The organism is Stappia stellulata (assembly GCF_020176715.1).
Classification (GTDB): domain Bacteria; phylum Pseudomonadota; class Alphaproteobacteria; order Rhizobiales; family Stappiaceae; genus Stappia.
In genome coordinates this window covers 1-56,790 of record NZ_JAIVMF010000003.1, presented here as the reverse complement: position 1 = coordinate 56,790, position 56,790 = coordinate 1, and the positions used below count along the sequence as shown (strand labels likewise).

The window sequence follows — 56,790 nt, the reverse complement described above, 5'->3', positions numbered from 1 at the left end:
CGATGTCGGCGAGAACCACCATGTCGCGCCGATCCACCCGGAGTATTACGCGCTGCCGAAGCTGGAGCGCGACGTGGAGGGGGCCAAGGCGCTGCTGGCGGAAGCCGGTTACCCGGACGGCCTGGAGATCACCATCGACGTCGGCAACACCGATGGTCCGTGGCACCAGACGGTCGCCGAGGCCATGCGCGACCAGTTGAAAGACGCCGGCATCACCCTCAACGTCAATGTCATGCCGCCGTCCAAATACTGGGAAATCTGGGACAAGACGCCGTTCGGCGCCACCGCCTGGACCCACCGTCCGCTCGGCACCATGGTCCTGTCGCTCGGCTATCGCTCCGGCGTGCCGTGGAACGAGACCAAATACGCCAACCCCGAGTGGGATGCTGCGCTGGATGCGGCGGAATCGACCCTCGATGTCGAGAAGCGCACGGCATTCATGGAGAAGGTCGAGAAGATCCTCCAGGACGACGCCGTGATGGTGCAGCCGATCTTCCGCCCGGTCTATACGATCGCCGCGAAATCGGTGCATGGCTATCCCGGTCACCCGACCCAGTGCCACCAGTTCAACAAGGTCTGGAAGGCGTAACGCTCCGACATGCGGGCGGCCGGCCTTTTGCCGGCTGTCCGTCACGGCCTGCCGGGGCATCGTGCCCTGGCAGGTGAGGGCGCCAGACCTGGGTGGGCATGATGCTGAAACTGATCCTGCGCCGGCTTGTTCAGATGTTTCTGATCATGGCCGTTGCATCTCTTCTTCTGTTCGCGATCTTCGACACGCCTGATTTCAAGAAACGGCTTGCGGTCCAGGAGCTTGGCGGCTTTGCCGTGTCAGCCTTGTCGGAGGACAGCTATCAAGCCTGGCTCTCCGAGCGAGGGCTCGATGCGCCGTTTTACATCCGCTATACGAACTGGATCGGCAGCATTCTCCAGGGCGATCTCGGGTTTTCCTACGAGAAGAACCGCGAGGTCGGGCCGCTGTTGCTGGACCGGCTCGCGAACACCGGCATTCTGGCGTTTTTCGTGTTCGCGCTGATGATCCCCTTGTCGCTTGTTCTGGGGGTGCTCGCGGGCATGAAGGAGGGGTCCGTCCAGGACCGCACGATTTCCTTCATATCGGTGTTCACCACCAGCATTCCCGAGATCGCGACTGCGATCCTGTTGACCGTCGTGCTGTCGCTCGGGCTCGGCTGGCTGCCGGCCAAATCCGCGATGATCCGCGGCTTCGAGTTCCAGCAACTGATCCTGCCGGTGCTGACGCTGGTGATCTACGACTTCGGTTATGTGGCGCGCATGACGCGTGCCTCGATGGCGGAGGTGATGACCTCGCAATACATTCGCACTGCGATCCTGAAGGGCATTCCCTATCGCCGCGTGGTGATGCGCCACGCCTTGCGCAACGCGCTGATCGCGCCGTTCACGCTGATCGTGTTGCAGCTCAACTGGCTGCTTTCCGGCGTCGTGGTGGTGGAGGTGTTCTTCGAATACGACGGCTTCGGCAAGCTGTTGCTGGAGGCAGCGCTCTTCCCCGATGTCGAGGTTGTGCAGGCCTGCACGTTGGTCGCGGTCGCCGTGGCCGTCGTCTCGCAGATCATTTCCGACATCGGCTACACATTCCTCAATCCGCGCATTCGCTTCGCATGAGGCCGGGAGACAAACCGTTATGGCTGTGACCGAAATCGATGCCGGCCCGTCCGTGCTCGACCGCCTCTCGCGCCCGAAGCCGCTGATCGCGCTGGCGCTCCTGATGTGGGTGCCGCTGACCGCCTATGTGATGTTCGGCGGCCGGATGGACGGCTATGCCGACACGGTGCTGCTTCCGGCCGTGCCCGCGACAGTGTTGCTCTACGTGCTCGGCGTTCGGGCCTTTCGCGAAAGCTGGGTCGCGGTGATCGGCCTCAGCCTCGTCTTCTTCTGGCTGCTTGCGGCGGTCTCCGCGCCCTATCTGCCGTTGCTCGACCCCAACAAGCCGATCGCGCCCTTCGTCACACCGTTTTCCGAAAAACGCGACGTGTTCTTCTGGCTCGGCACCGACTTCAAGGGCCGCGATATGCTCTCGCGCGTCATCTGGGGATGCCAGCGGGTGATTGTCTGGGGCGTCAGCGCCACGATGGTCGCCTATGTCGTGGGGGCGCTGTTCGGCCTGATCTCCGGCTATCTCTCCGGCTGGTGGGACGAGGTGATCTCCTTCTTCGCCAATGTGTTGCTGTCCTTCCCGGTGATGGTGCTGTTCATCGTGATCCTGAACTACCTCGGACCGTCGGGGTTCAACATCGTGGTCGCGGTCACCTTCGCCTCGGCGCCGGCGATCATGCGCATCGTTCGCGGGCTCGCGCTCGACATCAAGACGCGCGACTATGTGTTCGCGGCGCAGACGCGCGGCGAGCATCCGCTCTACATCATGATCTTCGAGCTCCTGCCCAACGTGCGCGGGCCGATTATCGTCGATGCCTGCCTGCGCCTTGGCTACACCACCGTCGCGATCACGACACTGACGTTCCTGGGGCTCGGGCTTCAGCCGCCCGATCCCGACTGGGGGCTGATGATCCGCGAAAGCGCGAAGACGGCGATGCTGTGGAAATTCTCCTACATGCTGCTCGTGCCCGCGCTTGCGGTCTCGAGCCTCATTCTGGGCTTCAACCTGATGGCCGACGGCCTTCGGGAAATGAGCCTGCGCGACTGAGGAAGGGACCGTCATGAGCGACCAGACCCCGGTTCTGGAGTGCCGGAACCTGTGCATCTCATATTACACCCGCGCCGGCGAAATCCCGGCCGTGGTCGACTTCAACCTCAAACTGATGCCGGGCGAGGCCCATGGCATCGTTGGCGAGTCCGGCTGCGGCAAGTCGACGGTCGCGCTGGCGATCATGCAATACATGGGCAAGAACGGCGCCATCGTCGGCGGCGAGATCCTGTTCGAGGGGCGCGACATGCGCACCATGAGCGCGGAAGAACTGCGCCATATTCGGGGCTCCAAGATCGCGATGGTCTATCAGGAGCCGATGGCCTCGCTCAATCCGTCGATGCTGATCGGCGAGCAACTGGCCGAGGTGCCGATCTATCACGAAGGCATCTCGCAGGACGAGGCGATGGCACGTGCGGCCGAGATGCTCGCCAAGGTGCGGCTGCCCGACCCGGAACGCATCCTGAAGGCCTATCCGCACCAGATTTCCGGCGGCCAGCAGCAGCGCGTGGTGATCGCCATGGCGCTGCTGTCGAACCCGCGCCTGCTGTTGCTGGACGAGCCGACCACCGCGCTCGACGTCACGGTCGAGGCCGGCATCGTCGATCTGATCAACGAGATATCCGAGGAACTCGGCACCTCGATGATCTACATCTCGCACAACCTCGGCCTGATTCTGGAGACTTGCGACCGGCTGACGGTGATGTATTCCGGTGAAGCGGTGGAAGTCGGCGACATTCACGATGTCTTCGACGAGATGCGCCATCCCTATACGCGCGGGCTGTTCGGCTCGATCCCGCTGCCGGGCGCGGACAAGAACGCGCAGCCGCTGGTCGCGATTCCAGGTCAGCTTCCGCTGCCGCACGAACGCCCCGAGGGCTGCAATTTCGGGCCGCGCTGCACATTCTTTCGCACCGGCACCTGCGATGCCGGCCGGCTGAAAATGCGGTCCGTTCCCGGCGACGACGATCACAAGGTGCGGTGCGAGCGTTTCGAGGACATCGACTGGGACCGGGACCTGCCCAAGGGCGAGGCCAGGGAGCCGGTTCCCGCCGGCGACATCGTGCTGTCCGTCGAGGAGATGACCAAGCACTACACCATCGACGATGGCGGCCTTGCCTTCATGAGCGGCCCGCCGCGGACGGTGAAGGCGAACCAGGATCTGACCTTCACCGCCCGCGAGGCGGAGACCGTCGCCATCGTCGGGGAGTCCGGCTGCGGCAAGTCGACCTTCGCCAAGGTGCTGATGGGGCTGGAGGATGCGACCGACGGCAAGGTGATGCTGGGCAATGTGGAGCTTGGCGATCTTCCGGTCGACAAGCGCGACAGCGAGACGATTTCCAAGCTCCAGATGGTGTTTCAGAACCCGTTCGACACGCTCAACCCGTCGCATACGATCGGCGGCCAGATCGGTCGGGTGATCCGCAAGTTCGGGGTCGCAAGAACCGACGAGGAGGTCGAAGAGATCATCTACCGGCTGCTCGACACGGTGAAACTGCCGCGCGATTTCGCCAAGCGCAAGCCGCGCCAGCTCTCCGGCGGGCAGAAGCAGCGCGTCGGCATTGCCCGAGCCTTTGCCGGCAACCCGAAGGTCGTGATTGCCGACGAGCCGGTCTCGGCGCTCGATGTCTCCGTGCAGGCCGCCGTCACCGAGCTGTTGATGGACATCCAGCGGGAAAACCGCACGACCATGCTGTTCATCAGCCACGACCTTTCGGTCGTGCGCTATCTCGCCGACCGGATCGTGGTGATGTATCTCGGACAGATCATGGAGCAGGGGACGACGGAGGAAATCTTCGCGCCGCCGTATCATCCCTATACGGAAGCGCTGCTGGCCGCCGTGCCGATCGCCGATACCCGTGTGGAAAAGCGCCACATCGTGCTCAAGGGCGAGATCCCGTCACCGGCCAACCCGCCGAAGGGCTGCCCGTTTTCCACCCGCTGCGCCTATATGATCGCGGGTGTCTGCGACACGGACGCGCCGCCCTTGAGGACGTTCGAAAGCGGGCACAAGATCCTCTGCCATCTCGAGGTTGCGGAGCTGGAGAAGATGGAGCCGGTGATCAAGGCAAAGGCGGCGCAGCCGGTCGGGTGACATCGCTCGCCTGGCCCGCCGGGATCGCCTATAGGTCGACCGGGGGCGGGCGCGATGGACGCGCTGACAGGACAACCGGGATTTGACCATGACGACGATAGACAGCATCGATCGGCTTGAGGCGATCTATGGCACGCCGGCGGCGGCCTCGACGGTCAAGGAGCTCGACCACATCAACGCGGCCTATGCCCGGCTGATCGAAGCGTCGCCCTTTGTCGCGCTGGCCACCAGCGGGCCGGAGGGGCTCGACTGCTCGCCGCGCGGCGACGCAGGTGCTGTCGTTCGCATCGACACGCCCCGGCGTCTGTCGGTCCCGGACCGGCGCGGCAACAACCGGATCGATTCCCTGCGCAACATCGTGCGCGATCCGCGCGTCGCGCTTCTCTTCCTGATCCCCGGCAGCGGCACCACCTTGCGGGTCAACGGGCGGGCACATATCAGCGTCGACGCCGATCTGCTCGCCTCCTTCGCGGTCGAGGGGAAAGCACCGCGGTCCGTCATTCTTGTGGATGTGGAACGGATCTATTTCCAGTGTGCGCGCGCCATCGTCCGCTCAAGGCTGTGGGAGCCGGATGCGCGTCGCGATCCGGCCGGTCTTCCGACGCCCGGTGAGATCCTCTCCGAGGTGAGTGATGCGCGCGAAGGCGGCCCGGCCTATGACGCGGAGTGGCCGGAACGGGCGCGCAAGACTCTGTGGTGAGGGGCCGTCATCCTTCCGGCTGGCAGATTTCGTCCCGCCGGATCGCGCCTGCGGTCTTGAGCACGAGGAGTGCGATCACCCCCAGGAGCACGACGTAGGACACCAGCATGACGACCTGCTGGAAGCCGTGACCGGTCTTTTCGGCGAAAAGCGAGGAGGCGATGGTGAAGGCGGCGACCGGGAAGGAATAGGCCCACCAGGACATGGCGAAGGGCAGCCGCAGCAGCTTGTTCACCTGCGTCAGCGTGATCAACGCGAACATCAAGCCGCAGTAGTACAGCAGCCGGGCGACGGCATCGATCTCGCCGCCGTTGATCTGATACCAGGCGACAAAGCCGGCGGACGGCGGCGCGATCAGGATCACCAGCGTCGGCAGCAGGCGCTCCGGCAGCGGATTGTGAAAGATGAGCCGGTTAAAGACCAGCGTCAGAAACACCAGCCAGAACAGCATTCCCACCGAAAAGAAGAACCACGACACCTCGAGATAACCGAGTTGAACCCCGGCAACCGGAACCAGCACATTGCCGACAGCGGGAATGAACCAGGCCGGGGTCATATGCGCCTGTTCGAAGGTGCGATGGCTGATCCAGGCTGACACCACGCCAAGCGTCACCACGAGATGGGCGACGGCTGCCGGAATCCAGATCGCGCGGGCGAGCGGTTCACTCACCTGTAGCAGACCGGCGGCGATCAGGAGCGCGCCGATGGTGATTGCCGGGAAGAAGGCGATCCGGACCGGGTGGTTCCATTCCGCGCGCAGTTCGTCCGGATGGCGAAGTCCCTTGAGCACGAACAGCCCGGCGATGGTGCAGAACACCAGCGCGGTCACCGCAATCAGCCCGATGCTGGTGTGCGATCCGGCCCCCAGCCAGAGTTCCACCCGGTGCGTGGCGAGCGCCAGGCCCGCCAGTCCCATGACGACGGCGAAGAAGGTGACGGGGAAATAGGCGAGCCTTGGCAAGGCGCGCGGCGGATGTGCGGTTGGGGCGGTCATGGGCTCTCGGACTGACGGCAGGAGGGACGCGGTGGCACTGCAATGCCTGCTACAAACATAGACCCGCTTTTGCCTCAGGGTTCAAGGTCGATGCCTGCTGTGCGGGTGCCGGATCCGGCGGCCCCGAATCGCCCGCACCTTTGGTCCGGCGCTTGACGCGACGCCCGTGGCGAAGGATGACTTCAGCCAAAGCCATTCATTTCTGACACCGAGGGTTTCCATGTCATCCCGTTCCCGTCTTGCCATCGTTCTTGCGGCCGATCCCGGTACGCGCATGGCCTCGAAGTGGCCGTTGGCGCTTCACGAGGTCGGCAATCTGTCGCTTGTGGGGCATGTCCTTGCAAGTGTCGCCAGCGCGGGGATCGAGCGCACGGCGGTGATCGTCGGACCGGAGATGGAGGGGCTCGCGGCGGAGGTGGCCCGGTGGGCGCCCGACGCAAGCTGTCATGTTCAAACGGAGGAACAGGGAGGCGCGCAGGCGCTCGCCGCCGCCTTGGCCGCCCATGGCGAGGTGCCCGCTCAGGTGATCCTCCTGCCTGGCGACCGGCCGTTCATCATGGACGAGACCCTGATGCGGCTGTCGTCGCGCCTCGGCGAGGGCGCCGATGTCGTGATGCTGGGATCGCGGGAGGGGCAGCCGGAAAACGTTCGTCCCAGCGGGATCATGGCGCTCGCCGGAGCCCTGTTCCCCGAAATCCTGTCCAGGATCGATGCCGAGCCGGGCCTGGGGACGGGCGATCTTTCGGATGTGACACGCGCCGTCCAGGCGCTTGGACTGGCGGTGGTCAGCGAGATCGGAAGCGATGCGGAGGTGCGGCGGGTCGGGACGCGGGCCGACCTTGCGGCGGTTGAAGCCCATTTTCAGGCCACGATGCGGGCGGAGGCGATGGAGGCGGGCGCCACGTTGATCGCGCCCGATACCGTGTTCTTCTCCCATGATACGGCACTCGGACAGGATGCGGTGATCGAGCCGAATGTGGTGTTTGGCCCGGGGGTCACGGTTGCCGATGGCGCGCGCATCCGCGCCTTCTCGCATCTGGAGGCGGCAAGCGTCGGCCAGGACGCGACGGTTGGCCCCTATGCCCGCCTGCGGCCCGGTGCGGAGATTGGCTCTGCCGCCCATATCGGCAATTTCGTCGAGATCAAGAACGCGACGGTCGAGGCCGGCGCGAAGGTCAATCACCTCAGCTACATCGGCGATGCCCGCGTCGGCGAAAAGGCCAACATCGGCGCCGGCACGATCACCTGCAACTACGACGGCTTTCTCAAGCATCACACCGACATCGGGGCGGGTGCCTTCGTCGGGTCGAACTCCACGCTGGTTGCGCCGCTTTCCATCGGCGACGGCGCCTATCTGGCCGCCGGCGGCGTGATCACGGCCGATGTTCCGGATGACGGCCTGGCGATCGGCCGCGCCCGTCAGGTGGTGAAGGAGGGCCGCGGCGCGCAACTGCGCGCCCGTTTCGCCCGCGCCAAGGCCGAAAAGACCAAGGGCTGATCGCCGCGCGCGATCCCTCCAGCGCCTCTTTCTGCAAACCTGTCATGAGGACCACGATGACCCAGCCCGTTTCCGGTGGCTGCGCCTGCGGCGCAGTCACATTCGAAATCACCGGATCCTTCGAGGCGTTCTTCCTGTGCCACTGCGCCAGATGCCGCAAGGACACAGGCTCCGCCCATGCCGCGAACCTGTTTTCCTCCTCCGCCACACTCGAATGGCTGAGCGGCGCAGAGAAGGTGAAGACCTACCGGGTCCCCGATTCCCGACACGAAAAATGCTTTTGTCCCGATTGCGGCTCGGCATTGCCGGGACTTCAGATGGACGGCACGCTTCTGGCCGTGCCGGCCGGGAGCCTCGACAGCGAGATCGCGATGCGCCCGACCGCGCATATCTGCTGTGCCAGCCGGGCGGCCTGGGACGAGGACCTTGAGAGCGTCCCCCGCCTCGACGGCCTGCCTGGCTGAGAGGATGACGGCGCGGGCCGCAGGCGCCGGTTATCCGCTGCGCCCGGCGCGCGCCAACCCATGAGCCACCAACCGGTCGATGACCTGCGCATAGCCGACGCCGCTCGCCGCCATGACCTTGGAATACATGCTTATGTCGGTGAAGCCCGGGATGGTGTTGAGCTCGTTGACAAGGATGGCCTGCGTATCGGTGACGAAGAAGTCGGCCCGGGCCATGCCGTCGCAGCCGAGCGCGCGAAAGGCCGTTTTCGCCATGTCGCGCATCCGGCTTTCCATCTCCTCCGGCATTTCGGCCGGGATCATCAGCGCGGCGCCATCCGCATCGATGTATTTGGCGTCGTAGCTGTAGAAGCCGTGCTGCTCCGCCGGCACGATTTCGCCCGGACGGGAGACGAAGAGATCGCCGTCCGGGTCTTCCAGAATGGCGAACTCGATCTCGCGGGCCTTGACGAACGCCTCGACGAGGAGCTTGCGGTCGTGCTTGAACCCCTCGGCGAGCGCCGCCTGGTAGTCCTGTTCCCGCGCGACCTTGCTCACCCCGACGGAGGATCCCTGGCGCGCCGGCTTGACGAAGACCGGAAGACCCAACCGGTCTTCGATCTCCGCGAAGGGCGGCGGGGCGGTGACATGGACCGTGACGGCGCGCACGGTGGGAAGTCCTGCCTCGTTGAACAGCCGTTTGGCGATGTCCTTGTCGAGCGCCGTGGCGGATCCGAGCACGCCGCAGCCTGCGAGCGGAACGCGCGCCACCTCGCAAAGACCCTGAACCGCTCCGTCCTCGCCATGAAGGCCGTGGAGAACCGGAAAGAGAACGTCGATGCGCGGCACCTCATGCGCTGTGCCCTTGTCGGACACCGCCAGCATCCGTCCCTGTCCGCCCGGCAGGAGCGCGACCTCGGTGCCTTGCGCAGGCTTCGCCAGTGCTCCGTCCCGGTAGCTGCTCAGCAGCCACTGGCCCGCCCGGGTGACATAGATCGGAACGGCTTCATATTTTTCGGGGTCGAGCGCACGCATGACATTCGATGCCGAGAGCACCGACACGTTATGTTCGGCGGAGCGTCCGCCGAAGAGCACCGCGATGCGCAAGCGGCCTGCGGGTGTTTTCACGAAAACCTCCAAAGTCTCGGATCATGGAAACGGCCCCGGACCGAAACAGGCGTCGGTAGCGCGCGGCTTACACCTTGTAGAAATCCCGGTACCAGTCGACGAAGGCCTTCACGCCGTCTTCGACCGCTGTCTTCGGTCGGAACCCCGTCGCCTGGCTCAGGTCGTCCACATCGGCCCAGGTCTTCAGCACGTCGCCGGGCTGCAGCGGCATGAAGTTGCGGATGGCCTTCTTGCCACAGGCCTTTTCGACGGCCTCGACGTAGCGCATCAGCTCCACCGGCTCGGAATTGCCGATGTTGTAGATGCGGTAGGGGGCGGAACTCGTGGCCGGGTCGGGCGTCTTGCCGGTCCATTCGGGATCGGGCGTTGCCGGGCGGTCGGCAATGCGCAGGATGCCCTCGACGATGTCGTCCACATAGGTGAAGTCGCGCACCATCCGGCCGTTGTTGTAGATGTCGAGTGGCTCGCCGGCCAAGACCGCGCGGGTGAACTTGAACAGCGCCATGTCCGGCCGCGCCCAAGGGCCGTAGACGGTGAAGAAGCGCAGGCCCGTGAGCGGAATGCGGAAGAGATGCGCATAGCTGTGCGCCATCGCCTCATTGGCCTTCTTCGTCGCCGCATAGAGCGAGATCGGATGATCGCCGCCGCGATGGGGCGAAAGCGGCATGTCCTCGTCGAGCCCGTAGACCGAGGAGGTCGAGGCATAGACGACGTGGTCGACCGGGAAATGACGGGCGCATTCCAGGATCGTCAGGAAGCCCGTCACATTGGCGTCGACATAGGCTTGCGGCTCGTCGAGCGAATAGCGCACGCCCGGCTGCGCCGCCAGATGGATGATCCGCTCGGGGGCATGTTCGCGCATCAGCGCGAAGACCGCCTCGCGATCCTCCAGCGAGATGCGTGCCTCGGTGAAGTGATTGTTGGCCTTCAGGTTGCGGACGCGGGCTTCCTTTAGCTCCGGATCGTAATAGGGGCTGACGCAATCGAGGCCGATCACATGCCAGCCGTCGCGAAGCAGACGCTCGACGACGTGATAACCGATGAAGCCGGCCGAGCCGGTCACGAGGATTGTGCGCATGTGGTCTCGCAGGCCTCAGACCTTGAGCAGGTCGTTCAGGACCGGACGGATCTGGCCGGCGAGTTCCTCGTCCTCCAGGGCGTAAGCGATATTGGCGGCAAGGAAGCCCGATTTTGACCCGCAGTCGTAGGTCTGTCCCTCGAAGCGCAGGCCGGTGAAGGTCTGTTCGCTCATCAGCGCCAGCATTGCGTCGGTCAGCTGGATCTCGCCGCCGGCGCCCGTTCCCTGCTTCTCCAGCAGCTCGAAGATGCGCGGCTGAAGGATGTAGCGCCCGTTGATGAAGAGGTTCGACGGCGCGGTGCCCGGCTTCGGCTTTTCCACCATGCCGGTGATCTTCATTGTGTGTGCGGTCGGATCCCCCTCGATTTCGACGATGCCGTAATTGTGCGTCTGGTCCTCCGGCACGGCCTCCACCGAGATCACGTTGCCGCCGGTCTTCTCGTAGACCTCGACCATCTGGCTGAGACAGCCGGGATCGGATTTCATCAGCATGTCCGGCAGGAGGATCGCGAAGGGCTCGTTGCCGATCAGGTCGCGCGCGCACCAGATGGCGTGGCCAAGGCCGAGCGGCTCCTGCTGACGGGTGAAGCTGGTGCCGCCGGCGGCCGGGCGGATCGCCTCCAGCAGATCGAGGGCCTCCTGCTTGCCGCGTTCGCGCAAGGTGTCCTCAAGCTCATAGGCAATGTCGAAATGGTCCTCGATCACATGCTTGTTGCGTCCGGTAACGAAGACGATGTGCTCGATGCCCGCCTTGCGCGCCTCGTCAACGACATACTGGATGATCGGCCGGTCGACGATGGTCAGCATTTCCTTCGGCAGCGCCTTGGTGGCCGGCAGGAACCGCGTGCCCAGACCTGCGACGGGCAGGACGGCCTTGCGAATGGTCTTCTTCTGCATGAAGTGGCTTTCCGGTTTTGCTTTCAGGAACGGGCACCTGCGCGAAAACCGCGCGGGCCATCCTGTCTATCGCGAATGCTCCCGCGAACCAAGCGCGCCTTGCACGTTTTGCGCCTTCCACGCGCGTGTCTGGCGGGCGATGTCTTGCGCGCGCCGGCCGTGCGCAGTACTGACGGGCGGGGCACATCACGACGAGCCGCGAGAAGGATAGACCACCCGCCATGACCCTCACCTGCAACAGCGCCGTCCGCGTCGGCGACGTCACCTTTTCCCAGACGGCTCCCTTCGCGCTGATCGCCGGTCCCTGCCAGATGGAGAGCCGGGCGCATGCGCTGGAGATGGCCGACGCGCTGAAGGAAATCTCGACCGCTCTCGGCCTGCCGACCGTCTTCAAGGCCTCCTACGACAAGGCCAACCGCACCAGCCTTGGCGGCAAGCGTGGCATCGGCATGGCCGAGGCGCTTCCCGTCTTCGCCGAGATCCGCGAGCGCACCGGCATGCCGGTCCTTACCGACGTGCATGCTGCGGAACATTGCGCGCCGGTCGCCGAATGCGTCGACATTCTCCAGATCCCGGCCTTCCTTTGCCGGCAAACCGACCTGCTTGTCGCGGCCGCCGCGACCGGGCGCGTGGTCAACGTCAAGAAGGGACAGTTCCTGGCGCCCTGGGACATGTCGAACGTGCTCGACAAGGTCGTGCAGTCCGGCAATCCCAATGTGCTCCTGACCGAGCGCGGCGCGTCCTTCGGCTACAACACGCTGGTTTCCGACATGCGCGGCCTGCCGATCATGGCCGCGACCGGCGCGCCGGTGATCTTCGACGCGACCCATTCGGTGCAGCAGCCGGGCGGGCAGGGCGGTTCCTCCGGCGGTCAGCGCGAGTTCGTGCCGGTTCTGGCGCGTGCCGCCGTCGCCGTCGGTGTCGCCGGCCTCTTCATCGAGACCCACGACAACCCGGACGCCGCTCCCTCCGACGGGCCGAACATGATTCCGCTCAATGCCTTGCAGGGACTTCTTGAGGATCTGATGGAATTCGACAAGGTCGCCAAGGCGCGTCCCGTCTCGATCTGACCGGCCCGGGCCGGCGTTGCCGACCGCTCCCGCACCCTTTCCCTTTCGCCCGTCCTCGGCTAGAAGCGCGGGCGGGATCTTTCAACGCTTGGGCGCGCCACGCGCGCCCGCCTGTCCGCACAGTCGGCAGGACCTTTCAAGGAGACGCCTATGACCGCCATCGTGGACATCATCGGACGCGAAATTCTCGACAGCCGCGGCAATCCCACCGTCGAGGTCGATGTCCAGCTGGAAGACGGTGCCTTCGGCCGCGCGGCCGTTCCCTCCGGCGCCTCCACCGGTGCCCATGAAGCGGTCGAGCTGCGCGACGGCGGCGCCCGCTATCTCGGCAAGGGCGTGGAAAAGGCGGTCGACGCGGTCAACGGCGAGATTTTCGACGCCATCGGCGGGCTCGACGCGGAAGACCAGCTCAAGATCGACGAGGCGATGATCGCGCTCGACGGCACGCCCAACAAGGCCCGCCTCGGCGCCAATGCCATCCTCGGCGTGTCGCTGGCGGTCGCCAAGGCCGCCGCCCAGTCGGCCGGCCTGCCGCTCTACCGCTATGTCGGCGGCACCGGTGCGCGTCTTCTGCCCGTGCCGATGATGAACATCATCAACGGCGGCGCGCATGCCGACAATCCGATCGACGTGCAGGAATTCATGATCATGCCCGTCGGCGCGCCCTCCTTGCGCGATGCCGTGCGCATGGGGGCGGAGGTGTTCCACACGCTGAAGAAGGCGCTGAAGGATGCTGGCCACAACACCAACGTCGGCGACGAGGGCGGCTTCGCGCCCAACATCGGCTCAACGGACGAAGCCATCGGCTTCGTGATGAAGGCGATCGAAAAGGCCGGCTACCGTCCGGGCGAGGACATGTTCCTGGCGCTCGACGCGGCCTCGACCGAATTCTTCAAGGACGGCAAGTATCACCTCGACGGTGAAGGCAAGACGCTCGGTCCGGACGAGATGGCCGCCTATCTCGCCGACTTCGTCAACCGCTACCCGATCATTTCCATCGAGGACGGCATGGCCGAGGACGACTGGGCCGGCTGGAAGGCGCTCACCGACATGGTGGGCGACAAGTGCCAGCTCGTCGGCGACGATCTCTTCGTCACCAACTCCACGCGCCTGCGCGAGGGCATCGAGAAGGGCGTTGCCAACTCCATCCTCGTCAAGGTCAACCAGATTGGCTCGCTGACGGAGACGCTCGACGCGGTCGAGACGGCGCACAAGGCCGGCTACACGGCGGTGATGTCGCACCGCTCGGGCGAGACCGAAGACGCGACCATCGCCGACCTGGCGGTCGCCACCAACTGCGGCCAGATCAAGACCGGCTCGCTGGCCCGCTCCGACCGGCTCGCGAAATACAACCAGCTCATCCGCATCGAGGAAGAGCTGGGCGCCCAGGCCCGCTACGCCGGCCGCTCGATCCTTCGGGGCTGACGCGGCGACGGGCGGCCACACACCGCCCGGATTTGCAGAGTGAGTAACGCGAAAGCCGCCGGAGCAATCCGGCGGTTTTTTCGTGTGAGCACGGCCGATCCCGACGGGCAGGGGACCGGCGATCACCCTTCACGGCTCGATGTGGTCGCCCCTGCGGCGCAAGCCACGGACGCCCCCGGCTCCCCGATCCCGGGACGCGGCTGCGCCTTTCCCGGGATGACGCCGGGGCTGTTTTATCTCTAAGGATCAGTATTTTACGCCGGATTCGTCATCCCGGCCGAATGCAATAAGAGTCGGGATCGGAGAGCCCCCGACCCCATCGTGATGCCCCGCCGACGCCACCCCCACGGAGGTCATCCCGGGCCTGACCCGGGATCCATTGGTACCCGTACCGGTCGGGAAGAGGCGCGACGACTGCTGCCGGCCCGGCGCCTACATCCGCTGCTCTGGAAACGATTGGACACCGGATCTCCGGCTTCGCCTGCGTCCGGTGTGACGCGGGTTGGGGACGAGCGCCCTCACCACACAAACGCCAGCGAAATCCCCCCGACCAGGATCAAACTCACCGCCCAGACCAGATCCAGATTGAACCAGCTTCGGGAAAGAAACCGCAGGCCGAGCCAGTGGTAGACGCCGGCGGCGAGGAGGCCGCCGGAGAGGGCCATGGCGAGGGTGTGGGCGGTGGCAACGGTGAGGGCGATGGCGGTGTTGCCGGCCATCAGGCTTGAGGCGGCGGCGTGGCCGGCGTCGGTTTCGACCGTCCGGCAGATGCCGAGATAGATCGGCACCAGCATCAGCCCCGCGCCATGGGCCATGGCGACCAGGAAGGACCAGAGCGCAAGCCGCGTCGGCGGCACGCGGGCGAGGAAGCGCGGGTGCCTTCGGTTGATCAGCAGATAGATCCCGAGTGCGATGACGAGGCAGGCGGCGGCGATGCGGATTTCGCGCTGCCATTCGACCAGCACCAGAAGCGCGGAGAAGGGCAGCAGGATCGCCGTCATGGCGAGAAGATGCCCGCAGGCCAAGGCCGCAAGTGCCTTGTAGAGGCTCGCGCGCGAGCGGTCCATCAGCGCCGCGGAGACCGCGAGCGGCCATCCCATGCCCGGATTGACCCCGTGATAGATGCCAGAGGCGACGACGGCGGCCCAAAGCGCCGCCGCCGTGTCCATTTCCGCCATGCGTCAGACGGAGGGGTAGCAGAAACTGTCGGTCGAACAGTCGCCGCCCTCCAGCCGGATCTGGTGGCTGCGATAGCCTTTCGGGAAGTCGACGTAGAAATCCTCGGCGAGCGTCAGGCCGCCACTTTCGCCGACATGGGCCATGACCATCTGCCCGCCCTCGTCGTCGGGGTAGAACTGGTCGTCCCAGGTCGAATAGAGCGAGTTGGTCCAGTAGACGCGCTTGCCGTCGCGGCTGACCTCCACCATCTGCGGGCCGTAGGCGAAGGGCTTGCCGTTCGGATGGGCCGTGCCGCGCGCGATGCCGCCGATCTCCACCTTGCCGGTGAGTTTCGGGTTCATCGGGTCGGAGACATCGTATTGATGCATCTCGCCCATGCCCCAGCAGGCGACATAGAGATATTTGTCGTCGAGGCTGAGGTCGATATCGGTGACGAGCGGCGGGACGGCTGCAAAGCCCTGCAGCAGCGGGGGCAGGTTTTCAGCCGCCTCGGGGCGCGGATCGATGGTGATGGTCTTCTTCGCCTCGAAGGTTCCGTCCGCCTTGCGCCACCAGGTGAAGATCGCGCCCTGCAGGTTGGTGGTGTCGACCACCACGCCGCAAAAGCCGTAGTCCTTGGCCGGATCGTGCGCCGGGCGGATTTCCAGCGCCATCTGGTGGTTGGCGCCGAGATCGATGGTCTGGACGTTGCGCCGCTCGCGCAGGTTCCAGAAGTGGATCTTGTGGCCGTATTTGTTCGACAGCAGGTCCTCGGCGACGATGCCGTTTTCGAACTGCGGCGGCAGACCCCACTCGGAGCTGACCATGTAGTCGCGCGGCAGGTTCCACCAGAAATCATAGTGCTTGTCCTGCTCGCCCCGGTCCATCTCGTAGCGGCCGAGAATGTCGAAGGTCTCGCAGTCCATGATGAAAATGCCCGGAGGCCCGTCGGTTCCGTCCTTGCCGCCGCCGCCAAGGGTCGAGACATAGATCCCTTCCGGGCCGCAATGGATGGTGTGCGGGCGCGAGTATCCGGTCTTGGCGAAAACCTCCTCCGGCTCGATGATCTTGTGGATCTTGGCCTTGAGCGGCTCCTTCACGTCGATCACATAGATGCGGGACGAGCGAATGCCCGGAATGATCAGGTAGCGCCGCTCCAGAAAGGCATGTCCGGTCAGCGGCGACAGCGCCGAGGAACAGGCATTCCAGCCGAAGTGGTGAAACTCGTCGCCCGTGTTGGGCATGAGAAGCTGATGGACGATCTCGCCGTAGCTCGGCGATTTCGGATCGACGTCGACAACCGCCAGCCCGTCGGGCTGCGAGGCGTCGGGACTGAGCATCAGCGTGAAGGCGAGCGTTTCCGCCGGCGCCTGCATGGCGAGTTTCGGGGTGGCGTGAAATGTGGGGTCGGGTCTCAACGTCATTACCGGCTCCTCCCAGGATCTGGCCAGTGTCTGGGCGCCGGTGTCTTTTTTCACGTTTTGGTCAGCACCCGAAACGCGAGTGTGCCACAGTTTTCACACGCGGAGAAACGATCCGGGTCTGCCGTCGAAGCGCGCTGGGAGCGGGGGCGGCCGATGGCCCGGCGTCAGTCGCCGGGCTTCGTCTCGTGGGCGTGTTTGATCGCGGCGGCGAGGGTTTCCGGCTTTTCCGCGCCCATGACGAGAAAGCGCTCGTCGATGATGAAGGCCGGCACTCCGGTCACGCCGATCTCGCGGGCCTTGTCGAGGTCCTTGCGGATCTTGTCGATGTCGGAATCCGTTGGCAGCAACTCCGCCACAAGGTCCGACATCATGCCGACATCGGCGGAGGCCTGGATCAGGGTCGCGCGGTCGGTGAGATCCGCGCCTTCCACGAAATAGAGCTGGAACAGCCGCTCGGCCATCTCGCTCTGGGCATTGTCGGCGCGCGCCCACAGGATCAGCCGGTGGCAGTCGAGCGTGTTGGGCGATTTCCTGATCCGGTCGAAGGCGAAGGGAATGCCTTCCGCCGCGCCGGCGTCGCGGATCGGGGCATAGATTTCCTCCGCACGCGCCGGACCGCCGAATTTCTCGTTCAGATAGGTCTGGCGGTCCTTGCCCTCGGGGGGAAGCGTCTCGTCCAACTGGAACGGCAGCCAGCGCAGCTTGACCGGAATGTCCGGCACGGCGGCGAGCGCCTTTTCCAGCCGGCGCTTGCCGATATAGCACCACGGGCACATCACGTCCGAGACGATGTCGATGTGCATCGGGTCTGCTTGATCCATCCGTTACGTCCTTTCCGGCGGTTCGGCGCGTCTTGTCTCTTATCCGCTTGCGCGAGGCTTCTGTGGTCCGGTCGCGCGACGCGGACCTGTGCATGCGCGGCGGCTGGCCGGCACGCTCACACGAAACTGGTCGTGGCGATGATCGCCCCCACGCGTCGCGACAGACCGGCAAGCGCCTGTGCATCGCGCAACACGATCATATCGCCCCGCCCGGCCACCCTAGCAACAAAATCCTCCTCGCGCGATGCGGCAAGGATCGTGGAACGGATCGGATCTCCGACAACAGGGGCGAGCGGATCGTCGTTGGCGGCGCGCGGGGGCAGGGGCGCGGGGTGGAGATCCCCAAGCGTCCTCACCAGCGGCGCGCGTCCCCGTGCCTTTACGATTGCCGTCAGCCGGGCGAGATAGGCGTCGAAGGCCTCCGCCGGCAGTTCCGCGCCGTTCTCAAGATACAGTGCGCGGAATCGCCGCAGCAGCGCGTCCGCCAGGTGGCGTCGGGCGCCGGCAAGAAGCAGCGAGCGCAGGCGGATGCCGAGGTCGGCGGGATCTGCATCGCGCAGGACAACGTCGCCGCAGCCGGCGGCCGCGAGGGTGTCGACCTCATCGTCGGCCGTCGCCATGGCCAGCACCGGCAGGCTGGCGAGGCGCGGGTCGGCGTTCACCTTTTGCAGGATATCGCATGTGCGGTCGACCGGCATGTCGACGAAAAGTGCGCGATGCGGCGTCTGGGTAAGTCTGCGGCAGACCGCATCGGCCGTGAGCGCGCCCTCGATCGGGAGCGAGAGGCCCGCCTGCGTTAGGGCGGTTGCGGCGGCCTGTCCGGCGCCTGCCACCATCAGGCTGCCCGGAGGATGCCGGAGCGCTTCCCGGTCGACCGGAAGCGGGCCGAGGACCGCGCGCCGCAGCCTGGCCTCTTCCATGCGCACGGACTGGCGAATGGTCTCGCGGATGCGATTGATCAGGGTTTCTTCGGTGAGTGCCGGGGAAACGAAGGCGCTGGCGGAGCGGCTAAGCGCAAGGTCCGCCCCCTTGCGGGTTTCCACGATCAGGGGCACATCGACGCCGGCCGCGCGGAAGGTGTCGCGCAGGCGTTCCATGCGGGCGATGACCTGGGTTCCGGGCGTTGCGCCGGCAAATAGCAGCAGGGCGTCGGGCGCGACTCGCGTCTTCGACCAGATCCGGCCGGTTTCGGGCAGGTCCGGGGCCGGACCGTCCGACCAGGCGGCGCGGAAGGCTTCGGCACGCGGCGTCATGCCCGGTTCGGCGCAGGCAAGCGCGATGATCGGCGCCGGAGGCGTTTCGCTCTGCGGCATGGCGCTCAGGCGACCGCCGCGGCACGGCCCTGGTCGACGCGCAAGGCAAGGGCCGCGCGGTCCACCGTTCCGTTTTCCCGGCGCGGCAGCACCTGCATCGACAGCACCCGATGCGGAATTTCGCCAAGGCCTGCGCATTCGGCTTCCAGATAGGCGAAGAAACCCTCGACATCGAGCATCAGACCGCGTTGCGGCACGAGGGCTGCGTAAAGCCGCGCGCCGAGAATGCCGTCCTCGACCAGGAAGGCCGCAGCCTCCTTCAACCCCGGAAAGGCGCCGAAAAGCGCGTCGAGCGCCGGCAGGGAGGTGATGCCGGAAAGCGAGGTGCCGGGCATGCCGAAGGCGATGATGCCGTTGTCGCCCTGGCGCAGCGGCAGGAGCGTGTCGACGTAGCCGGCCTTGTCGGTCGGGATGCGCACCTTGCAGGCCGGCCAGGCGCTGTCGGCCACCATCGCGCCGCGCACCTTTAGCGTGTTCGGCTGGCTTTCGGTGTCGATTGCGATTTCCAAAAGGGCCGGTCCGTTCGCCGCCGTGGACGGCGACGTCACGCGCCCGGAGGCAAAGGGGCGGGGCAGGGCGCTGCCGTCGCGCTTGCGCGCGATCATGGCGAATTCGTCGGCGATGTGAATGTCGGTCACGTCGCGGTTGGTCTGATGATGCGTGGCAGTCGGCGAATGCGCGTTCCACACCGGCACGATGCGGCAATCGCCGTTGGTCATGCGCCGTTCCAGTTGCGGCATCAGCGAGCCGGGGCACAGCACCATGTCGGCGTCAACCGCGTCGGCATGGGCGGCGAGCTTGCGCAGCGAGCGCGGATGGTGAAGGTGCAGCGTGCCGCCGCTCAACAGCCAGGGCATCAGGCCGGCACCGATGCCCGCCATTCCAGTGAGCGCATAGGGCACCACGGTGACCGGCGCCTGGGGCAGCGAGAGTTCCAGATAAGGCATCAGCCCGGCGGCGATCCACTGGTTGTGGCTGCGCGCGATCGGCAGCGGTTCGCCGCTGGTGCTGTGGGTCCAGGTCAGGGTCGCCACATGATCCGCCGCATTGGGGTCGCGCCGACCGGGCGGCGGCGACATCTCCGCAGGCACCTCCTTGAGCACCTCGGCAAGCTCGATCAGACCGTCGGCGACCTCGGTTCCCAGGCCGAAGACGAAGCGCAGCGAGAACATTTCCGCCGCCGTATCGCGGGCCTCGTGCCCGATGTTGCGGCCGCCGAAACCTTCGCCGGCAACCAGCGCCTTGGCGCCGGCGCGCGACAGCGCCGCCAGAACGTTCTTCTGGCGCCAGTGCAGCGGCAGCGGGGCGACGACCAGCCCGGCGCGCAGGGCAGCCAGAAAGGCGATCACCGCCTCCACCGTGTTGGGGCTTTGCAGGCCGACGACATTGTCGGGCGAGAGGCCGACGGCGGAAAAGAAGGCGGCGAGCCTGGAGATTTCGTCATCCGCCTGCGCATAGGTCAGCCGGCGGGGCGTGCCCTGCATGGCATCCGCGCGATCCTGCGGGTCGCAGAGCGCGAGACGGTCGGGATGCGCGGTTGCGGTCTTGCGAAACAGGGCGTCGAGGGTCACCCGGCCCCAGATGCCGCTTTGCTGATGCGTCTCGATGGTTTTCTGCGGTGTGAGAATCATTGTGCGTCGTCCACAGCCTGTTCGCCGCCAGCGGCGGCCCACCATGCTTCAAAACGCGGTCCGAACACCGGATGGGTGTCGGGTCGCGCGATCGTTGTCCAGCGTGCCACCCAATCGTCCGGGCGGTGAAACAGAGGCACTACATAGGCGCCGGAAATAAGCACGCGGTCGAAGGCCCGCACCGCGGCGGTGAAGGTTTCGCTGTCGCGGGCGGCGAGCATCGCGTCGATCATCGCATCGGCTGCCGGATCGCGCACGCCCGCATAGTTGAAGGAGCCGTCCTGATCCGCCGCCGCGCTGCCCCAACGGTAGCGCTGCTCGTTGCCCGGCGACAATGACACCGGCCAGATGTTCAGCACCATGTCGAAGTCGAAGGTCTGCCGGCGACGCTGATATTGCGCGCCATCGACGCTGCGGATCGCCGCCTCGACGCCGATGACCTTCAGCGCCCGCTGATAGGCCAGCGCCAGGCGTTCCTGGTCCTTGCTGGCGACCAGGATCTCGAAGGCGAGCGGCGTGCCGTCGGCCGCGGTCATGGTGCGCCCGTCGATGGAATAGCCTGCCTGTTTGAGCGCGGAAACGGCGGCGCGCAGCACCTTGCGGTCGCGGCCCGATCCGTCGGCCTGTGTCGGACGCCAGGTACCATCCACGACATCGGACGGCAGATCCTCGATCCAGGGCGCCAGCAGGTCGCGTTCCAGCGCATTCGCCGGGCGTCCGAGCGAGGAGAGGCTCGAATTGTCGAAATAGCCGCCGGTGCGGGTGTAGAGGTCGTAGTAGAGCGTGCGGTTCACCCATTCGAAGTCGAACAGCATGGCGAGCGCCCGGCGCACGCGCACATTGGCGAACACCGGTCGGCGCGTGTTGAAGACGAAACCGTACATGCCTGCAGGCGTTCCGAGTTCGAAGCTTTCCTTGACCACCTCTCCGGCCTCGACGGCGGGAAAGTCCATGCCGGTCACCCAGCGCGCGGGATCGGCGACGGGCAGGATTGAAACCAGCCCCTTCTTGAAGGCCTCCTGCAGGGTGTTCTCGTCGCGAAAATACTCGATGCCGACCTTGTCGAAATTGTAGAGACCCTTGCGGATCGGCAGATCCTTCGCCCAGTAGTCGGGATTGCGCCGGTAGACGATGCGGCTGCCGGGATCGACCTCTTCCACCAGATAGGGACCGGAACCGACCGGCGGGGTGAGGGTGCTCTTGTCGAAGGTATCCGGATCGATGGTGTGGCGGGCGAAGATCGGCGACAGCCCCAGAAGCAGCGGCAGTTCGCGGTCGTCGCCATCGGCGAAGACGAAGCGCACGGAGCGCTCGCCGGTCTTTTCCATCGCCGTGATGCGCGCGTAGCGCGAGCGGAAATGCGGGCGTCCCTTGTCGCGCAGGATCTCGAAGGAAAAGATCACGTCCTCGACCGTGACCGGTTCGCCGTCGGAAAAGCGGGCCTGCGGATTGAGGGTGAACTCGATCCAGTCGCGCTCTTCGGGCATGCGCACCGATTCCGCCAGCAGTCCGTAGAGCGAGAAAGGCTCGTCCATGTTGCGCTCGAGCAGGCTTTCGAACACCAGCGCGCCGAAGCGCGCGTCGCGCAGACCACGCGCCGACGTGGTGCCGCCCTGGACGATGAACTGGTTGAGACTGTCGAAGGTCCCCTGGACGCCGTAGGTGATCTCGCCGCCCTTGAGCGCCTGCGGATCGGCATAGGGCAGATGCTCGAAATCGACCGGGAGCGCCGGTTCGCCGTGCATGGCAATGCCGTGAACCGGTGTGGGCGTGTCGTCTTGTGCGGCAACACCCACGGCAAGCAGCGTCGCGCAGAGCCAGGCGGCCAGCGGAACGCAGCGCCCGGCGCGGAGAATCAGTGACATGTTTCGAGACCTTGCCTTCATGCGTCCATTTCTACCGTGCAATCACTTTGGTATGGTTAACAAGACGTCAAAAAACGGGCCAGTGATCGCACCGGGGGACGGGGGAGGCGGCGCACTCCGCGCCGGCCCGCGGAAAGAAAGGACGGCCTTTCCCGGCAAATGCGTCGGTTTGGCCGCGTCTCTTTCTGGATATTTGCTGCACTTGCCTGTAAAGATGCGCGCGTGACCGATCGGGCCAACGTCTTGCCGCATTCCTTGCGCACACGGTTGTGGCCTTTTGGCACGACAGGATTTTCGGTGCGCGCATGCGGCGGACGGCCGCTGTGCACGCTGCAACGACACCAGGGACTTAGGGACGCATTGTATGGCTGAGAGTTTCAAGAACCATTTGATGGGCATGTCGCTTGCCGCCGCCATGGCGGTCGGTGCAGCGACAGGCGCAGCCGCGCAGACCGTGGAACCTTCGGCGGACACGCCCTGGGTCAAGCTGTGCAACACCGATCCGCAGTCCAACAAGGAAATCTGCATCGTCACGCAGGAACTGCGGACCGATACCGGCCAGTTCCTTGCATCCGTCGCCGTGCGCGAGATTGCAGGCGAGGCGCGCAAGACGCTGCTCGTCGCCGTGCCCCCGGGAATGCTGGTCCAGCCGGGTCTGCGGGTGCAGGTCGACGGTGGCAAGCAGAGCGAAGCGAAATACAGCATCTGCTTCCCGAACGCCTGCTACTCGGAACTCGTTATCGACGATGCCTTCGTCAATTCGATGAAGGCTGGCGGCAATCTGATCCTCACGACGCTCAACCAGCAGGCCAAGCAGGTCCCGTTCCAGATGACCCTGACCGGCTTCACCAAGGTCTATGACGGCGATCCGATCGACGCGGCCGCGCTTCAGCAGAAGCAGCAGCAGCTTCAATCGGAGCTGCAGAAGCGCGCCGAAGAAGCCCGCCAGAAGCTGATCGACAAGCAGAACGAGGCGACCGGCGCGAACTGATCGCAGCCGTTTCGAGCAAAAAGAAAGGCCGCCGGGACATGTGTCCGGCGGCCTTTTTCATTTGTGGTGGTTGGTGCCAGCGGACCAAGGGAGCGTCCGGCCCGTCGCGCGTCAGTGGAGGTCCACGTCGCGCGGCAGATAGGAGCCGTCATCCTGCTGTTCGAAGATCTCGTCCACCTGCGGGTGACGGACCGGCTCGCCGGTCTCGTCGGGAACGAGGTTCTGCTCCGACACATAGGCGACGTATTCGGTCTCCGCGTTTTCCGCGAGCAGGTGATAGAAGGGCTGGTCGCGCGCCGGGCGCACGTCGTCGGGGATCGCCTCCCACCAGTCCTCGGTGTTGGAAAACGTCGGGTCGACGTCGAAGATGATCCCGCGGAAGGGGTACACCCGATGACGCACGACCTGACCGATCATGAATTTCGCGGTTCGCATCTTCATCTTCGTTCAATTGCACATGGCCCTGCGCATACGCTTTTGAACGGCGCATGACAAGCCATCATGCCGGCGCGGGACACGGGCGCGACCACGGCCGGTGGCTGCATGACGGCAATCTGGCGGTCTGGCCCGGCTCACAAACCGTAGAGTTTCGCCAGCTCCGGATCCTTGGCGGCGACGATGCGTGCAAGATCGACGATCACCTTTGCCTGCTTCCAGGTCGCGTCGTCCTGCATCTTGCCGTCGATCATCACCGCACCGGTGCCGTCGGGCATTGCCTCCAGAATGCGCAGCGCGAAGGCGACCTCCTTCGGCTCGGGGCTGAAGACCCGCTTGGCGATGTCGATCTGGCTCGGATGAAGCGACCAGGCGCCGGCGCAGCCCATCAGGAAGGCGTTGCGGAACTGGGCCTCGCAGGCGGCGGCATCGGAGAAATCCCCGAAGGGTCCGTAGAAGGCCTTGATGCCGGCCGACATGCAGGCGTCCACCATCTTCGCCACCGTGTAGTGCCACAGGTCCTGCTGATAGGCGGTGCGCGCGGTTTCGCCGGCGTCGTCCGACAGGACCGCATAGTCGGGATGCCCGCCGCCGACCCGGGTGGTCTTCATCGCCCGCGAGGCGGCGAGATCCGCCGGACCGAGGCTCATGCCATGCATGCGCGGGCTCGCCGTGGCGATCGCATCGACGTTCTTCACGCCCTCGGCCGTTTCCAGGATGGCATGGACCATGATCGGTCGGGTGACGCCGGCGCGGGCTTCGAGCTGCGCGAGCAACTGGTCGATGTAGTGAATGTCCCAGGGGCCTTCGACCTTGGGAAGCATGACGACGTCCAGCTTGTCGCCGACCTGCGTGACGATCTCGATCAGGTCGTCGAGCACCCAGGGGCTGTTGAGGCAGTTGATGCGCGTCCACAGTCCTGTGGTGCCGAAATCATTGTCGCGGGCCATCTTGATGAAGCCCTGGCGCGCCGCCGTCTTCTGGTCCGCCGGGATCGCATCCTCCAGATTGCCGAGGACGACATCCACCTTCGAGATCAGATCCGGCACCTTTGCGCGCATCTTTTCGACATGGGGCGGCACGAAATGGATCATGCGCTCCAACTGCACGGGCAGGTCGCGCAAGGGGGCGGGGGCGCCAATCGCCAACGGTTGGTAGAACGCACGCGGTGTCTTCAAGGGTTCCTCCCGATAAAACAGGTCCGAGGCCGGAGCGTCCGGCCATATTCGTTCCGGGAAGACTATCCGCAAATTGCTGCAGTGCATATAGATCAAAGGATGCGGCAAGGGCGGTGCCCCGGAGGGCTCATCGCCACTTGCGCATGATCCACATCCATTGCTGGGGATGTTCGCGGATCCAGGCTTCGAACAGGTCGTGATAGGCCCGGGTTGCGCGTTCTGCGTCGCTCCTGCGGTCGCCTGTGCGTTCGAACTCCACCACGCGGGCCTCGATGCGGAACCGGCTGTGTGGAAGACGGACGACGCGGCAGGCGATCAGCGGGACCTGTGCGGCGCAGGCGATGGAGGCGGGAAACAGCGTGGCGTAGGCGTCGCGACCGAAAAAGGGAATCACCGCACCGCGCCGGTCCTGGAGGTCGGCAAGCATCGCGATCCGTCCGCCGTTGCGCGCCATCGTCAGAAGACGCCGGGCGGTGTCATGCCCCTTGGGCAGCAGTCCGCCCGGATAGAGCCGCGCCCGCAGGCCGCGCAGGACCGTTTCGGTCCGTTGATTCTTGAGCGCCTTGTAGACCCCGACGGGCTCCCATCCACAGGCAAGGCCTCCCATCGACGCGACTTCCCAGTTGCCGGAGTGCATGGAAACGATCACCGCCCCGCCATCGCCAACGGCCTTTTTGACGTCCTCGACGTCGTAGTCGAAGCGGTCGGGGTCGGCGACGATCCGGTCGAGCTGCAGGGTTTCCGCCGCGATCTGCCCGAGGTTGTCCCACATGGCGCGGGCGATGGCGTCGCGTTGCTCCGGCGACAGGTCGGGGAGGGCGCGTTCGAGATTGTCGAGTGCGCGCCGATGGCGCTTGTTGAAGGGAGCGAGCATCCGCCAGGCCTTGCCCATCAGCCTCGCCGCGGTCGTGACCGACAGCAGGCGGAAAATCGCCAGCACCGCCGACAGGCCCGCCCATTCGGCGCCATGGCGCAGCCGCAACACCCACGGCAGGCGGGCGTCGCCGCCGCCGTCGCTTGCGTTTCCCGATTGCCGCGTTGCCGTCATCTTGCGCGCAAAAGCCTCTTATCCCTGGCGGCCGTGTGCCGCCGTTGACCCGCATTCGGGAACCCGTTAGGCCTGCGGTGATTAACCAAGCGCCGGGACGAAGGCAACATTGGCGCTCTTTCGACGCCCGCCCGGTCCGCTGGAGACCCCGATGGAAAACGTAATTTCTCTGGCGCTGCCGTTCTTCGGCCTGATCTTTCTGGGCATAGCCGCGGGCAAATTGAAGAAGATTCCGGCCGAAGGCCTGGCATGGATGCAGTTCTTCATCATCTATATCGCGCTTCCGGCGCTGTTTTTCCGCCTGCTCGCCAAGACGCCGATCGAGGAACTCACCAACATCGGCTATGTGGCGGCCACGACTTTTGCCACCTATTGCGCCTTTGCGGTGGCCTTTTGCGTCGGGGTGTTTGCCTCGCGCGGCAATATTCCCGAAGCGACGATCCAGGCGCTCGCCGGGTCCTATTCCAACATCGGCTACATGGGCCCGGGCCTGACGCTTGCCGTGCTCGGGCCGGCGGCCGCCGTCCCGACTGCTCTGGTCTTTTGTTTCGACAACATCCTTCTGTTCACGCTCGCACCCTTGATGATGGCGATCGGAGGCACGGAGAACGAACCGCCGCTCACAACCGCCCTGACCGTGTTGCGGCGGATCTTCACCCATCCCTTCATTCTCGCGACCATCGCCGGCGTACTGGCTGCGGCGGTCGAATTCCAGCCGCCGCAGGCCATCGACACCCTGCTGACCTTCCTCAGCAATGCGGCCGCGCCCTGTGCGCTGTTCGCCATGGGCGTCACCGTGGCGCTGCAACCGCTTGGGCGCACGCCGCTCGAGCTGCCGGTCGTGCTGCTGGTCAAGCTGGTGATTCACCCGATCATCGTCTTGCTGCTGCTGAACTGGGTCGGCGGATTCGATCCGGCCTGGGTCGCAACCGCGGTGCTGATGGCGTGCCTGCCGCCGGCGGCTAATGTTTTCGTCATCGCACAGCAGTACAATGTCTATGTCCAGCGGGCTTCGAGCGCGATCCTGATCGGCACCATCGCTTCTACCGTCACCGTGTCCGCCTTCATCTATCTGATCACCGAAGGGCTTCTGCCGCTCAACTGAATGAGGTTCGGCCATGAACGATCAACCGCTCTCGGGCCTCACAGTGATCGATTTCAGCACGTTGCTGCCGGGGCCCCTGGCCACGCTGATGCTCGCGGAAGCTGGCGCCACCGTCATCAAGATCGAGCGCCCCGGCGGGGAGGATATGCGGTTCTTTCCGCCGAGGTCGGGCAACGTCGGCACGCTCTACGCCATGCTCAACCGTGGAAAGCAGTGTCTGGAACTCGATCTCAAGTCGGCGGAGGCCCGGGAGAAGATCCTCGAGCTCACCGACACGGCCGATATCGTGGTCGAACAGTTTCGCCCCGGAGTGATGGAGCGTCTCGGTCTCGGTGCGGAGGAGCTATGCGCACGCAATCCGCGGCTGATCCATTGCTCGATCACCGGCTTCGGGCAGTCCGGACCGCGCGCGAGGGACGCCGGCCACGACGTAAACTACATGGCGCTGACGGGCCTGCTTGCGCTGTCCTGCGGAACGCCCGAACAGCCCGTCCTGCCGCCGGCACAGCTTGCCGATATCGGCGGCGGCAGCTTTCCGGCGGTGATCAACATCCTGCTCGCGCTTCTCAAGCGGGACCGGACGGGGCAGGGCTGCCGTCTCGATATTGCCATGTGCGATGCGATGTTCACCTTCGCGCTTTTCGCGCAGGCCCAGCTCACCGCGCTCGGTCGCGCGCCGGCGAATGGCGCGGATCTCCTGACCGGGGCCTCGCCCCGCTACCGGCTGTATCCCGCGGCCGACGGCCACCTGATCGCCGTCGGCGCGCTGGAGGACAAGTTCTGGAACCTGCTGTGCGAGGCGGTGGAACTGCCCGCGGCCCTGAGGGATGACAAGGCCGACCCGGAGGGGTGCGCCCGGGCGCTGGCCGAGCGGTTCGCCAGCCGGACGATCGCGGAATGGGCGCCGCTGCTCGCCAGGGCGGATTGCTGCGCGACACCGCTTGCCACGCTGGAGGACGCGTTTCGCGATCCGCATTTCCTGGAGCGCGGGCTGTTCGATGCCACTGTGGAGGCGGACGGATCGAAAATCCCGGCCACGGTCGTCCCTATCGACCGCGCCTTTCGTGGCGGAGCGCAGACTACCTGAGGGTCAGGCCGCGCATCAGCCGGGGGCGCGCCATCACCGGCGCAATCCCCTCGCGCATCATCAGCTTGCGCAGCGGAGAAATCCGGCCGGCGAGATAAAGCCCGACGCTGCGCAGCGCCTGAACCGGCAAAAGGTCGCTCAGGAGCGAGCGGTTGAGCAGGTCGACCGCGGTCGTGCGGGTGGCAATGTCCGGGCGCCGGGCGCGCTCATAGGCCTGGAGCACGGCACCCGAGCCGATGTCCTCGCCGCGCTTTTGCGCCGCGACCAGCACCTCGCCAAGGGCGGCGACATCGCGCAGGCCGAGATTGAGACCCTGCGCGCCGATGGGCGGAAACACATGCGCGGCCTCGCCGACGAGGGCGCAGCGGTTGGCCGCGACGGTGCGTGCCGTCAATCCGCCGAGCGGGTAGATCTGCCGCTTGCCGACAATGCTCATCTTGCCAAGCACCGAGGCAGCGCGGCGTTCCAGCTCGCGGGCCAGCGCCTCGTCGTCGAGCGCCGCGAGATGGTTCGCATCCTCGGGCGAGACCACGCAGACGAGCGAGGACTTGCGGCCCTTCAGCGGCACCAGCGTGAAGGGACCGGACGGCGTGTGGAATTCCGTGGAGTGATTGTGGTGCGGAACCCCGTGTTCCAGCGTCAGAACCAGCGCCGACTGCGGATAGCGCCAGTCCTTGACCGCAATTCCGGCGGCCGCGCGTACCATGGAATTGCGCCCGTCCGCGCCAATCGCGATGCGCGCGATAACCGTCTCGCCGGCGTCGGTGGTCAGCTCCGCACGATCCGCCATCGGGGTAAGGGAGGACAGCTTCGCCTCGATGCGCAGCAGTTCAGGCGTCTCGGCGCAGGCCTTGGCGAGCTCGCGGTTCAGGTCGCGGTTCTCGATGTTGTAGCCGAAGGCGGGAAGGTCGAGTTCGGAGGCGTCGAACACCACTTCGGGCGCGCGGATCAGCCGGCCGGTGCCGTCGACGATGCGCATGTGGCGAAGGGCCGCCGTATGCGCCTCGATGGCGTCCCACAGGTCGAGCGTGCGCAACATTTCCACCGACGAATCGAGCAGGGCGGTCGTGCGGTCGTCATCCGTCATTGCCGCGGGCGCGATCAGCGCGGTGCTGAAGCCGTGGCGCGCCAAGAGCAGCGCCATCGCCATGCCGGACGGACCGGCGCCGACGACGGCGACATCCACCTGCGTCGGTGTTGCGGGCGTGTCTGCCTTGGCAGCGCGAGCGCGTTTGGCCATGAGGATCTCCGTGCCGGGGTCGACTGTTGACGACAAGATGACGCGCGCGGAGGATTTTGCAAGATTGCCCCGCGCGCATATGGTCGCATCCGTAGGCGTTCGTATCCGCATCCGCCGACCACGATGATAAAGCACGCGGGAACGATGCTCCCGGCGCATGCGCCGCGCGGGACCACGAATGGAGCTTGCCGCCCAAGATGACGGTGCACCTGGAAAAGTCCGAACAGCCGCCGCACCCGTTGCGTTTGCTCGCCCGGCGCCCGCGCCTTGCCGTCTTCCTGGCGGTCGGTCTGGCGGCGGCTGCCGGCTGGATCTATCTCGCCGCCATGGTTGCCGACATGGTGCCGGCCATGGACATGGGCGAACTCGGGCCGGGCATGGCGCTGTTCAACAGTTTCAACATCTTCGCCGGCCTGTCCGCCGAGGCGCGCGCTGCGCTGGCGGTCATCTGTCTTCCCGAGGGCACCTCGACCTTCGGCATGCCGTCTTCCGAAATCTGGAGCCTGTCCGACGCGGCGCTCGTCTTCGTCATGTGGGTCATGATGGCGCTGGCGATGATGTTGCCGAGTGCCGCGCCGATGATCGCGTCTTACGCGGAACTGCCGCAGCCGATGACGGGCAGCACCGGGCGAACGGCGCCTGTTGTCGTCCTCGCGCTCGGGTATCTTTCCGTCTGGGTCGGCTACGGCGCGCTGGCGACGCTGGCGCAAGGGGCGCTGACGGCGGCGCGGATGATGTCGCCGATGATGTCGCCGGCGACGCTTGTCCTGGCCGGAACGACGTTGATCGCGGCCGGCATCTATCAGTTCACGCCGGCCAAGCTTGCCTGCCTACTGCGCTGCCAGCGCCCGATTCCCTTCTTCATGGACCGCCGGCCGGCCTCCTATGCCGAGGTCTATCGCCTCGGCATCGTCCAGGGGCTGCTGTGTCTTGGCTGTTGCTGGGCGCTGATGACGGTGATGTTCGCGGTCGGCATCATGAATGTCATCTGGATCGCGGTGCTCGGCTTCCTGATGGCGCTGGAAAAGACGGTGCATCGCCTCTGGATTCCGCGCGCCATCGGGGTTTTCCTGATCCTCTGGGGGGCATTCGTGCTTGCCCTGTCGGACGCCGGACAGGCGTTGCTGACAGGGTAAAGCCGTTCTTCAGCCACTTTGAACCGGTCGTTTTCTGCAAAATGCAGCTGTTCGGTTGCAGTTCTCGCAAGTTGAAGGCATACGAAAGGCTTGGGGGCGACAAGACGCCCGCGCCGGTTTATCTCCGGCATGACACGAGGCGATGCCTGTGGCGAAAGGCAAATTGGCGGATCCGGAGACGGGCGTGACGGAGCGGCTGAAGAGCGCGCACCCGCTGTTTCTGATTCATGTTCTGACCGCGCTCGGCGCGCCGGTCGCCCTGCTGGCGTTGCTTGCCGGGGCGCAGGGCGACTGGGCGATGCTGTTCGTCTGGCTCGGGGTCGCGCTGGTGATCGACGGGATCGACGGTCCGTTGGCGCGCCGTTTCGACATCGCCAACCGCATGCCGCAATGGTCCGGCGCCGCGCTCGACTTCGTCATCGACTATGCGACCTATGTGTTTCTTCCCGCCTTCGCGCTGGCCGGCAGCGGCATGGTCTCCTCGCCGTGGAACTGGATCTGCGGCGGCCTGATCGTCTTCACCGGAGCGCTTTATTTCGCCGACAACGGCATGAAGCAGCCGGACGGGTCGTTCAAGGGCTTCCCGACCGGCTGGAACATGGCGGTTTTCGGCCTGATGGTCCTGTCCTCCTCCGAGGTCTTCACCATCATCAGCGTCATCGCGCTGTGCGCGCTGACCTTCGCGCCAATCCGCTTCGTGCATCCGGTCAGGGTCGCCCGCTGGCGCCCGCTGACGCTCTTCGTGACCTTGCTGTGGTTCATTGGTGCCGGGCTCGCCATCGCCAACGGTCTGTCGGCGGAAGGCCTCGCCAAGTGGCTGCTGGCCGGCTCCAGCATCTACCTTCTGCTGGTTTCTGCCGTTCAGCAGCTTCTCGACGCGCTGCGCTGACGCGCGTCCGGCCGGGGTTGGCAGGACGCCGGGTTTCTGCGATCACCGGACGGTCGGCCGTGCGCGGCCCTGGCCAACCTGCGATCCGTGAGGCGTTTCCATGATCGAGCTTCTGTCCGACCCGGCCGTATGGGCGAGCCTTCTCACCCTGACGGTGATGGAAATCGTTCTCGGCATCGACAACATCATCTTCATCTCGGTCATCGTCGCCCGGCTCGAGCCGAAAACCGCGAAGCGCGCCCGCCAGATCGGCCTTGCGCTTGCGCTGATCTTCCGCATCGCGCTTCTCTCCGTGCTGACCCTGCTGATCGGCCTGACTGCGCCGGTGTTCACCGTCGTCGGCGAGGCGATTTCCTGGCGCGATCTCATCCTGCTCGCCGGCGGTCTCTTCCTGCTGGTCAAGGCCACCCACGAGATCCACAAGGGGATCGAGGGCGCGCATGATGAAACCGGAACGGCCGTTGCCGCCGGTTTCGGCGCGGTGATCGCCCAGATCATCGTCATCGACATGGTGTTTTCGGTCGATTCCATCGTCACCGCCATCGGCATGGCCGAACATATCGAGGTGATGGTCGCCGCGGTGGTGATCGCGATGATCGCGATGTATGTCGCGTCCGGTCCGATTTCCGACTTTGTGCAGAAGCACCCGACGACCAAGATGCTGGCGCTCGCCTTCCTGCTGCTGATCGGCGTTGCGCTGATCGCCGACGGTCTGGGTTTTCATATTCCGCGCGGCTACATCTATTTCGCCATGGCGTTTTCGGCCGGGGTGGAGGTCATCAACATCCTCGCCGCCGCCAGGCGGAAGGCTAAACGTCAGGCGGCCTCCGGCGGGTAACCGCGCGGGTCAGCGCTCCGGCGGGGTCCAGTCGCTGTCCTGCCGCCGTTTGCTTGCCGCGCGAAGCGCCAGACCGAGCGCGACGCCAACGCCAATCGCAACCGTCAGGTCGACCAAAACGGTCAGCGCCAGCGTGAGCACAAGCAGCAGACGGTCGGAGGGCGGCGCTTTCGCGTAGTCGCCCCAGCGGTGCGGCTCGCTCATGTTCCAGGCTGTCACCATCAGCAGGGCTGCAAGGGCGGGCATGGCGAGATAGCCGGCCATCGGTGCTGCCAGCAGCATGACGGCCAGGATCACGAGCGCATGGACGATGCCGGCAACGGGCGTGCGGCCGCCGGCCTTGATGTTCGTCGCCGTGCGGGCAATTGCCCCGGTGGCGGGAAGCCCGCCGAAGAGCGCCGAAGCGATATTGGCCGTCCCTTGCGCGGTCAGTTCCGCGTTCGGGCGGTGGCGGCCTTCGATCATCCTGTCGGCGACCATCGCAGACAGCAGCGATTCCACCCCGGCGAGGAAGGCGATAACGAAAGCGGACGGCAGCAATTCCGCAATCCGTTCGAAGGAAATCGCCGGAAGCGCGGGGAGGGGCAGGCTTGAGGGCAGGGCGCCGAACCGCGATCCCAGCGTCTCGACCGGCAGCGTGAACAGCACCACCAGCCCGGATGCGACGCCGACGGCGACGATGAGACCGGGAAAGCGCGGGGCAAGGCGGCGCAGACCGACAATCAGCGCGACGGCGACCAGCGCCACGCCCAGCGCCGAGGGGGCGAAGGTGTCGCGCGCGGCCCAGAGCGCGGACAGCCGCTCCAAGAACTCCGCCGGAGCGTCGCGCAGGGTCATTCCGAGAAAATCGGGAAGCTGGCTGAAGGCGATGACGATGGCGATGCCGATGGTGAAACCGTTGATCACGGCTTCCGGTACATGGGCGATGAGATTGCCGGCGCGAAAATAGCCGGCCACCAGCAGGATGAACCCCGCCATGAAGGTGGCGAGCACCAGTCCGTCGTAGCCGTGGGTGGCGAGGATCGAATGCACCACGACGATGAAGGCGCCGGTCGGCCCGCCGATCTGGACCCGACTGCCGCCGAGCAGCGAAATCAGGAAACCGGCGACAATCGCGGTCACCAGGCCTTTTTCCGGGGAGGCGCCGGAGGCGATGGCAATCGCCAGGCTCAACGGCAGGGCCACCATGGCCACCGTCGCACCGGCCAGAAGGTCGGCGAAAAACAGCGGCAAACTGTAGGTTTTGAGTGTGGTGAGGATCTTCGGCTGGCGCATGCACTATCGCTTAGCACCGCGATGCCGTTTTGCGCCAGCGCGAGGCGGTGTGTCATTGGAGCGCAATGGCGAAACCGGCGGGGCTTGCCCGATGTCTGCGCGCGCCCCATGATCGGGCCAACAGGTCATTTCCCAGGGAGAGAGACAAAAATGGTTCACGCGATCAGGGTGCATGAAACGGGCGGTCCGGACGTGATGAAATGGGAGGAGGTCGAGGTCGGCGCTCCCGGCGCCGGCGAGGCGCGCGTTCGTCACACCGCCATCGGGCTGAATTTCATCGACACTTATTTTCGCTCCGGCCTTTATCCGGCGCCTGCGGGCACGCCGTTTACCCCCGGCAACGAGGGAGCCGGCGTCGTCACGGCGGTGGGCGAGGGCGTGACCCACGTGGCACCGGGCGATCGCGTCGCCTATGTCGGCCCGCTTGGCTCCTATGCGGAGGAGCGGCTGGTGCCTGCCGACCGTCTCGTGGTGATCCCCGAGGGCGTCGACGACAAGACCGCCGCCGGCATGATGCTAAAGGGCATGACCGCGCGCTACCTGCTGCGCAAGACCTACACTGTGACTCCGGAGACCACGCTGCTGTTTCATGCGGCGGCCGGCGGCGTCGGCCTGATCGCCGGCCAATGGGCGGCCAAGATCGGCGCGACCGCGATCGGCACGGTCGGCTCGGCGGAAAAGGCTGAGCTCGCCAAGGCCAATGGCTACAAGCATGTGATCAACTACCGAACGGAAAACTTCGTCGAGCGGGTGCGCGAGATCACCGACGGCAAGCTCTGCGACGTCGTCTATGATTCGGTCGGAAAGGACACCTATCCCGGTTCCCTCGATTGCCTGCGCCCCTTGGGACTGTGGGCGTCCTTCGGCCAGTCGTCGGGACCGATCACCGATTTCAATCTCGGCCTGCTCGGTCCGAAGGGCTCGCTGTTTGCAACGCGCCCGACGCTCTTCACCTATATCGCCTCGCGGGCCGATCTGGAGGAGACTGCCAACGATCTCTTCGAGGTGGTGCGCTCGGGCGACGTGACAATCCAGGTCAATCAGGAGTACGCGCTGAAAGACGCCATCACCGCGCATGAGGACCTGCAGGGCCGCAAGACGACCGGCACCACCGTGCTCGTCCCCTGACGACGCCGGTTTGCGGCGCGGGGATGCCCCGGGCCGCGCAAGCAGCGGCGGGGGACGCGGTCAATGGACAGGTCACGGCATCTCTACGGGCCGGCCTTGCGGTATTTCGCGGCCGTTGCCCAGGCGGGGTCGATCCGCGCGGCGGCTCGCGAGCTCAATGTCGCCTCCAGCGCCGTCAACCGGCAGGTGCTCTGGCTTGAAAAGACGTTGGGACACGCGCTGTTCGACCGGCTGGCGCGCGGGGTTCGGCTGACACCGGCGGGAGAAATCCTGCGGGCGCACGTCTTGCGAACGCTGTCGGACTTCTCGGCCACAGCCGGCGAACTGGACGCCCTCACGGGCATGCGCAGCGGCGCGGTCAGCATCGCCAGCGTGGAAAGCGTGTCGGAAACACTGCTGCCGGCCGTGGTGACGGCGTTTCGCAAGCGCTATCCGGGCATCCACGTGTCGGTCCGCATCGCCGGTTCCGACGAGGTTGCCGAAGCGGTAATCGCAGGACGGACCGAGGTCGGCTTTTCCTTCGAGCCACCGGAGGATCCGCGCCTGAGCGCCGCCTTCCGGCGCGACCTCGCCATCGGCGCCGTGATGGCGCCGGGGCATCCGCTGGCACGGCGGCTGCCGCTATATCTGGCGGACTGCCTGGCACATCCGTTCTGCCTGCCGACGCGCGACCTGTCCCTGCGCAAGCTCATCGACTCGGCGCTGCCTGCCGACGGCCTTGTGGGGCGCGCCTTCGTTGAGGCGAATTCGCTGAGGATGATGAAGCGGCTCGCAGCGGCGGGCGAGACCGTGAGTTTCCAGACCATCATCGGTCTGGAGCGGGAGGTTGGCGACGGCGAACTGGTTTTTGTTCCGCTGGCCGATACGGCGCTGAGCCGGGACCGTTTCACCATGCTCACATCCTCGCATCGAGGGCTGAGCCACGCAGCGCAGGCGTTTTTCGAACATTCGGTGTCCGCAGTGGGTGATCGGCTTTCTCAAATCGATGCCGATACGGCATCATAGAGATCGCGAATCTGTTCTGGTCCGCAGGGTTTGGGTCGTGCACTCTTTCAAGGCATGAACAATTGATGGTCATCATCGACCCGATGGCCGAAGACGGGATAGACTGATGGGACGGCTGACGACACATGTTCTGGACACGGCGCTCGGGCGCCCGGCAAGCGGGCTTGCGCTTTCCTTGTGGCGGCTGGACGACAGCGGCGACTTCCGGAAACTCGTGGATGCGGTGACCAACGACGACGGCAGGGTCGACGGTCCGATCCTGGGCGATGCGGATTTCCGGCCCGGCGTCTACGAACTGCGCTTCGAGGCGGGCGCCTATCTGCGCGCAACGGTCGAGGACCTGCCGGAACCGCTGTTCCTGGACGTAATTCCGCTCAGGTTCGGCATTTCCGATCCCGACGCGCATTATCATGTGCCCCTGCTGTTGTCGCCATTCGGCTATTCGACCTACCGCGGGAGCTGATTTATGCGCAGCGCCATCCGTTTCCTCCATCGCGGCGACGTCGTTGAACTGGGCGAGGTCGGGCCGAACGAGACGGTGCTCGATTACCTGCGCCTGCGCCGGGGCCTGTCCGGCACCAAGGAAGGCTGCGGCGAGGGGGATTGCGGGGCGTGCACGGTCGCCGTCGGGCGCATTGTCGGGGGGCGGCTCGTCTATCAGCCGGTGAATTCCTGCATCCAGTTCCTCGGCATGCTCGACGGGGCGGAGCTGGTGACGGTCGAGGATCTGGCGGCGGACGGCAAGCTGCATCCGGTGCAGCAGGCGATGGTCGACTTCCACGGGTCGCAATGCGGTTTTTGCACGCCGGGCTTCATCATGAGCCTGTTCACGCTTTATCACGCAGCCGATGTGCCCGCGACGCGCAAGACCGTGACCGACTGGCTCGCCGGCAACCTATGCCGCTGCACAGGGTATCGTCCGATCGTCGACGCCGCGCTCGATGCCTGTTTCCAGACGGTCGACGATGCATTCTCGCGGCGGGCGGCCGAGACGATGGCCGCGCTGACCGCCCTTCAGGACGGCGCGGATGTCATGATCCCCACGGGCGAGGGGTTTTTCGCCGCGCCCGCCTCCGTCGATGCGCTGGCCGAGCTCTATGACCGGCATCCCGACGCCACCATTCTGGCAGGGGCGACCGATGTCGGATTGTGGGTCACGAAACAGCTGCGAGACCTGCCGAAGATCATATGGATCGGTCGTGTCGCCGAACTGGAGGGTGCGGAGGAAACCGCCGGCGGCGTCTTGATGGGCGCGCGGGCGACCTTTGGCGACACCCATGATTTCATGGCGCGCATCGATCCCGACCTCGGTGAGTTGTGGCGCCGCATCGGATCGAAGCAGGTGCGCGCCTCCGGAACCGTCTGTGGCAATATCGCCAATGGCTCGCCCATCGGCGACAGCCCGCCGGCCCTGATCGCATTGGGAGCGACGCTGGAGCTGCGCAAGGGCGCGGATGCCCGCACCCTGCCACTCGACGCCTTCTTTGTCGATTACGGCAAGCAGGACCGCAAGCCCGGCGAGATCGTCACCGGTCTCTATGTGCCGCGCCTCGATCCGAACCACGCGTTTCGCTGCTTCAAGATCTCCAAGCGCTTCGACCAGGACATCACCGCCGTCTTGATGGCGGTGCGCCTGACGCTGGTGGATGGCAGCATCACAGAGGCGCGCGTCGCCTATGGCGGCATGGCGCCCACGCCGAAACGGGCTGCGGGCACGGAAATCGCGCTCGTGGGCGCGCGCCCCGACACGCCGTCGACCTGGGCGGCGGCGCTGAGGGCTCTGGCGGAAGACTTCAGCCCGATCAGCGATATGCGCGCAAGCGAGGACTATCGCCAGGAGGTGGCACGCGCCTTGCTCGCCAAGGCGCTGGTTGAAATCGGCGGAACGCCCGACGAACGCACCCGGATCACGGGCGCCCGGCGCGAGGAGACGTCTCATGCCGCTTGAGGATGCGCCCGGTGGTGCAGGGCTTCTGCCCGGTGACGACGGCACGCTTGCAAGCGTGCGCCGGCCGACACCGCATGACAGTGCGATCAAGCATGTCAGCGGCGGCGCTACCTATGTTGACGACATTCGCGAACCCGCCGGCACGCTGCATGTGGTGCCAGGATGGGCAGATGACGTCGTAAGAGGCACCATCACGGAGATCGACCTGGAGCCGGTGCGGCAAAGCCACGGCGTCGTCGCCGTGCTGACCCATGCGGATATTCCGGGCAAGAACGACGTCTCGCCCGCGCTCGGCGACGAGCCGATGCTGGTCGAAAGCGAGATCCTCTACTGGGGGCAGCCGATCTTCGCGGTGATCGCGACAACCCGCGATGCGGCGCGCCGGGCGGCGCGCAAGGCACGGATCGTTGCAGATCCGCTGGCACCGGTGCTGACCATCGACGACGCGCTGTCGGCCGACGAAACGGTTCTGCCGGACTACCAGTTCCGCAAGGGGTCGCCGGAAACCGGGCTTGCCACCTCGCAGGCCAAGCTGCGCGGCCAGATGGAAATCGGCGGGCAGGAGCATTTCTATCTGGAAGGTCAGGTGTCGCTGGCGGTTCCCGGCGAGGACGGCGACGTTTTCGTCCACACCTCGTCGCAGCATCCGAGCGAGACGCAGCACATCATCGCGCGTGTCCTGTCGGTGCCGGATGCGGCGGTGACCGTGGAAGTCCGGCGCATGGGCGGCGGCTTTGGCGGCAAGGAGAGCCAGGCCAACCACTGGGCAGGGCTTGCCGCCCTTGCCGCTTCCGTGACGGGCCATGCCTGCAAGCTGCGGCTCGACCGCGACGACGACATGATCATGACCGGCAAGCGGCATGACTTCCGCGCCCATTGGACGCTCGGACATGACGCGGACGGACGTATCCGCGCGACCGAAATGCTGTTTCACGCCCGCTGCGGCTATTCGGCGGACCTGTCGCTCGGCGTGGTCGACCGGGCGATGTTTCACGCCGATTCCAGTTATTTCTATCCCGATGCGCTGATCCATTCGCGCCGGCTGAAGACCAACACCTGTTCCAACACCGCGTTTCGCGGCTTCGGCGGGCCGCAGGGCATGCTTGCCGCGGAGCGGATGATGGACGCATTGGCGATCCGGGTCGGCAAGGATCCGCTCGATGTGCGCAAGCTCAATTTCTATTCCGCGGACCGGGACGTCACGCCCTATGGCATGCATGTCGAGGAACACGCCACGCTGCATGCCATCGTCGATCAGCTGGAGGAGAGTTCCGACTATCGGGCGCGGCGGTCGGAGATCTCGGACTTCAATGCGCGCAGTCCGATCCTGAAAAAGGGGTTGGCACTGACGCCGGTGAAGTTCGGTATTTCCTTCACCCTCAAGCATCTCAACCAGGCCGGCGCCCTGGTGCATCTCTACACCGACGGGTCGATCCATCTGAACCATGGCGGCACGGAGATGGGGCAGGGGCTGTTCCAGAAGGTGGCGCAGATCGTTGCCGAGATTTTCGGCGTGACGCTCGACCGGGTGAAGATCACCGCCACCCACACGGGCAAGGTGCCGAACACCGGCCCGACGGCGGCCTCCTCCGGCACGGATCTCAACGGCATGGCGGCGCAGATTGCCTCCGAGACGATCAAGGCGCGGCTGGTGGCCTTTGCGGCGGAGCAGCATGGGGTCGCGCCGGACGACATCGTGTTTCGCGACAACCAGGTGTTTCTGGGCGACGAGGCGATGCCGCTCGGGGCGCTGGCGCGTGCGGCCCATCTCGCCCGCATCCAGCTGTCGGCGACCGGTTTCTACGCAACGCCGACCATCACCTGGGATCGTCCGAGCGCGTCGGGTCGTCCGTTTCACTATTTCGCCTATGGCGCGGCCTGCTCGGAAGTCACCATCGACACGATGACGGGCGAGATGCGCGTCGATCGCGTCGACATTCTCCATGACGTCGGCAAGTCGCTCAATCCGGCCATCGACATCGGCCAGATCGAAGGCGGCTTCGTGCAGGGCATGGGCTGGCTGACAACCGAGGAGCTGGTGTGGGACGAGAGCGGGCGCCTGCGCACGCATGCGCCGTCAACTTACAAGATCCCGACCGCGTCGGATGTGCCGGAAGCCTTCAACGTTGCGCTTTATGCCTCCGCCGGCAATCCGTCGCCCACGGTGTTTCGCTCCAAGGCGGTCGGCGAGCCGCCCGTGATGCTGGCGATTTCCGTCTTCAGCGCCATTCACGACGCGGTCGCGAGCCTTGCGCCCGGGCTGCTGCCGGACCTGAATGCACCGGCAACCGCTGAGGAAATCCTGCGTTCGGTCACCGACATCAAGCGCAGGAAGGCGGCGCGATGAGGACCTGGGCGTCGATTCTGGCACGGCTGGAGGAGGCGCCCGCCTGCGTGCTGGTCACGATCGTCGGCGTCGAGGGCTCCGCTCCGCGGGAGGTCGGCGCGCGGATGGTGGTCGATCCCGACCGGCGCTTCCACGGAACCATCGGCGGCGGCATGCTGGAGTATCAGGCGATCGAGACGGCGGCGAGGGACGCACGGGCCGGCCGGGACGGCTTTCGCCTCGAGCGGATGTCGCTTGGGCCCGATCTTGGCCAGTGCTGCGGCGGGCGGGTCACGCTAGCCCTCGAAACCTTCTCCAGGGCGCGGTGGGATGAGGTGATCCGCTTCGCGCGGCTCGAGGCGGAGGGACCCTTCGCGACGCAGATGGTTGTCGATGGAGACGGCGGGGCGGGCCTGCGCACCCTCGCAAGCGGCGAGGCTGCCGGGACGGGCGGGGCGGAGGTTCGCCTGCAGGGCAATCTGCTGGCGGAGCGCTTCGGGACGCAGACCTCGCCGGTGGCGCTCTTCGGCGCCGGACATGTCGGCAAGGCCCTGGTTCTGGCGCTCGCGCCCTTGCCGTTTTCGGTGACCTGGGTCGACAACAGGCCGGATGTCTTTCCGGCACATGTTCCCGCCACTGTCCAAGTCGTTGCGGCGGCGGATCCTGTGCGTGTCGCGGCCGATCTCCCGGCCGGTGCCGAGGTTCTCGTCATGACCCATGATCATGCACTGGATCTTGCCATCGCCGATGCGGCCTTGCGCCGCGACGCGATTGCCGGCGTCGGCATGATCGGCAGTGCGACCAAGGCGGCGCGCATGCGCTCGCGGTTGCGCGCGGCAGGCCATGAGGCCGACCGTCTTGACGCGGTTTTCCGTTGTCCGATCGGCATTTCCGCAATTGCATCGAAACAACCGTCCGCCATCGCCGTATCCGTGGTCGCGGAGCTGATGATCCGCCGCGAACAGCGCGTTTCTGTCCACAAGAAACGGCATCACGGCCTTGCCGGGAGCATCGCGGCCATATGATAAGGGGGCGGGGGATCTCATGACAGTGGACGACACAACGAACCCGCAGCACGGAGTGGTCGGCGAGCGGCGTGGCACCGTTCTCCTTGACGCGCGCGGCATCACCAAACGCTTCGGCGAGATCCTCGCCAACGACACTGTGTCCCTCACGCTGCGCGCCGGCGAGATCCACGCGCTGCTCGGCGAGAACGGCGCGGGCAAGTCGACCCTGGTCAAGATCCTCTATGGCGCGCTCGACCCCAATGCGGGGGATCTCGTCTGGCAGGGGCAGACCGTTACCATCGCGTCCCCGGCCGAGGCGAGGGCGCTCGGGATCGGCATGGTGTTCCAGCACTTCTCGTTGTTCGAGGCGCTGACGGTCGCGGAAAACATCGCCCTCGCTCTCCCGCCCGACCAGTCCTTCCGTGCCTTGTCCGAGCGGATCCGGCAGGTGTCGCGCGACTACGGCCTGACACTCGATCCCACGGCCATTGTCGCCGATCTTTCGGTCGGCGTGCGCCAGCGCATCGAGATCGTTCGCTGTCTGCTGCAGGAACCGAAACTGATCATCATGGATGAGCCGACCTCGGTGCTCACGCCGCAGGAGGCGGATCAGCTGTTCGTCACCCTGGAGCGGCTCGCCTTGGAAGGCTGCGCGATCCTCTATATCTCGCACCGGCTGGAGGAGGTGCAGCGCATCTGCCACCATGCGACGATCATGCGCCACGGCAAGGTCGTGATGGAATGCGATCCGACGAAAGAAACAGCGGGATCGCTTGCCCGGCTCATGGTCGGCAGTGCGGTGCACGACCTCAAACGCGGGGTTGTCCCGCGCGAAGGCGATGTCCGCCTCGCGCTCAAGGACCTGAGCGCGGAGGCGGAGGGCCCGTTTTCCGTCGCCATCGAGAACGTAAATTTGAATGTGCGGGCGGGTGAAGTCGTTGCCATCGCGGGCATTGCCGGCAACGGCCAGAGCGAGTTGTTCGAGCTGGTGTCCGGCGAACGGCTTTCCTCCAGCGCAGACGCCGTGACAATCGGCGCAGTACCGATGGGCCGGGCCGGCATCACCAAACGCCGCAGGGCAGGGGCCGCCTTCGTTCCCGAGGAACGGTTGGGGCACGGCGCCGTGCCGGGACTGAAGCTGTCGGAAAACCTCCTGCTCACACGCCACAGCACCGGCGACGGGCTGGTGCAGGGCGGTTTCCTCAAGCGGGACCGCGCGGGCGCGCTGGAACAGAGGATCAAGACGAATTTCGATGTGCGCATGTCGCATGACGATCCGGAAGCACGCGCCCTGTCCGGCGGCAATCTGCAGAAGTTCGTGATCGGCCGGGAGCTCGACCGGCAGCCCGACGTGCTGGTGGTCAACCAGCCGACCTGGGGCGTGGATGCAGGCGCGGCCGCGCTCATCCGCCAGGAGCTGATCGACCTGTCGCGCAACGGGGCGGCCGTGCTGGTGATCAGCCAGGATCTCGACGAGATCTTCGAGATCGCCGACCGGATCGCCGTGATTTCGCGCGGAAAACTGTCCGAAGCGATCCCGGCCCAGAAATTGACGCGCGAACGCGTGGGTCTGCTGATGGCGGGCCTTGACGAAGACAGTGGAGGCGCGGGCGATGCGGCTTGAACTGGAAAAGCGGCCCGAGCGCTCCACCTTGATGGCGCTGCTGTCGCCGGTGATCGCGATCACGCTGACCCTGGTGACGGGCGCCGTGCTGTTTGCCGCTTTGGGACAAAACCCGGCGGTCGCGCTCTACATGTTCTTCATCGATCCGCTGACGGCCTCCTGGTCGCTTCAGGAACTGGTGGTGAAGGCGACGCCGCTGATCCTGATCGGGGTGGGCCTTGCCGTCTGCTTCCTGTCGAACACCTGGAACATCGGTGCGGAAGGCCAGTTTACCGCCGGCGCGCTCGCCGGCTCCATGCTGCCGATCCTGCTGCCCGGGTTCGAGAGCTTCCTGACCCTGCCGCTGATGCTGCTCATGGGCATTGCCGGGGGAATGCTGTGGGGGGGCATCCCGGCCTTCCTCAAAGTGCGGTTCGGGACCAACGAGATCCTGACCAGCCTGATGCTGGTCTATATCTCGCAGCTCCTGCTGGACTGGCTCGTGCGCGGACCGTGGCGCGATCCGGAAGGCTTCAATTTTCCCGAAAGCCGGGTCTTCTCGGATGCGGCAACGCTGCCGGCGCTCGCCGACGGGCGCATGCATGTCGGCGCGATCTTCGCCGTCATCGCGGTTCTGGCGCTGTCGGTGGTCTTGCTGAAGACGTTGAAGGGGTTCGAGATCAGGGTTCTCGGCCAGGCGCCGCGCGCCGGTCGCTTCGCGGGCTTTTCCCGCAACAAGATTATCGTCTTCGCCTTTCTCCTGTCCGGGGGACTGGCGGGGCTTGCCGGCATCAGCGAAGTCTCCGGGTCGGTCAACCAGCTGACGCCGGTCATCTCGCCGGGATACGGCTTCACGGCGATCATCGTTGCCTTCCTCGGCCGGCTCAATCCCATCGGGATCTTCTTGTCCGGCTTTCTGCTGGCCCTTTCCTATCTGGGCGGGGAGGCCGCGCAGGTCACGCTCGGGATTTCCGACAAGACCACCCGGGTGTTCCAGGGGCTTCTTCTGTTTTACGTGCTCGCCTGCGATACGCTGATCCTGTACCGGATCCGCTTCGCGCGGCCGGGCGTCAGCGCCAAGGGAGCCTGATCGATGGGGGCATTTGAATCCATTCTTCTGACCGTCATCACCGCGGCGACGCCCTTGCTGCTGGCGGCCATCGGCGAACTCGTCGTGGAGCGGTCGGGCGTTCTCAACCTGGGTGTCGAGGGCATGATGATCGTCGGTGCCGTGATGGGCTTTGCCGGCGCGCAGGCCACGGGCTCTCCGTATCTCGGCGCCGTCTTCGCGCTGGTATCGGGGATGGGCATGGCGCTTCTGTTCGGGTTCCTGACGCTGCATCTGGTCGCCAACCAGGTGGCCACCGGACTGGCGTTGACGCTGCTCGGGCTCGGCCTGTCCGGGATGATCGGCGAGGCCTTCGTGGGGCAGCCAGGCATCCGGCTGACCGGCATAGAGATCCCGGTTCTGAGCGACCTGCCGCTGGTCGGGCGCCTCCTGTTCGGCCAGGACGTGCTCGTCTATCTGTCGCTGGCGCTGGTCGCGGGGGTCTCCTATGTGCTGTTTCGCACCAGGGCCGGCCTCATCATCCGTGCGGTCGGCGACAATCATTCCTCCGCGCATGCGCTTGGCGTCTCCGTCCTCAAGGTGCGCTATCTGGCGGTGCTGTTCGGCGGGGCCTGTGCGGGGCTTGCCGGCGGATATCTGTCGCTCGTCTACACGCCGCAGTGGGTCGAGGGCATGACGGCGGGCAGGGGCTGGATCGCGCTGGCGCTGGTCGTCTTCGCCACCTGGCGGCCCTTGCGGGTTCTGGCCGGCGCCTATCTGTTCGGAGCGGTCGGCATTCTGCAATTTCATGCCCAGGCGCATGGCGTCGCCATTCCATCACAGTTTATGTCGGCGCTTCCCTATGTCGCGACCATCGCCGTGCTTGTCATCATCTCCCGGAACCGCATACTGACACGGGTCAACACCCCGGCCTGCCTGGGGCGGCCGTTCGTGCCGGACCGCTAATGCGGCGAAGACTGCGGAGCGGGCCGAAAACACGGAAAAAGACCGGAGAGACCACCGGGCTGTGCGAGAGAGCAGGGGACGGGAATGAACACGAGGGCTGCGCGCCGGAGCGGCGATGACCCGCCGGCGCGAATTTACGAAAACACTTTGATTTAAACGGGGAACAGGAGCCTCACATGAAAAAACTATTCGGGATCGCGCTTGCCGCGGCACTCGGCCTTGGAATGGCGAGCGCACAGGCCGAGGACAAGCTGAAGGTCGGCTTCATCTACGTCGGGCCGATCGGCGATCATGGCTGGTCGTACCAGCACAATCAGGGCCGGCTGGCGATCGAAGCCGCCTTCGGCGACAAGGTCGAGACCACCTATATCGAGAATGTCTCCGAGGGCCCCGACGCGGAGCGCGCCATCGAGCGGCTGGCGCGCGACGGCGCAGGCCTGATCTTCACCACCTCCTTCGGCTTCATGAACCCGACCCTCAAGGTTGCCAAGAAGTTCCCTGACGTGAAGTTCGAGCACGCCACCGGCTACAAGCGGGCGGACAACGTCTCGACCTATTCGGCGCGTTTCTACGAGGGCCGCTACATCATCGGCCAGATCGCGGCCAAGATGTCGAAGACGGGCACCGCCGGCTACATCGGATCCTTCCCGATCCCGGAAGTGGTGCGCGGTATCAACTCCTTCATGCTGGGCGCGCAGTCGGTCAATCCCGACTTCAAGATCAAGGTCGTCTGGGTGAACTCCTGGTATGACCCGGGCAAGGAAGCCGATGCGGCCAAGGCGCTGCTCGACCAGGGCGCCGACGTCATCAGCCAGCACACCGACAGCCCGGCACCGCTGCAGGTCGCCGAGGAGCGCGGCGCGGTCGGCTTCGGCCAGGCATCGGACATGATCAAGTTCGCGCCGAACGCGCAGTTGACCGCCATCGTCGACGACTGGAGCGTCTACTACGTCAACCGCGTCCAGGCCGCGCTCGACGGCACCTGGAAGAGCGAGGACATCTGGGGCGGTCTGGCCAAGGACATGGTGCTGATGGCGCCGTTCACCAACCTGCCGGAAGACGTCGCCAACGAGGCGGCGGCCATGACGGACAAGATCCGCAGCGGCGCGTTCCATCCCTTCACCGGCCCGATCTTCAAGCAGAACGGCGAAGTGGCGGTCGAGGATGGCATCATTCTTGACGACGGTGCGCTGCTTGGCATGAACTGGTACGTGAAGGGCATCGACGACCAGCTTCCGCAGTAAGCCGACGACGCGGCGGCGGATCTCGGTCCGCCGCCGATCATCGCCCGTAGACGGGCATCCAGCCGAACCGCCGGGCGCGCCGGTTCGACGTCTTGGCCATTTTCGCGGCCTAGCGCCAAGACCGGGACGTTCCCGGCAAGGATCCGGGTAATGACTGCCGCAGACGACGCGCGCTTTTCCAGGCAACTGGAGTTTCTCAGACACCTCATTCGCGTGCCGAGCGAAAACCCGCCCGGGGACATGACCGCATTCGCAGAGGCAGCGGCGACCGCGTTGCAGGAGCTCGGCCTCGATCCGGAATGGCATCCGGTTCCGGAACCCTTCGTACGCCAGGCCGGCATGCGCAGCGTCGTCAATCTGATCGTGCGGCGCCGTTTCGGCGACGGCGGCCCGGTGGTTGCCCTCAATGCGCATGGCGACGTGATTCCGGCCGGCGAGGGGTGGAGTGTCGACCCCTTCGGCGCGGAGGAAGCCGGCGGGGCGGTCTATGGCCGTGGCACGGTCTTCTGCAAATCCGACATCAGCGCCTATGTGTTCGCGCTGCTGGCGCTGATCGAGGCGCCAGAGGCTTTGAACGGCACGGTCGAGCTTCATATCACCTGCGACGAGGAAGCCGGCGGAACGCTCGGTCCGCGCTGGCTTCTCGGCCAGGATCTCACAAAGCCCGATCTGGTCATCGCCTCGGGGTTCAGCCGTTCCGTCACCACCGCCCATAACGGCTGCCTTCAGGTCGAGGTGGTCGTGCGCGGCCGCGCGGCGCATGCCGCAGCTCCCCATGGCGGCGTCGACGCGCTGGAGGCCGCGACGGGCATTCTCCGGGCGCTTTACGACGAACGGGACCGCATCGCGCAGCGGCGCAGCACCATCGATGCGGACATGATGCCTTTGCTCACCGTCGGCACGATCCAGGGCGGCGTGAACACCAACGTCGTGCCGGACCGCGTGGTGCTGCGCATCGACCGGCGCCTTATACCCGAAGAGACGGGCGAGGCGGTCGAGGCGGAGCTCTTCGCGCTGATTGAAACCGCGATCACGCCGCGCGAGGGGCTGGAGATCGAATGCCGCAGGCTGCTCTTGGCCGAGCCGTTGCGTCCGGTTGCCGGTGCCGACCGGCTGGCCGATATCGTGCAGGCGGAAATCTGGGCACGGTTCCCGCAGCCGCAACCGCGCATCACCGGATCGCCGCTGTTCAGCGACGCGCGCCACTATGCCGACGCCGGCATTCCCACCGTGCTCTACGGATCGGGACCGGACTCGCTGGAGGCGGCCAATGCCTATGCCGCGGACGAACACGTCCAGTTGAGCGATCTTCGTGCGGCGACCGATGTCGTCACCGCGACCTTGCGCCAGCTGCTCAGCGGCAATCCGGCAATGCAGTCCTGAGCACGTCCATATCTGCATTCTCGGAGGCAGGCGCACCGGACGAGTCGGATCGACAGGCTGAAAGCACCGAAGAGGGCCTGTGGCGCGTCGGTGCAACGCATCAAAGCTCGGCTCCTATCCGCCCATAGCTAATTCGCATAATATATATTATGGAACTTACTCGGATGAGGCGCCGCGCCAGCCGGCATTTCGCTTCAGGAACGGATCGATTTGCACACAAGCGCTTACGGAGCGTTCTTCATCCTGGATACCAGCTCCGACACTCCGGCGAGCCGATCCCCCATGGATCATGCGCCGATGGCATCAGGCCTCGTCGCAGTCGCTCAGCAGCCTGTCGCGGTCTGTCGCCTCGACAACCTTGCGAGCGACCTGGAGCGAGAAGCCCTGACGACAGAGCGAGGCGATTTCTTTCCTTTGGCGCTCGGGATCCGCGTCGCCCTTGCGCCATGGGCCGAAGCGTTTCTTGCGCGCAGCCACGCAGGCGGCGGCAAGATCTGTTGTCTCGTCGCGGGCCAGCAGCGTCTCGGCCATGTCCTGGGAAATGCCCTTGGTCTGCAGCACGGCAGCGATGCGCCGGGTCGAACGACCCTTGCGCCGTTCCGATGCGATCTTCGATTCCGCGTACAGCTTGTCATCGACCAGGCCGGATGCCTCGCAGCGCGCGACCACGGCATCGACCATATGCATGTAGCTGGCCGGGTCTTCCTCCAGTGCCGCGGCGACACGCCAGACCTTGCGTTCCAGCACGCGGTGCAGATTGCCGGCGCTCGATCCGTATCGGTCGAGGTAGTGCAAGGCCGCGCGCATCAGCCGGTCTTCGGTCGGCGCGCGCATCTTGCGGCTCATGTCCGGCCGTCACCCGCGGCTCCGCGAAACCGCATTCCGTCAAAGGCCGGCACGACGCCGTCCGGCAGCTCCCGGGTCAGTGTCGCATAGTCCATGTCGACATGCATATTCGTCAAAATGGCCCGTTTCGGCGCGAATTCACGAATGTTTTCAAGGGCATCGTCGAGCGAAAAGTGGCTTGGATGCGGCGTGCGCCGAAGGGCGTCGATCACCCAGGTGTCGAGGCCGTGGAAGGCCGACCGCGCGGTATCTGGAATGCTTTTCACATCAGGCAGATAGGCAACGGACCCGAAGCGGAAGCCCAAGGCGTTGATGTCGCCATGCGCCACTTCCACGGGCTGAAACGGGATCGGCCCGCCGGCGCCATCGATGACGTAGGTCTCGCCCGCTTCGATGCGGTGTTCCTTCAGGATCGGCGGATAGCTCGACCCTTCCGGCGTCTTGAAGCCGTAGTAGAACAGATCGTGGGCGCGAACCGAGGTCGTCGCATCCATATGCACGGGAATGAGCTGGCGGTGGGTGATCGCCAGCGGCCGCAGGTCGTCGATGCCGTGCAGGTGATCGGCATGGGCATGGGTGAGGAGCACCGCATCCAGATAGGTCACGCGGGCATCGAGGAGTTGCTGGCGCAGATCCGGTCCCGCGTCGACCAGAACGGTGGTGGTGCCGCCCTTCCCCGTCCGCTGCACCAGCAAGGCGCATCGCTTGCGGCGGTTCTTTGGCTCGTCCGGATCGCAGTCGCCCCAGATGTTGCCGACACGCGGCACGCCGGCCGACGATCCGCAGCCGAGAATCGTGAACTCCAACTCGCCGTCGTCGCTCATTGCGCGGCCGCTCCCGGCACCTTGGAGAACAGGCGAAAGAAGTTCTCGCTGGTCTGGCGGGCCATGTCGTCCTCCGACACGCCCCGGGCGTCCGCAAGCACCTTGTTGGTGTGGGCCACATAGGCCGGTTCGTTGCGCTTTCCGCGCCAGGGCTGCGGCGCGAGATAAGGCGCGTCGGTCTCGACAAGCAGCCGGTCGGCGGGCAGATCGGCTGCGATCGCCCGCAGCTCTTCAGAGCGCTTGAAGGTCAGGATGCCGGAAAACGAGACATAGAGCCCGAGATCGATGCCGGTCATCGCCAGATCGCGGCCCGACGAGAAACAATGCAGAAGTGCCGGAAAGGCGCCCTTCTCCGTTTCTTCCGTCAGGATCCGGGCCATGTCGTCGTCGGCATCGCGCGAATGAATGACCAGCGGCAGTCCGGTTTCACGCGCCGCCGCTATATGGCGGCGAAGTCCCTGCGCCTGCGCCTCGCGCGGGGCCTTGTCGTAGAAATAGTCCAGACCGGCCTCGCCGATGGCGACGACCTTCTCGTGTGCCGACAAGCGGACGAGATCCTCGGTCGTGACCGCCATCTCCGCCTCTTCCCCCGCATTGTGCGGATGGGTGCCGACGGAGCAATAAACGCAAGGATACTGCTCGGCGAGCGCTCGGATCCGGTCGAATTTCGCGACACGCGTCGAGATCGTCACCATGAGCTCGACGCCGGCGTCGTTGGCGCGGGCGATGATCGCATCGCGTTCTTCGTCGAAGTCCGGAAAGTCGAGATGGCAATGGCTGTCGACCAGCATCAGGCGGCTCCGCTGTCGGTCGTTTCGGCCTCCACATAGCGCGGGAAGACACCCGCGGGCTTCGGCAGCTCGGTTCCGGGCTTCAGGCGTCCGCCCTCTCCGAGCGCGTCGAAACCGCGGGCATCCGCCTCGACCTTGAGGAGATCGAGCAGCTTTTCCGCGCTTCCCGGCACCACCGGTTGCGCCAGGATCGCCACCTGACGGATCACCTCGGCGGTGACATAGAGCACCGTGCCCATGCGCTCGGGATCGGTCTTCTTCAACGCCCAGGGCTCCTGGCCGGCGAAATAGCGATTGGCCTCGCCGACGCAGGCCCACACACAGGCCAGCATCTGGTGGATCGCCTGCGTGTCCATGGCCGCACGCGCGGTTTCGAGCATCGCGTCGGCCTGGGCGAGGATCGCCTTGTCCTCGGCGCTGAGGTCGCCCGGGGTCGGCAAGGTGCCGCCGCAGTTCTTGCCGATCATCGACAGCGAGCGCTGCGCCAGATTGCCGAGATCGTTCGCGAGATCGGCGTTGATCCGGTTGACGATGGCATCGTGGCTGTAGTTGCCGTCCTGGCCGAAGGGCACCTCCCGCAGGAAGAAATAGCGAACCGCATCAAGCCCGTAGTGGTCGATCAGCGCGAAGGGGTCGATCACGTTGCCGACCGACTTCGACATCTTCTCGCCCTTGTTGAACAGAAAGCCATGCGCGAACACCCGCTTCGGCAGCTCGATACCTGCCGACATCAGGAAGGCCGGCCAGTAGACGGCGTGGAAGCGCACGATGTCCTTGCCGATCACATGCAGGTTGGCCGGCCAGAACCGCCAGCGCGGATCGCTGTCATCTGGAAAGCCGGCGCCGGTGATGTAATTCGTGAGCGCATCCACCCAGACGTACATGACATGGCGCTCGTCGCCCGGCACCGGCACGCCCCAGTCGAAGGTGGTGCGCGAGATCGACAGGTCCCTCAGCCCGCGCTTGACGAAACTGACCACCTCGTTGCGCCGCTCGTCCGGCCCGATGAACTGCGGGTTGGCCTCGTAATGTGCGAGCAGCTTGTCCTGATAGCTCGACAAGCGGAAGAAATAGCTCTCCTCCTCGACCCATTCCACGGGCGTGCCCTGCGGTCCGTAGCGCACGCCGTCGGCGCGCAGCTCCGTTTCGTTTTCCTGGTAGTAGGCCTCGTCGCGCACCGAGTACCAGCCGGAGTAGCTGTCCTTGTAGATATCGCCATTCGCGGCCATGCGGCGCCAGATTTCCTGGCTTGCGGCATGATGGCGCGGCTCCACCGTGCGGATGAAATCGTCGTTCGAACAGCCGAGGGCTGCGACCATCTCCTGAAACCGGGCGGCATTGCGGTCGGCAAGCTCGCGCACCGGGATCCCCTCGCCGCGCGCGGTCTGCAGCATCTTCTGGCCGTGTTCGTCGGTGCCCGTCAGGAAGAGCACGTCACGCCCGTCAAGCCGCTGGAAGCGCGCGATTGTATCCGTGGCAATCGCCTCATAGGCGTGTCCGATATGCGGAACGCCGTTGGGGTAGGAAATCGCCGTCGAGACGAGGAAGGGGGATCGGTCGGTCATGAACGTCTTGCGGGTCCAAAGTTCGGTGGCCATGGAGGAGCGCGGCATTCGCCCACGCGGGACAGGGTCTTCCGCTCAACTGGCGGCAGTCTTCGTATGCACGCCTTGCCGCCCTCGCGCCAGCCCGTCGGGTCAGGTGCGGGCGGTTTCCGCCAGATCGCGAAACACGTTCAAAACGAGCTGCTTGCGATCGAGGTTGAAGGCATCCGCCTCGCGGGCGGCCTGGCTCGTCTTTTCCCATACCTCGGCTACCCTGACAAGGCGCTGCAACGCCATGCCGGATGCTGGGTCGAGACGGGAATGAAGGTGGTCGGACACGAGGTCCTTAAACAGTGTCCAGGCGTCTTCCGCGCCATTGCGCGCCACCGCATCGGCGAACCCATGCGCCTGTGCGATGTCGATATCCGGGAGCTGCTCGACAAGTGCCGCAAAGCCGTCGGCCAGCTCGATCGCATCGCTCGACGCGAGCATGATCGCTTTCCTCAGGCTTCCGTGCGCGAGCTCGGCCGCGCGCCTGGCCTCACGGGTCTCCGGCGCGGCGACGCCGAACTCCGCCAGCCCAGATGCAATCTCCTGATCGCGCAGCGGCTGCGTCGTCAGCATCCGGCAGCGCGAGCGGATGGTTGGCAGCAACCGTCCCGGCGAATGTGCGATTACGAGAAACAGCGAGCGCTTCGGAGGCTCCTCCAGAACCTTCAGGAGCGCATTGGCCGCATTCTGGTTCATGTCGTCGGCCGCATCGACAATGCAGATCCGCCACGATCCTTGCGAGCCGGTCGACCCGAAAAAGGGCACCGCGCGGCGCACCTCGTCGACGGTCAGGTCCTGCTTGAACTTGTCCTTGGACTTGCGCTTCGCATCATAGGGCCGCTTGAGGTGCAGGATGCCCGGATGCGCGCCGGCGGCCACCTTGCGAAAGGTCGGGTCGTCGGGCGAAAGCATCAGGTCCGGGGCCATCCGCGCCGCCACTGACGCCGGGTCGGGATGGGCCAGCACGAAGCGGGCGAAGCGGAATGCGAGCGTTGCCTTGCCGATCCCCTTGGGGCCGGCGAGGATCCAGGCGTGGTGCATCCTGCTCGAGCGATAGGCCTCCAGAAGCGCCTGTTCCGCGGCCTCATGGCCGTAGAGCACCGTGCGCTCGCGGGGCAAGGGTATTCCCTCCAGCGCGTCCGGCTCAAAAGCATGGGCGTCCTGCTGCTCCATAGCCGCTAGCCTCCGATCCGGTCGCGGGCGGGATCGGGTGCGGCGGGGCCCGCATGACCGAGATCGAGCGGAAAGCGCGCGCAGACCGCCTGCCAGATGTCATCCGCCACCTTGTCGGCCGCAGCGCTGCCATCGACGACGACAAAGCGGGCCGGTTCCGCAGCGGCCAGGTCGAGAAAGAGCTGGCGGCGGCGCATGTGCACCTCCTTCGTGTCGGTCTCGAAGCGGTCGGGATCGGCGGGGGTGCCGTCCGAGCTGCTGCGCGCAGCCACACGAGACAAGCCAACCTCCGGTGAGACGTCGATCAGGATGGTCATGTCGGGGCGATACCCGCCGACGGCCACGGCCTCCAGCCGGTCTAAAAACGCAGGATCGACCCCGGCCTCGCCCTGATAGACGCGGGTGCTGTCGGCGAAACGGTCGCACAGCACCCAGCGCCCCGCGTTGAGCGCCGGGCGAATGGTTTCATCGACGTGGTCGGCGCGGGCCGCGGCGAACATCACCGCCTCGATCTCGGCGCCAAGCGGCTTCACCTTGCCGGACAGCAGCAGCTCGCGGATGGTCTCCGCCGTCGGGGATCCGCCCGGTTCCCGGGTCACGACCGCCTCGATCCCGGCCGCATTCAGCCGTTCCTTCAGGCGGGAGATCTGGGTGGATTTTCCGGCCCCCTCTCCCCCTTCGAACGTGAGAAAACGCCCCTGCCTCTGCAGGGTGCCTCGGGTCTCGCGCATCGCGTCGACACGCGCGTCATCCCTCATCGAGCCACCATCCAAACAGTGTTTCACGCAAGGCGTCCGCGGCCCGGCTGGTCACGGTTCCCCGCTCGACCGCCTCGGCAGTTTCCAGCGGGACCCGGAAGACCACGGTCCGGTCGCGCATCACCCGCAGTTCGCCGACCGTCTTGCCGCGTTCCACCGGCGCCTTCAAGGGACCGGTATAGATCACCCTCAATCGGTAGTCGCTCTTGCTGCCGCGCGGCAGAAGGACTTCCACAGGCTCGCGCGCCAGAAGGTCGACGCTCGATTGCGCGCCCCCGAACACACGGGCCTGCGCCAGCGGTGCGCCCTTTTCGAACAGGACGACATCCTCGTAGTCCTTTTCCAGACTGTCGAACAGCGCCTTGAGGGCATCCGTCCGCGCGTCTGCCGTCGGGTGCCCGGCAACCACACCGATCAGGCGGCGGTTTGCCCGGATGACGGAACCGACGCCGTTGTAGCCGGATTTCGCGCTGGAGCCGGCCGCGAGTCCGTCGACCCCGGCGATCTCGCCCAGCAGCGGGTTCTTGTTGCGCTGAAAGATCCCGTTCCAGGTAAACTCGGGAAGGCTGAAGAGCCCGTAGCGGTCCTTGTGCCGGCTCAGGATGAACGCGGCAAGGCGCCCCAGGTCGGCCGTCGTGGTGACCGCGCCCGGCGCGTCCGCGCCGGTCGGATTGGAAAACCGGCTTCCGGTCATGCCGATCCGTTCGGCCAGTGCGTTCATGCGCGTGGCAAAGGCGTCTTCGCTGCCGTCCAGTCCTTCCGCGAGGATGATGGCGGCGTCATTCGCATTCTGGACGAGCAGCCCTTTCAGCAGATCGAGGACGGGGACCTCGCTTTTCAGTGCCGCGAACATCGTCGGTCCGCCGGATGGTGCGCCGCCGCTGCGCCAGGCGTGCTCGCTGACGGGAAAGGCGGTGTCCTCGGAAATCTCGCCGGAGGACAGCGCGTCGAAGACCACGGCGGCGGTCATGAGCTTCGCGGTGGAGCCGGGTTGAATGGCGACCGTTGCATTGCGGCTGTTCAACAGCGTGCCGGTGCTGAAGTCGATGAGCAGAAGCGGCGTTTCGGGCGGCTTTTCCTCTACCGCACCTTGCGCGGCGACCTGACCGGTCAACGCGGTGAGGACGAACAGGACGGCCAGGACTGCGAAAGACCGCTTGCGCGCAATCATCTCGGTTCTACCTCTATGCGCTGACGTCACAACGAAAAACGTCCCGGACGGCGGTGTCCGGGACGTTGACCATACTCGTCGTGCAAGCCTGCGCCTACCGGCTTGTCCACAGGCGCATCAGCGCCGTGCGTTTACGAGACGCGAAAGCGGCGATCCGCCCTCGATCCCGTCGAAGGCGCTGTAGGCGGCGGCGATCCGGCGATCCGCGACATAGGAGGAGATGGCCGATCCGGCGACGAAACTTCCGCCGGTCTGGCCCTGGATGCTGCCGGGCAGCGTTTGCGGCTCAGCAGACACCGGAGCTCCGTAGCCAAGCAGTCCTTCCTGCCCGCCGGTGAAGCCGTTGGAGGACGCCACGCGAAGCGTTCCTGCTCCGGCCTCGAAGGCGATGGCCGGATCGAAGGCGGCCGTGACCGTGTTGGAGAATGTCCACGTGCTGGCAAGCACGGCGCCATAGGGCCGGCTGCGCGGAACGGGCGCCGGCCCGAGAAGTCCCGATGGGATTTCGGCTTGCGCCAGCAAGGTCCCCGGCTGCGTCGCGCCGGGCTGAACTGCACCGGGGCCGCGATAGGACGCCATCAGATAGGGTTCATCGAGGCCGTCGAGCCGCGCGCGGCCGATATATTCGACCTTCACCTTCGCCACGCCCTTGGACTTGTAGTCCAGCATGGTCGCGGCGCGTTCGGAGAGATCAATGGTGCGCTTGCCGTGGAACGGGCCGCGGTCGTTCACGCGTACGATCAGCGAGCGGCCGTTCGACATGTTGGTGACACGGGCGTAGGAGGGCAGCGGCATCGTCGTATGCGCCGCGGTCAGGGCGTTGCGGTCGAAGACCTCGCCGTTCGCCGTCTGGCGCCCGTGAAAGGTGGGTCCGTACCAGGAGGCAAGCCCGACGGACTGGTAGTTCGGGTCGTCCTTGGGGCGATACCACTTGCCGGCGACCTTGTAGGGCTTGCCGACCATGTAGCGACCGCCGCCCTTGGGCACGGGCTTGTTGCCCGTCACGATCTTGGGGCTGGCAGGCACGCCGTATTTGGATTCGCTGAATTTCACTTTCTTCTTGTCGGTCGGCGCGCTGCTGCAGGCCGCAAGCGTCAGACACAGGGCCGAAACCGCAAGAACGGGGATCGGCCGGAGCCGAGAAAGCGAATGGGTGGGGGAGAAAGCCCGCGAAAGGGATGTCGTCCGCGAAGGATCTCGTGAGGAGCCCGGTTCCCGGCGGTCAGCCGCCGGAGCCTTGCCTGTCGTCATGTTGCCGCCCTACTCGATACTCTTGCCGGCATAACGATGCGGTGTGTCCGGCGCGCGCCCGGATCCGGAATCGATCCCGGGGGGCAAGAACGAGGTCTGACCAGGCCCTTGCCAAGGCTCCGGCCGTCACCCGTTCTGCAAGACAGCACCGCAGTGCGCAACGCACCGGCGGACCATGTTTTCATTGTGATGCGGCCTCCCAATTCGGCGCATCGCAACATGTGTAACACGGGTCCCTTACCGCAAGGTGAAAGCGCGGTCGAGCGAAAGACACAGGTGAGCGGACGTTTTTAACAGGAGTGTCGCTTTTCGGCCTCACCGGTTCCGCGATTGAATCAGTTTCCGATCCGGGCACGGCCGTTCAAGCCGTCGTCGCGGGTCCAGTAGAGCGTGCTTCCCTCGCCCTTCGACAGCGTGAAGCAGAACTGCTTGCCGTCGTACCAGCTTTGCCACTTCTGGCAGAGACGATTGCCGCGCACCCACCAGCGGCCCTCGTCGTTCGGCTGCATGAAGCGGCCGAGCCCGACGGCGTCGCCGGAACCGTCGACCTTGCCGTTGCGCTGGTAGTAGAGCGGGAACTCGCCCCCGAGCGGAGTTTTCAGATAGATCCGCTTGCCGGACACCACCTGCTTGATCTCGTTCTGCGACAACTGCGTGTTCGCCTGTGCCGTCGCGGACAAGACAACTGCAGCACACATGCCAACTGCCAGAATGCCGGTCTTTATGATTGCCTTGGGCATGATCGTCTCCTGGTATCCTCTTCAAGGCCGGCCAAAAAGCCGAAACGAATTCGCTTGCCTGCCCTGAGTTACGTCCCCCTCGCGCTGGCGGATCAGGGCCGCGGATGACGCTTTTGTGATCCCGGTCACAGCATCATGGGGCGTGTGCCCCTAAGACTGAAGACATGGCGCGTGCCCCCGCGCCAAACGCCGGCACCCCGGCGCAACCGCCGATCCGGTCCCTGCCTCGACCTTCCGGATCGGCGGTTTTCCTTTGCCCCCGTCCGGTCGGAGCGATCCCCCTTGACAATGAAGGGCCGCGCGGCCAAACGAGAGCCCGACGGAAGAGTGGCCGAGTGGTTGAAGGCACCGGTCTTGAAAACCGGCAGGCGGGCAACCGTCTCGTGGGTTCGAATCCCACCTCTTCCGCCACTCCCCTTCTGTGTCCGATCCGGAGACATAGGTAACGGTTTGTACCGGAGACATGGGTTACAACCTCGTGCCGAACGGGTTGTCGATTGTTTGTAGTGTTCTCTGCTCCAGGTCGATGTATCCCAGATCA

General features: G+C 65.6%; 50 protein-coding genes and 1 tRNA gene (1 of these 51 only partly in view). 27 read left to right on the top strand and 24 right to left on the bottom strand.

All coding sequences use genetic code 11. The features are described 5' to 3' along the window. The 5 genes from LC092_RS04985 to LC092_RS04965 all read left to right on the top strand — a co-directional run. On the top strand, nt 1-589 hold the 3' end of the coding sequence (locus tag LC092_RS04985; RefSeq protein ID WP_224805342.1) for an ABC transporter substrate-binding protein. It extends 1,088 nt beyond the left edge of the window; the window shows 589 of its 1,677 coding nt (coding positions 1,089-1,677); its start codon lies beyond the left edge, outside the window; its stop codon occupies nt 587-589. 101 nt (nt 590-690) lie between these two features. Beyond that, nucleotides 691-1,641, top strand: coding sequence for an ABC transporter permease (locus tag LC092_RS04980; protein ID WP_224805341.1), 951 nt, complete (start codon nt 691-693; stop codon nt 1,639-1,641). Nucleotides 1,642-1,660: 19 nt separating this feature from the next. Beyond that, nucleotides 1,661-2,680, top strand: a complete 1,020-nt coding sequence (locus LC092_RS04975; RefSeq protein ID WP_224805340.1) for an ABC transporter permease — start codon at nt 1,661-1,663, stop codon at nt 2,678-2,680. Between the two features lie 13 nt (nt 2,681-2,693). Next, nucleotides 2,694-4,775: an ABC transporter ATP-binding protein gene (locus LC092_RS04970; RefSeq protein ID WP_224805339.1), complete on the top strand. Its 2,082-nt coding sequence runs from the start codon at nt 2,694-2,696 to the stop codon at nt 4,773-4,775. Nucleotides 4,776-4,863: 88 nt separating this feature from the next. Further along, complete coding sequence (locus LC092_RS04965) at nt 4,864-5,475, top strand: pyridoxamine 5'-phosphate oxidase family protein (protein ID WP_224805338.1); 612 nt, start codon at nt 4,864-4,866, stop codon at nt 5,473-5,475. 7 nt (nt 5,476-5,482) lie between these two features. On the opposite strand, the gene LC092_RS04960 is transcribed toward LC092_RS04965, so the two are convergent. Further along, entirely contained in the window at nt 5,483-6,469 is a 987-nt protein-coding gene (locus LC092_RS04960) for an SLAC1 anion channel family protein (protein ID WP_224805337.1), read from the bottom strand. 220 nt (nt 6,470-6,689) lie between these two features. Here LC092_RS04960 and LC092_RS04955 point away from each other — a divergent pair, with 220 nt between their 5' ends. Continuing rightward, nucleotides 6,690-7,967 carry an NTP transferase domain-containing protein gene (locus tag LC092_RS04955; protein ID WP_224805336.1) on the top strand — a complete coding sequence of 426 codons (1,278 nt, stop codon included), beginning with the start codon at nt 6,690-6,692 and terminating at the stop codon, nt 7,965-7,967. 56 nt (nt 7,968-8,023) lie between these two features. Next, on the top strand, nt 8,024-8,431 hold the full coding sequence (locus LC092_RS04950; protein ID WP_224805335.1) for a GFA family protein: 408 nt from the start codon (nt 8,024-8,026) through the stop codon (nt 8,429-8,431). Nucleotides 8,432-8,461: 30 nt separating this feature from the next. Here the strand turns inward: LC092_RS04950 and LC092_RS04945 are convergent, their stop codons facing one another. The 3 genes from LC092_RS04945 to galU form a co-directional block, all read right to left on the bottom strand. Then, complete coding sequence (locus LC092_RS04945) at nt 8,462-9,538, bottom strand: D-alanine--D-alanine ligase family protein (protein ID WP_224805334.1); 1,077 nt, start codon at nt 9,536-9,538, stop codon at nt 8,462-8,464. Nucleotides 9,539-9,605: 67 nt separating this feature from the next. Next, nucleotides 9,606-10,616: an NAD-dependent epimerase gene (locus LC092_RS04940; protein WP_224805333.1), complete on the bottom strand. Its 1,011-nt coding sequence runs from the start codon at nt 10,614-10,616 to the stop codon at nt 9,606-9,608. Between the two features lie 15 nt (nt 10,617-10,631). Continuing rightward, nucleotides 10,632-11,513 (bottom strand): UTP--glucose-1-phosphate uridylyltransferase GalU, encoded by an 882-nt coding sequence (galU, locus tag LC092_RS04935; RefSeq protein ID WP_224805332.1) that lies wholly within the window; start codon nt 11,511-11,513, stop codon nt 10,632-10,634. Between the two features lie 221 nt (nt 11,514-11,734). Between galU and kdsA the strand changes: the two genes are divergently transcribed. Next, a complete protein-coding gene (kdsA, locus tag LC092_RS04930; RefSeq protein WP_224805331.1) occupies nt 11,735-12,583 on the top strand; it encodes a 3-deoxy-8-phosphooctulonate synthase in 849 nt (282 codons plus the stop codon). Between the two features lie 150 nt (nt 12,584-12,733). Continuing rightward, complete coding sequence (gene eno, locus LC092_RS04925; RefSeq protein ID WP_224805330.1) at nt 12,734-14,008, top strand: phosphopyruvate hydratase; 1,275 nt, start codon at nt 12,734-12,736, stop codon at nt 14,006-14,008. 518 nt (nt 14,009-14,526) lie between these two features. Here the strand turns inward: eno and LC092_RS04920 are convergent. From LC092_RS04920 to LC092_RS04895, 6 genes are all read right to left on the bottom strand, one after another. After that, nucleotides 14,527-15,186, bottom strand: coding sequence for a hypothetical protein (locus tag LC092_RS04920; RefSeq protein WP_224805329.1), 660 nt, complete (start codon nt 15,184-15,186; stop codon nt 14,527-14,529). Between the two features lie 3 nt (nt 15,187-15,189). Continuing rightward, on the bottom strand, nt 15,190-16,590 hold the full coding sequence (locus tag LC092_RS04915; protein WP_224805328.1) for a selenium-binding family protein: 1,401 nt from the start codon (nt 16,588-16,590) through the stop codon (nt 15,190-15,192). A gap of 164 nt (nt 16,591-16,754) precedes the next feature. After that, entirely contained in the window at nt 16,755-17,411 is a 657-nt protein-coding gene (locus LC092_RS04910; RefSeq protein ID WP_224805327.1) for a DsbA family oxidoreductase, read from the bottom strand. A gap of 116 nt (nt 17,412-17,527) precedes the next feature. Beyond that, nucleotides 17,528-18,724 (bottom strand): hypothetical protein, encoded by a 1,197-nt coding sequence (locus tag LC092_RS04905; protein WP_224805326.1) that lies wholly within the window; start codon nt 18,722-18,724, stop codon nt 17,528-17,530. A gap of 5 nt (nt 18,725-18,729) precedes the next feature. After that, on the bottom strand, nt 18,730-20,355 hold the full coding sequence (locus LC092_RS04900; protein WP_224805325.1) for an AMP-binding protein: 1,626 nt from the start codon (nt 20,353-20,355) through the stop codon (nt 18,730-18,732). Then, nucleotides 20,352-22,220 (bottom strand): extracellular solute-binding protein, encoded by a 1,869-nt coding sequence (locus tag LC092_RS04895; RefSeq protein ID WP_224805324.1) that lies wholly within the window; start codon nt 22,218-22,220, stop codon nt 20,352-20,354. Before LC092_RS04895 ends, LC092_RS04900 begins: the two co-directional genes overlap by 4 nt. Before the next feature lie 364 nt (nt 22,221-22,584). On the opposite strand from LC092_RS04895, the gene LC092_RS04890 reads away from it, so the two are divergent. Further along, a complete protein-coding gene (locus tag LC092_RS04890; protein ID WP_224805323.1) occupies nt 22,585-23,211 on the top strand; it encodes an invasion associated locus B family protein in 627 nt (208 codons plus the stop codon). A 111-nt stretch (nt 23,212-23,322) separates the two neighbouring features. On the opposite strand, the gene hspQ is transcribed toward LC092_RS04890, so the two are convergent. From hspQ to LC092_RS04875, 3 genes are all read right to left on the bottom strand, one after another. Next, entirely contained in the window at nt 23,323-23,646 is a 324-nt protein-coding gene (hspQ, locus tag LC092_RS04885) for a heat shock protein HspQ (RefSeq protein ID WP_224805322.1), read from the bottom strand. A 137-nt stretch (nt 23,647-23,783) separates the two neighbouring features. Continuing rightward, complete coding sequence (locus LC092_RS04880) at nt 23,784-24,824, bottom strand: HpcH/HpaI aldolase/citrate lyase family protein (RefSeq protein ID WP_224805321.1); 1,041 nt, start codon at nt 24,822-24,824, stop codon at nt 23,784-23,786. Between the two features lie 127 nt (nt 24,825-24,951). Continuing rightward, nucleotides 24,952-25,872: a lysophospholipid acyltransferase family protein gene (locus tag LC092_RS04875; protein WP_224805320.1), complete on the bottom strand. Its 921-nt coding sequence runs from the start codon at nt 25,870-25,872 to the stop codon at nt 24,952-24,954. 151 nt (nt 25,873-26,023) lie between these two features. On the opposite strand from LC092_RS04875, the gene LC092_RS04870 reads away from it, so the two are divergent. Together LC092_RS04870 and LC092_RS04865 are read left to right on the top strand one after the other, a co-directional pair. Then, entirely contained in the window at nt 26,024-26,977 is a 954-nt protein-coding gene (locus LC092_RS04870; RefSeq protein ID WP_224805319.1) for an AEC family transporter, read from the top strand. Nucleotides 26,978-26,990: 13 nt separating this feature from the next. Beyond that, complete coding sequence (locus LC092_RS04865) at nt 26,991-28,064, top strand: CaiB/BaiF CoA transferase family protein (RefSeq protein WP_224805318.1); 1,074 nt, start codon at nt 26,991-26,993, stop codon at nt 28,062-28,064. On the opposite strand, the gene LC092_RS04860 is transcribed toward LC092_RS04865, so the two are convergent. Then, complete coding sequence (locus tag LC092_RS04860) at nt 28,057-29,304, bottom strand: UbiH/UbiF family hydroxylase (RefSeq protein ID WP_224805317.1); 1,248 nt, start codon at nt 29,302-29,304, stop codon at nt 28,057-28,059. The two genes, LC092_RS04865 and LC092_RS04860, sit on opposite strands and share 8 nt — an antisense overlap. Before the next feature lie 197 nt (nt 29,305-29,501). On the opposite strand from LC092_RS04860, the gene LC092_RS04855 reads away from it, so the two are divergent. From LC092_RS04855 to LC092_RS04845, 3 genes are all read left to right on the top strand, one after another. Beyond that, complete coding sequence (locus LC092_RS04855; RefSeq protein WP_224805316.1) at nt 29,502-30,440, top strand: DUF2182 domain-containing protein; 939 nt, start codon at nt 29,502-29,504, stop codon at nt 30,438-30,440. Nucleotides 30,441-30,588: 148 nt separating this feature from the next. Then, nucleotides 30,589-31,329, top strand: coding sequence for a CDP-alcohol phosphatidyltransferase family protein (locus tag LC092_RS04850; protein WP_224805315.1), 741 nt, complete (start codon nt 30,589-30,591; stop codon nt 31,327-31,329). A gap of 100 nt (nt 31,330-31,429) precedes the next feature. After that, nucleotides 31,430-32,167: a TerC family protein gene (locus LC092_RS04845; RefSeq protein ID WP_224805314.1), complete on the top strand. Its 738-nt coding sequence runs from the start codon at nt 31,430-31,432 to the stop codon at nt 32,165-32,167. Between the two features lie 9 nt (nt 32,168-32,176). Here the strand turns inward: LC092_RS04845 and LC092_RS04840 are convergent, their stop codons facing one another. Beyond that, complete coding sequence (locus LC092_RS04840; RefSeq protein WP_224805313.1) at nt 32,177-33,442, bottom strand: SulP family inorganic anion transporter; 1,266 nt, start codon at nt 33,440-33,442, stop codon at nt 32,177-32,179. Nucleotides 33,443-33,592: 150 nt separating this feature from the next. Here LC092_RS04840 and LC092_RS04835 point away from each other — a divergent pair, with 150 nt between their 5' ends. The 11 genes from LC092_RS04835 to LC092_RS04785 all read left to right on the top strand — a co-directional run bounded on the left by LC092_RS04835 (nt 33,593) and on the right by LC092_RS04785 (nt 47,100). Then, on the top strand, nt 33,593-34,570 hold the full coding sequence (locus tag LC092_RS04835) for a quinone oxidoreductase family protein (protein WP_224805312.1): 978 nt from the start codon (nt 33,593-33,595) through the stop codon (nt 34,568-34,570). 63 nt (nt 34,571-34,633) lie between these two features. Next, the gene (locus LC092_RS04830) at nt 34,634-35,575 is read left to right on the top strand and encodes a LysR family transcriptional regulator (RefSeq protein WP_224805311.1); all 942 of its coding nucleotides are present in this window, start codon (nt 34,634-34,636) and stop codon (nt 35,573-35,575) included. 106 nt (nt 35,576-35,681) lie between these two features. After that, nucleotides 35,682-36,038, top strand: a complete 357-nt coding sequence (uraH, locus tag LC092_RS04825) for a hydroxyisourate hydrolase (protein WP_224805310.1) — start codon at nt 35,682-35,684, stop codon at nt 36,036-36,038. Between the two features lie 3 nt (nt 36,039-36,041). Continuing rightward, on the top strand, nt 36,042-37,523 hold the full coding sequence (xdhA, locus tag LC092_RS04820) for a xanthine dehydrogenase small subunit (RefSeq protein ID WP_224805309.1): 1,482 nt from the start codon (nt 36,042-36,044) through the stop codon (nt 37,521-37,523). Further along, the gene (xdhB, locus tag LC092_RS04815; protein WP_224805308.1) at nt 37,513-39,870 is read left to right on the top strand and encodes a xanthine dehydrogenase molybdopterin binding subunit; all 2,358 of its coding nucleotides are present in this window, start codon (nt 37,513-37,515) and stop codon (nt 39,868-39,870) included. The genes xdhA and xdhB overlap by 11 nt, the downstream gene beginning before the upstream one ends. Next, nucleotides 39,867-40,874: a xanthine dehydrogenase accessory protein XdhC gene (xdhC, locus tag LC092_RS04810; protein WP_224805307.1), complete on the top strand. Its 1,008-nt coding sequence runs from the start codon at nt 39,867-39,869 to the stop codon at nt 40,872-40,874. Before xdhB ends, xdhC begins: the two co-directional genes overlap by 4 nt. Before the next feature lie 19 nt (nt 40,875-40,893). Next, nucleotides 40,894-42,480, top strand: coding sequence for an ABC transporter ATP-binding protein (locus tag LC092_RS04805; RefSeq protein WP_412103522.1), 1,587 nt, complete (start codon nt 40,894-40,896; stop codon nt 42,478-42,480). Beyond that, the gene (locus LC092_RS04800; RefSeq protein ID WP_224805605.1) at nt 42,470-43,549 is read left to right on the top strand and encodes an ABC transporter permease; all 1,080 of its coding nucleotides are present in this window, start codon (nt 42,470-42,472) and stop codon (nt 43,547-43,549) included. Before LC092_RS04805 ends, LC092_RS04800 begins: the two co-directional genes overlap by 11 nt. A 3-nt stretch (nt 43,550-43,552) precedes the next feature. After that, on the top strand, nt 43,553-44,473 hold the full coding sequence (locus tag LC092_RS04795) for an ABC transporter permease (RefSeq protein ID WP_224805305.1): 921 nt from the start codon (nt 43,553-43,555) through the stop codon (nt 44,471-44,473). Between the two features lie 176 nt (nt 44,474-44,649). Further along, a complete protein-coding gene (locus tag LC092_RS04790; protein ID WP_224805304.1) occupies nt 44,650-45,717 on the top strand; it encodes a BMP family ABC transporter substrate-binding protein in 1,068 nt (355 codons plus the stop codon). A 150-nt stretch (nt 45,718-45,867) separates the two neighbouring features. Further along, the gene (locus LC092_RS04785) at nt 45,868-47,100 is read left to right on the top strand and encodes a M20/M25/M40 family metallo-hydrolase (RefSeq protein WP_224805303.1); all 1,233 of its coding nucleotides are present in this window, start codon (nt 45,868-45,870) and stop codon (nt 47,098-47,100) included. A gap of 303 nt (nt 47,101-47,403) precedes the next feature. Here LC092_RS04785 and LC092_RS04780 read toward each other — a convergent pair whose 3' ends face one another. The 9 genes from LC092_RS04780 to LC092_RS04740 all read right to left on the bottom strand — a co-directional run bounded on the left by LC092_RS04780 (nt 47,404) and on the right by LC092_RS04740 (nt 56,249). Then, on the bottom strand, nt 47,404-47,946 hold the full coding sequence (locus LC092_RS04780) for a regulatory protein RecX (protein ID WP_224805302.1): 543 nt from the start codon (nt 47,944-47,946) through the stop codon (nt 47,404-47,406). Next, the gene (locus LC092_RS04775; protein ID WP_224805301.1) at nt 47,943-48,770 is read right to left on the bottom strand and encodes an MBL fold metallo-hydrolase; all 828 of its coding nucleotides are present in this window, start codon (nt 48,768-48,770) and stop codon (nt 47,943-47,945) included. Before LC092_RS04775 ends, LC092_RS04780 begins: the two co-directional genes overlap by 4 nt. Then, nucleotides 48,767-49,561, bottom strand: a complete 795-nt coding sequence (locus tag LC092_RS04770; protein ID WP_224805300.1) for a TatD family hydrolase — start codon at nt 49,559-49,561, stop codon at nt 48,767-48,769. Before LC092_RS04770 ends, LC092_RS04775 begins: the two co-directional genes overlap by 4 nt. Next, complete coding sequence (metG, locus tag LC092_RS04765) at nt 49,561-51,126, bottom strand: methionine--tRNA ligase (protein ID WP_224805299.1); 1,566 nt, start codon at nt 51,124-51,126, stop codon at nt 49,561-49,563. The genes LC092_RS04770 and metG overlap by 1 nt, the downstream gene beginning before the upstream one ends. A 132-nt stretch (nt 51,127-51,258) precedes the next feature. Beyond that, the gene (locus LC092_RS04760) at nt 51,259-52,329 is read right to left on the bottom strand and encodes a DNA polymerase III subunit delta' (RefSeq protein ID WP_224805298.1); all 1,071 of its coding nucleotides are present in this window, start codon (nt 52,327-52,329) and stop codon (nt 51,259-51,261) included. Nucleotides 52,330-52,334: 5 nt separating this feature from the next. Further along, nucleotides 52,335-53,087, bottom strand: coding sequence for a dTMP kinase (gene tmk / locus LC092_RS04755; protein ID WP_224805297.1), 753 nt, complete (start codon nt 53,085-53,087; stop codon nt 52,335-52,337). Then, on the bottom strand, nt 53,077-54,258 hold the full coding sequence (locus tag LC092_RS04750) for a D-alanyl-D-alanine carboxypeptidase family protein (RefSeq protein WP_224805296.1): 1,182 nt from the start codon (nt 54,256-54,258) through the stop codon (nt 53,077-53,079). Before LC092_RS04750 ends, tmk begins: the two co-directional genes overlap by 11 nt. A 117-nt stretch (nt 54,259-54,375) precedes the next feature. Then, nucleotides 54,376-55,311, bottom strand: a complete 936-nt coding sequence (locus LC092_RS04745; RefSeq protein ID WP_318245905.1) for a septal ring lytic transglycosylase RlpA family protein — start codon at nt 55,309-55,311, stop codon at nt 54,376-54,378. Nucleotides 55,312-55,844: 533 nt separating this feature from the next. Further along, nucleotides 55,845-56,249 (bottom strand): hypothetical protein, encoded by a 405-nt coding sequence (locus LC092_RS04740; protein WP_224805295.1) that lies wholly within the window; start codon nt 56,247-56,249, stop codon nt 55,845-55,847. Nucleotides 56,250-56,570: 321 nt separating this feature from the next. Between LC092_RS04740 and LC092_RS04735 the strand changes: the two genes are divergently transcribed. Further along, nucleotides 56,571-56,660, top strand: a tRNA-Ser gene (locus tag LC092_RS04735). Nucleotides 56,661-56,790: the final 130 nt, after the last annotated feature.

What these genes read in the sequence shown, in the direction of transcription:
- LC092_RS04980 (WP_224805341.1), top strand. Translation starts at nt 691, where the DNA reads ATGCTGAAACTGATCCTGCGCCGGCTTGTTCAGATGTTTCTGATCATG.
- LC092_RS04975 (WP_224805340.1), top strand. Translation starts at nt 1,661, where the DNA reads ATGGCTGTGACCGAAATCGATGCCGGCCCGTCCGTGCTCGACCGCCTC.
- LC092_RS04970 (WP_224805339.1), top strand. Translation starts at nt 2,694, where the DNA reads ATGAGCGACCAGACCCCGGTTCTGGAGTGCCGGAACCTGTGCATCTCA.
- LC092_RS04965 (WP_224805338.1), top strand. Translation starts at nt 4,864, where the DNA reads ATGACGACGATAGACAGCATCGATCGGCTTGAGGCGATCTATGGCACG.
- LC092_RS04960 (WP_224805337.1), bottom strand. Translation starts at nt 6,469, where the DNA reads ATGACCGCCCCAACCGCACATCCGCCGCGCGCCTTGCCAAGGCTCGCC.
- LC092_RS04955 (WP_224805336.1), top strand. Translation starts at nt 6,690, where the DNA reads ATGTCATCCCGTTCCCGTCTTGCCATCGTTCTTGCGGCCGATCCCGGT.
- LC092_RS04950 (WP_224805335.1), top strand. Translation starts at nt 8,024, where the DNA reads ATGACCCAGCCCGTTTCCGGTGGCTGCGCCTGCGGCGCAGTCACATTC.
- LC092_RS04940 (WP_224805333.1), bottom strand. Translation starts at nt 10,616, where the DNA reads ATGCGCACAATCCTCGTGACCGGCTCGGCCGGCTTCATCGGTTATCAC.
- galU (WP_224805332.1), bottom strand. Translation starts at nt 11,513, where the DNA reads ATGCAGAAGAAGACCATTCGCAAGGCCGTCCTGCCCGTCGCAGGTCTG.
- kdsA (WP_224805331.1), top strand. Translation starts at nt 11,735, where the DNA reads ATGACCCTCACCTGCAACAGCGCCGTCCGCGTCGGCGACGTCACCTTT.
- eno (WP_224805330.1), top strand. Translation starts at nt 12,734, where the DNA reads ATGACCGCCATCGTGGACATCATCGGACGCGAAATTCTCGACAGCCGC.
- LC092_RS04920 (WP_224805329.1), bottom strand. Translation starts at nt 15,186, where the DNA reads ATGGCGGAAATGGACACGGCGGCGGCGCTTTGGGCCGCCGTCGTCGCC.
- LC092_RS04915 (WP_224805328.1), bottom strand. Translation starts at nt 16,590, where the DNA reads ATGACGTTGAGACCCGACCCCACATTTCACGCCACCCCGAAACTCGCC.
- LC092_RS04910 (WP_224805327.1), bottom strand. Translation starts at nt 17,411, where the DNA reads ATGGATCAAGCAGACCCGATGCACATCGACATCGTCTCGGACGTGATG.
- LC092_RS04905 (WP_224805326.1), bottom strand. Translation starts at nt 18,724, where the DNA reads ATGCCGCAGAGCGAAACGCCTCCGGCGCCGATCATCGCGCTTGCCTGC.
- LC092_RS04900 (WP_224805325.1), bottom strand. Translation starts at nt 20,355, where the DNA reads ATGATTCTCACACCGCAGAAAACCATCGAGACGCATCAGCAAAGCGGC.
- LC092_RS04895 (WP_224805324.1), bottom strand. Translation starts at nt 22,220, where the DNA reads ATGTCACTGATTCTCCGCGCCGGGCGCTGCGTTCCGCTGGCCGCCTGG.
- LC092_RS04890 (WP_224805323.1), top strand. Translation starts at nt 22,585, where the DNA reads ATGGCTGAGAGTTTCAAGAACCATTTGATGGGCATGTCGCTTGCCGCC.
- hspQ (WP_224805322.1), bottom strand. Translation starts at nt 23,646, where the DNA reads ATGCGAACCGCGAAATTCATGATCGGTCAGGTCGTGCGTCATCGGGTG.
- LC092_RS04875 (WP_224805320.1), bottom strand. Translation starts at nt 25,872, where the DNA reads ATGACGGCAACGCGGCAATCGGGAAACGCAAGCGACGGCGGCGGCGAC.
- LC092_RS04870 (WP_224805319.1), top strand. Translation starts at nt 26,024, where the DNA reads ATGGAAAACGTAATTTCTCTGGCGCTGCCGTTCTTCGGCCTGATCTTT.
- LC092_RS04865 (WP_224805318.1), top strand. Translation starts at nt 26,991, where the DNA reads ATGAACGATCAACCGCTCTCGGGCCTCACAGTGATCGATTTCAGCACG.
- LC092_RS04860 (WP_224805317.1), bottom strand. Translation starts at nt 29,304, where the DNA reads ATGGCCAAACGCGCTCGCGCTGCCAAGGCAGACACGCCCGCAACACCG.
- LC092_RS04855 (WP_224805316.1), top strand. Translation starts at nt 29,502, where the DNA reads ATGACGGTGCACCTGGAAAAGTCCGAACAGCCGCCGCACCCGTTGCGT.
- LC092_RS04845 (WP_224805314.1), top strand. Translation starts at nt 31,430, where the DNA reads ATGATCGAGCTTCTGTCCGACCCGGCCGTATGGGCGAGCCTTCTCACC.
- LC092_RS04840 (WP_224805313.1), bottom strand. Translation starts at nt 33,442, where the DNA reads ATGCGCCAGCCGAAGATCCTCACCACACTCAAAACCTACAGTTTGCCG.
- LC092_RS04835 (WP_224805312.1), top strand. Translation starts at nt 33,593, where the DNA reads ATGGTTCACGCGATCAGGGTGCATGAAACGGGCGGTCCGGACGTGATG.
- LC092_RS04830 (WP_224805311.1), top strand. Translation starts at nt 34,634, where the DNA reads ATGGACAGGTCACGGCATCTCTACGGGCCGGCCTTGCGGTATTTCGCG.
- uraH (WP_224805310.1), top strand. Translation starts at nt 35,682, where the DNA reads ATGGGACGGCTGACGACACATGTTCTGGACACGGCGCTCGGGCGCCCG.
- xdhA (WP_224805309.1), top strand. Translation starts at nt 36,042, where the DNA reads ATGCGCAGCGCCATCCGTTTCCTCCATCGCGGCGACGTCGTTGAACTG.
- xdhB (WP_224805308.1), top strand. Translation starts at nt 37,513, where the DNA reads ATGCCGCTTGAGGATGCGCCCGGTGGTGCAGGGCTTCTGCCCGGTGAC.
- xdhC (WP_224805307.1), top strand. Translation starts at nt 39,867, where the DNA reads ATGAGGACCTGGGCGTCGATTCTGGCACGGCTGGAGGAGGCGCCCGCC.
- LC092_RS04805 (WP_412103522.1), top strand. Translation starts at nt 40,894, where the DNA reads ATGACAGTGGACGACACAACGAACCCGCAGCACGGAGTGGTCGGCGAG.
- LC092_RS04800 (WP_224805605.1), top strand. Translation starts at nt 42,470, where the DNA reads ATGCGGCTTGAACTGGAAAAGCGGCCCGAGCGCTCCACCTTGATGGCG.
- LC092_RS04795 (WP_224805305.1), top strand. Translation starts at nt 43,553, where the DNA reads ATGGGGGCATTTGAATCCATTCTTCTGACCGTCATCACCGCGGCGACG.
- LC092_RS04790 (WP_224805304.1), top strand. Translation starts at nt 44,650, where the DNA reads ATGAAAAAACTATTCGGGATCGCGCTTGCCGCGGCACTCGGCCTTGGA.
- LC092_RS04785 (WP_224805303.1), top strand. Translation starts at nt 45,868, where the DNA reads ATGACTGCCGCAGACGACGCGCGCTTTTCCAGGCAACTGGAGTTTCTC.
- LC092_RS04780 (WP_224805302.1), bottom strand. Translation starts at nt 47,946, where the DNA reads ATGAGCCGCAAGATGCGCGCGCCGACCGAAGACCGGCTGATGCGCGCG.
- LC092_RS04775 (WP_224805301.1), bottom strand. Translation starts at nt 48,770, where the DNA reads ATGAGCGACGACGGCGAGTTGGAGTTCACGATTCTCGGCTGCGGATCG.
- LC092_RS04770 (WP_224805300.1), bottom strand. Translation starts at nt 49,561, where the DNA reads ATGCTGGTCGACAGCCATTGCCATCTCGACTTTCCGGACTTCGACGAA.
- metG (WP_224805299.1), bottom strand. Translation starts at nt 51,126, where the DNA reads ATGACCGACCGATCCCCCTTCCTCGTCTCGACGGCGATTTCCTACCCC.
- LC092_RS04760 (WP_224805298.1), bottom strand. Translation starts at nt 52,329, where the DNA reads ATGGAGCAGCAGGACGCCCATGCTTTTGAGCCGGACGCGCTGGAGGGA.
- tmk (WP_224805297.1), bottom strand. Translation starts at nt 53,087, where the DNA reads ATGAGGGATGACGCGCGTGTCGACGCGATGCGCGAGACCCGAGGCACC.
- LC092_RS04750 (WP_224805296.1), bottom strand. Translation starts at nt 54,258, where the DNA reads ATGATTGCGCGCAAGCGGTCTTTCGCAGTCCTGGCCGTCCTGTTCGTC.
- LC092_RS04740 (WP_224805295.1), bottom strand. Translation starts at nt 56,249, where the DNA reads ATGCCCAAGGCAATCATAAAGACCGGCATTCTGGCAGTTGGCATGTGT.